Here is a 54842-nt window from a genome sequence, read left to right on the forward strand (position 1 = left end):
CTTCTTGTGTTGGCGCGCTGGCCAAAGCGTCAGCAATCACCCCGCGAACATCGGCAAGCGCGCTCTGCCAATCGTCGGAAAGCGGAGCAAAGGTCACAAAAGTCGCATCGGTCGAACGCGAGACATCGTCCTGCTGCGCCTGCGCATAAAGATAGCTTCCGCCGGAGCGCGCGCGCGACTCCAAGCGGCGATTGATGATCGCCTGCGCGACCGCTTCGATCATCAGACCTTCATTGTAGACGATGGTGTCTTCCACCTGCCGCCACGGGCGCATCACAGCATAAGTGAGGCTGCGCGGAAGATCGGGTTCGACCAAGACGCCAAGTTCTCCGATGGGGCCCCTTGGGTCATTGGTTGCCGGTGCATCAGCAGGTGCAACCGGATCGCCGAAGTCAGGGGCAGGCACGCTCTCACCAGCAGCTTGCCAATCGCCGAACCATTGCTCGACCAATCCTGCGAGAGCTTCGGGCGGCGCATCGCCGACGACGACAATCACCGTGTTTTCGGGTCGATACCAACGACGATGGAACTCGGTCATTTTCGCGCCGTCCGCGCCGCGCAAGGTCTCGACCGTGCCGATTGGCGTGCGGGTCGCAAGACGTTGGCCAGCGAACAGCTTGGCGCGCGTGAACTCACCCACACGCTCGCCCGCCCCGCCCCGCTCGCGCTTTTCAGCAAGGACGATCGGGAGTTCGATCGCCACGTTCTCATCGCTCAAAACGGGTTCGCGGATCATCCCGGAAAGCAGCTTGAAGCTTTCTTGCAGCTTTGCCTGCGTGACGCCCGGCAAATCGAGCTTGTAGACCGTGTGCGTAGGGCTGGTTTCTGCATTGGCATCGCTGCCAAAAGTCGCGCCCAACCGTTGCCAAGTCTCAATTGCCTTGGCCTGCCCCAGATATTTGCTCTCACGGAACAGCAAATGTTCAAGCAAGTGCGCATAGCCTTGCTCAAAATCGCGCTCATGCAGTGAACCCGCGTCAATGCGAACGCGGATCGAGACCTGTCCCGGGGGCACGCCATTGCGGCGCACCGCATAGCGCAGACCGTTGTCCATCTCGCCGAACAGCCACTCGCGGTCGACCGGCACGTTGCTGTTTTCGTAGAGCCAAGGCGTCTCGTCCTCACCTTGCAGGTTCTGCGGATCGGGAATCGCGACCGCAGACGGCACGCTGACCGGAGGCGGGTTCGTCGGCTCGGCATCTTGCGCGCTGGCGGGAAGGACAAATGCCGCGGGTGCGGCAAGCAGAAAGAGGGCTTTCGCGCCCTTAAGAATGACGTTCATGGCGACAGATATAGGCGCGAGAGGTGTGAAGGGATAGTGAATGCTGGTGAATTGCGCGTAATTCTCTTGCGCCTTGGCGTGACAGCGTCTCGCATTGCCTTGTCGATTGAGCGGTGCGCTCTTAAATACTGACCCATGTTTATCGAAACCGAAACGACGCCGAACCCCGCCAGCCTCAAATTCCTGCCCGGAAAGCCGGTCATGAGCGCGGGTACGCGCGAATTTGCCAGCCCAGAAGCTGCCGAAGCCAGCCCCCTTGCGGAAGCGATCTTCGACACCGGCGAGGTCGTGAATGTATTTTTCGGCAGCGATTTCGTGAGCGTGACAGCAGCGCCCGGCGCAAGCTGGGGTTCGCTCAAGTCGCAAGTGGTTGCAATCCTGCTCGACCACTTCGTATCGGAGGCTCCGCTGTTCAAAGCGGGCACGGCCGGCGACATCTCGGTCCCTGCCGATGACGAGATGGCAGTTGAGGAATTGGCCGAAGACAGTGAGATCATCGCGCAGATCAATGAACTGCTCGAAACGCGCGTACGGCCAGCCGTCGCCGGAGATGGTGGAGACATCGCCTATCGCGGTTTCAAGGATGGCGTGGTGTACCTGACCTTGCAGGGCGCATGCTCGGGTTGCCCATCAAGCACGGCCACGCTCAAGCATGGAATTGAAGGTTTGCTGAAACATTATGTCCCTGAAGTCGTTGAAGTACGCGCAGCATAAATTTCAACGACCTTTGGGGCCACAATGACCAAGCAATTCCACGACAATACCCTTTCTGCCGACGCGCTCGATCAACTTTTCAATGAAGCGCGCACCTACAACGACTGGCTCGACAAGGCGGTGAGCGACGATCAGCTTCACGCGATCTGGGACCTGCTGAAAATGGCTCCCACTTCGGCCAATATGCAGCCGGTGCGGATCGTTTGGGTGAAATCGGACGAGCAGAAAGAGAAGCTCGCCGAATGCGCTTCTGATGGCAACAAGGACAAGATCAAGGCCGCACCTGCCACGGCGATCATCGGCTACGATATTGATTTTCATGAGGAGCTGCCATGGCTCTTCCCGCACGCCGACGCAAAAAGCTGGTTTGAAGGCGATGAAGAGGGCCGTAAGGAAGGCGCATTTCGCAACTCCTCGCTGCAAGGCGCTTACCTGATCCTCGCTGCGCGCGCGGTCGGACTTGATTGCGGGCCGATGTCAGGCTTCGATGAGGACAAGGTCAATGAGACTTTCTTCGCCGATGCGCCGCGTCACCGCGTAAACTTTATCTGCTCGGTCGGTTATGGCGATCCCGAGAGCATCTTTGACCGCTCCCCTCGCCCCGACTTCGACAAATTCAATCGCGTTGTCTGACTTGCAGGTTAGCGCTCGCTAAGGCAGTGCGCTCGGTATGCGAATTCTCGCCATCGAGACGGCCAGCGAGGCCTGTTCAGTAGCGCTGTTTGAAGACACGCAGCTGATCGCGAACACGCATACCGAGATGGGGCGTGGTCATGCCGAGCGCCTGATCCCTATGATTGCCGACCTGCCGGATAAAGGCAGGGCGGATCGCATTGTCGTCTCGCTCGGCCCCGGCAGCTTTACCGGTGTTCGCATCGGTATCGCCGCTGCGCGCGCCCTGGGCGTAGCATGGAAAGCGGAAGTGCTGGGCTATCCGACGCTCGCGCTGGTCGCCATCCGCTCTTGGCAACCAACACCGCGCAAGGTCACTGTCTGTATGAATGGCGGACACGGCGAGTGGTTCGTCCAGAACTTTGATGGCAGCTCGGCAGAGGATGAATTGCGCTCGCTTTCGCCCGAAGCAGCCAAAGAGGCGTGCCGGCACGATGTGATCGTCGGCAATAGCGCGAATGAGCTTGCTGCTCTGTTCGACGATGGGAGCAAGGAAGCACTCAATCTCCTTCCCGATGCGAGCAAGACAAACCTCCTCGAAGAAAGCCAGCTCACCAAGGATCTCGCTCCGATCTATGGCCGCGCGCCAGATGCCAAGCCGCAAGCTCAGGCAATCGGCCAGTGAGTGTTCGCGAGCATCCGGTCGACGACATCATGACCGTCATGGAGGCCGCCTTTGACCCTGCCTATGGTGAGGCGTGGAACCGTAGGCAGGTCAGTGATGCAATGGCACTGCCCAACACCCATGAACTCATCATCAATGCTCATGGCCAGCTAATCGAGTCGGTCGGCGATGAAGAACCCGCTGGTTTTGTCCTCACGCGCCACGCCGCGGATGAAGAAGAATTGCTGCTGATCGCTGTCGCGCCGGATCACCGTTGCAAAGGGCTAGGCCAAAAGCTCATTGCTCATTTGATCGACGCTGCGAGATCACGCGGAACGCAGCGCATCTTTCTGGAAATGCGCCGCGGCAACCCTGCCATCCACCTTTATCAGAAATTTGGCTTCGAACCGATCGGCGAGCGTCCAAACTATTACCGACTGGAGAACGGTGAGCGGATTGATGCAATTACATTTGGCTGCGCAATTTAAAGTCAAACGCTCAAACCTTTCCAAGTTTTACATCCCCTTTTCTTACATTACTTGCGAACAACATCGCCCAGCTATTGCAATGCCTGCGACGCTGGTTCATGGGCAAAGTATCGGAAAAATCCGAACAAAAAATGCATGAGGGACTCTTATGGAAGATCTGGAAATTGAGATGAAGGAAACGCTGATAACGCTTACCAGCGATATCGTTGCAGCGCATGTGAGCAATAATGATGTCAGCGTTGATGATGTACCATCGCTTATCACCAATGTGTTCTCCGCGTTGTCGGGCTTGGGCGAAAGCAATGCAGTGGCTGAAGTGCGTCCCGACCCTGCCGTCTCGGTCCGGTCATCTATCAAGAAAGATCACATCATTTGCCTCGATTGCGGCAAGAAAATGAAGATGCTCAAACGGCACCTCAACACCGAACACGATATGTCGCCGGAAGAGTATCGAGCCCGTTGGGAACTGCCCGCAGACTACCCTCTCGTGGCGCCGAACTACGCCGAGACGCGCCGCGATTTGGCAAAGAAGATTGGACTGGGACGTAAACCGTCAAAAGGACGTGGTCGTCGCAAGAAGTAATCTGCGTGGAGATTGGGCGGAATACGCCCCTTCAACTTGAGCAATGCGCCTCGTCCCGATATGGGGAGCGAGATGATCGCGAACATAACGCGACGAGGCGGCTATCTGGCGGAGTTGAGAGTGCAGCAAAAGATTGATCTTGAACAATTGTGCGCCGAAAAAGGCCTGCGGATCACTGAGCAACGCCGTGTCATCGCAAAAGTATTGTCTGAAAGCGACGATCACCCTGACGTTGAATTGCTGCACAGCCGCGCATCGGCGATCGACCCCAAGATCTCGATCGCCACTGTTTATCGTACCGTACGCTTGTTTGAAGAAGCGGGCATTCTCGACCGTCACGACTTCGGCGATGGCCGATCACGCTATGAGCCCGTTCCTGAAGCTCACCACGATCACCTGATCGACGTTGAGACCGGCAAAGTGGTCGAGTTTGTCGACCCTGAAGTCGAGTCCTTGCAGCGCCAGATCGCGGAACGGCTCGGCTACCGCCTGGTCGATCACCGCATGGAATTGTACGGCGTGCGTCTCAACCGTGACGACTAAGCGAGAGCGCCTCGACCGTGCACGGCGGATTGATGCTATGCACGGCAAATCGACCCCGCTTTCAGCGATGGGCTGGCTGAGATTTACGTATCGGTCGATCATGCTGGCCTTGGGCGTGCTGGTTTGCGTGCCGATCCATTATCTGTGGCGCATTTTCGCTTATGGCTCGCCGATCCCCATGTATTTCTTGCGCTATGCCGCCTGGGTTTCAGGCGCGCGCGTCGAGATCATCGGCACGCATCTGAAGCGCGATGTGTTCTACGTCGCAAACCACCTTTCGTGGCTCGATATCCTCTCGATGGCAGGCGCGTGTGGTACGGCCTTTGTCGCCAAGGCAGAGCTCGCCAAAGCGCCGGTCGTCGGTTGGCTCGCATCGCTTAATCGCACGGTCTTCGTGAAACGGGAACACCGCATGGGCGTCGCCGAGCAGATCAATGCCTTGAAGGAGGCCTTGGCTGACACTTGGGCGGTCACCGTTTTTCCTGAAGGCACCACAACCGACGGCCAATCGCTGCTGCCTTTCAAAACCAGCATGCTGAGCGTGCTTGAACCGCCACCGCCCGGCGTCATGGTCCAGCCGGTTTTGCTGGACTACGGCGATGTCGCCGAAGAGATTGGCTGGATCGGGGACGAGACTGGCTTGAACAATGCAAAGCGTGTCCTGGCTCGCAAAGGCACGTTCCCGCTCCGAATTCATTTTCTCGAGCCATTCAGCCCGGAAGAGTTTCGCGGGCGCAAGAAGATTGGCGCAGAGGCCCGGCGCCGGATCGAAGAAGCGCTGCTGGAGAGGCTTGGCAAGCCACTGCGCGACTTCCGCCATACAGTTCCGCCCATTCGCTACGAGGCGCCCAAAGAAGCCGTCGCGCAGATCGAGCGCAACGAAGACGCGAACTAGCTCCTGATCTAAAGGCCCGCGCGAACCAGCCAATCGTGGAACAGCCTGACGGGGCGCAATTCCAATGCGGTCGGCTTGCACACAAACCAGTAGCTGTAGGGGCTTTCAACCTCGAGACCGTAGAGGTCGGTCAACCGTGTGTCCTGCGCGCGCCTGAGGTGATCGTCGTGCATGATCGCGACGCCCAATCCTTGCGCAGCCGCTTCGAGCATCAATTGGCCCGAGTCGTAATGGTCGATCGCAGCCGGGTCCATCTCCTCCATGCCGAGCGCCTTTTTCCAAGCCTCAAAGCTGGCAGGCAGTTCGTTGTGGATGAGGAATGTCTGCTTCTCGAGCGCTTCCTGATTGACGTCCTCACCAATCTTTTCTGCAATCTCCTTGCTGCAAATCGCATGGACGAGATTGTGATCAAGCCGCACAGCGTGGAGGCTGGTGTCCGGTCCCTGGCTCAAAATGATAGCCGCATCGAGCGTGTCTCCGACGCGATCTTCCAGATGGGGACCTGTGTCGATATCAATGTGCAGCAATGGGTGGCGTTTCCGCAGCTCACCGAGCCGTGGGAACAGCCTCTGACTGCCGAACAGCGGCAAGACACCGAGGCGAAGGCGCAATAGCGAGATATTGTCCGACTGGCTTTCCACCGCCCGGGCGAGCGATTCCAGATGCGGGTTCACCGCCTCATAAAACGCCTGTCCTTCGTCGGTCAGCTGCATGCTCTGGCGCGCGCGCGTGAACAATTTCTTGCCCACGAATTCCTCCAGATTGGTTATCCGCCGCGACAGGGCAGACGGGCTCAGGCCGATTTCTTCGGCTGCAGCGCGGGCCGAGCCAAGACGCACGGTGCGCATAAATGCTTCGAGAGCACGCAGAGGGGGTAAACGACGCGATGGCATGAATAACTCCTTGTTCTATGGAGTTACGCATAGCGAGCCAAAAGGATGCAAAAAATCGAACTAAGCGCAAAAAAGGCCTAGTTAGCTTGCCTTTTCCTCATCGTGCGGCGCATGCAACCTCAAACGCTTTACGTGCGTTTCATCCGCCGCCGTAACCTCGATGCGCCATCCACTGGGATGTTCGAGACGCGTCCCAACTGGCGGGACTTGCTCGGCCAGCACAAACGCCAGCCCGCCCAGCGTATCGACCGATTCTTCGACTTCAGCGAGGCGCGGATCGACCGTGCTGGCAATATCCTCCAGCTCGGCGCGGGCGTCGCAATCCCACATGCCTTCGCCAATCGCGACGATCAACGCTTCGGGCGTTTCGTCATGTTCGTCTTCGATCTCACCGACAATCTCTTCGACCAAATCCTCAATCGTGATGAGGCCATCCGTGCCCGAGAACTCGTCGAGCACCACAGCAAGGTGAACCCTGCGCGCACGCATGTCGGCCAACACGTCCAAAGCCCCGCGCACTTGCGGCACGTAGATCGGCTGACGCATCAAAGTGGTCCAATCCTTTGGCGGCGGCTTCCCGTTCGCTAGGAAAGGGAACACGTCCTTGATGTGGATCATGCCGATCACCTCATCGAGAGTTTCGCGATAGACCGGCATGCGCGAATGGCCGTTTTCGCTGAAGGTTGCGACCAGCTCTTCCCAGCTGATCGAGGCGTCCACTGCGATAATCTCCCCGCGCGGCACGGCCACATCGTCGGCATCATGTTCGCTAAAGTGCAACAGGTTGCGCAGCATCTGCCGCTCAACCGGCGTCAGATCACCATTACCTTCGGACGTTTCAGGCGCGCTCTCGCCGCCGTTCTCGCCCTCATGCTCGTCGATCGCTTCCTCGAGCTGCGCGCGCAGCGAGCGATCATTGTCACCATCGAAGAACCGGCGGAGCGCGGACCACAAACCGCGCTTACTACTCTCCGCTTCTCCAGCGGGGGATTGGGAATCTGGCATTGCTTTGTTCAGGGTCTCCTTGGGGCCCTATGTGATGACGCCATTGCGGTCACGCAGCTCCATATGGGTCCGCGATCCCCAGTTTGGCAAGAGCGGTGATTTCCAGCGCCTCCATCGCGTCCGCCTCAGCGTCCGAATGGACGTGGTCATGGCCCGCCAGATGCAGCAGGCCGTGGACAATCAGGTGCGCCGCGTGATGCTCCAAAGCGACGCCCTTCTCCTCGGCCTCGCGCGCGCATGTGGCATACGCCATCGCGAGGTCGCCGAGCATCACCGGCGGGCCATCCCGCTCCAGCGTTAGCAGCTCATCACGCGCCAGCATCGGGAAGCTGAGCACATTGGTCGGCTTGTCGCGGGTCCGCCATTCGCGGTTGAGCGCATGCACCTCTTCGTCAGAGGTGAACAGCAGGCTGACGTGCAGGCGCGGATTGGCGAGCGCCGGCTCCCCTTCTCCGCAAGCCTTGGCAACGCGCTGCGCCAGCGCTTCCCAGTCAGCCTCGGGCCAGCCCTCGATGTCGATCTCAAGCTGCATAGGTGTTCCAGTCGACGGCTCGGTTCATCGACAGCCAACCACACATGGACCGCACATTACACGGCCCTAGCGCGAAGACTCTCGTTGCGCGCAGCGGGGCGAAATTCGCGAAAAGAGAAGAGAGGTTCGCGCCAGTCATACGTCGCTCTTAGCGCGATGATCTGCCGTAGGACAGTGGGAGCGATGAGCGATAGTTCTCATCCAAACTTGGGGCAGCCTACTTCCGCGTGCGCTCAAGCAGATCGACAAGCTCTTCGAACTTCTCGCGCTGCTCGGCCTCGTCACCGCTCGCAATCGCTTCGGAAACGCAGCACGCCGCGTGATCTTTCAGCACCTGACTTTCAACCTTGGCGAGCGCCGATTTGATCGCGGTGATCTGGTGCAGGACGTCCATGCAATAGCGGTCATCCTCGATCATCTGCGCGACGCCGCGCACTTGCCCCGCAATCCGGTTGAGCCGATTGATCTTTGTGTTCGTATTCTTACTCATGTTCCCGCGCCGATTGAAATACCCTGTGGGGGTATATATAGAGGTGTGAAACGAAGTGACAACAGCGCGAATTATCCGACCATGACCCAAATTTCACGACGCAGTCTGATCTCCAGCACAGCCGCGCTCGCTGCCGCAGCGTCCCTGCCGATGCCCGCCTGGGCGCGCGGCAAGTCCCAAAGCGCATCCATGCCCCATGCCAAGAACGGCTTTGGCGAGCTTTCGGGAGAAGACATCAAGCTCTCGATTGGTGATGCGCATTTCATGACCGGTGGACGTTCCGGCCATGCCTTTGCGGTCAACGGAACAGTACCGGGTCCGCTGATCCGCCTCAAGGAAGGGCAGGACATTCGCCTGCACGTCACCAACAATCTGGATGAGGACAGCTCGATCCATTGGCATGGACTGCTCTTGCCTTTCCAGTTCGATGGTGTGCCGGGCGTCAGCTTCCCCGGAATCAAGCCAGGTGAGACTTTCACATATGAATTCCCCGTGCGCCAGCACGGCACCTATTGGTGGCACTCGCACTCGGGGCTCCAGGAGCAAGCGGGGCATTACGGACCAATCATTATTGATCCGGCAGAGCCCGATCCGCGATATGATCGCGATTACATAGTGCTGCTGTCCGAGTTTACGCCAATTCATCCGCATGAGATCATGCGCAAGCTGAAGGTTGGCGAGCACTACTTCCAGAACCAGATGAACTCCGCGAGCGAAGGCGAGCTTTCGGGCGAGCAGCGGCGCATGTGGGGCGAGATGCGGATGAACCCCCGCGATATCTCCGATGTCACGGGGATGACCTACACCTACCTCATCAACGGGCACGGCCCGGCGGATAACTTGCAGCTCGAATTCAAGCCGGGTGAGCGCGTGCGCTTACGCGTCATCAATGGCTCGGCGATGAGCTTTTTCAATGTCCGCATTCCCGGCGTGGCGATGACGGTCATTCAGGCCGACGGTAAGGATGTGGAACCGGTCGAGATTGACGAGTTTCAGATCGGCGTCGCGGAAACCTATGACGTGGTGGTTCAGCCTGAGGATGGAAGCCACGCCATCGTCGCCGAAGCGATGGACCGCAGCGGCATGGGCGTCGCCAGCCTGACTTCGCATAAAGGTCACATCGCCACCCCGCCGCCTTTGCGCAAAATCCCGACCTTGAGCATCACCGATATGGGCATGATGGACCACGCTGCGATGGGTCACGGTGATATGGCCGGCATGGATCACAATATGCGGGATACCTCGCTGCTGCCCGATGATGTGAAGGTCGGCCCCGGCCTCGACATGGTCGCGCCCATGCCGATGGACCGGATGGACTTTCCCGGCCTCGGCCTCGACACTGTCGACCACCGCGTGCTGCGCTACACCGACCTTAAGGCCAAGAACATGAACCCGCACCGCGAGGTGGAGCGGGAGATGGAGATTCACCTCACCGGCAATATGGAACGGTATATGTGGAGCTTTGACGGCAAGAAATTCACCGCCGTCACCGACGACCCGATTCGGTTCGGCTTTGATGAGCGAGTGCGGGTCAAGCTCGTCAACCAGACGATGATGGCGCACCCAATCCACTTGCACGGCCATTTCTTCGAGATGGTTAATGGCGCGGATCACATGCATCAGCCGTTGAAGCACACAATGGTGGTGCAACCGGGCGGAACCGCGACTTTCGATCTCACCGCGAATGAGCCGGGCGATTGGGCGTTTCACTGTCACCTGCTATATCACATGCATGCCGGCATGATGCAGGTCGTCACAGTACGCCCCTTTCCGGAAAACGCATGATGCGGTTCATGTGGTTAGCTAGCGCGGCGCTGACGAGCCGCTCCGGTCTGTTCTCCCTTGGCTGCGCAGGATCATTCTGCGCATCAAGGTCATGGGGGTCATGGCGCGCATGCCGGGCACGGTCAGGCTGCGCAGGCGGACGACAAGCCCGAAGTCGATCATTGCGCAATGGGGCATTTGCCGCCCGAGCAATGCCCGCCGAAGAAGGAGCCGACCGGGCAAGAAGGGATGGACCATTCCCAAATGGTTCATGGGGAAATGGACCACTCCCAGCACCAGCAGGCTGACGATACTCCGGTCGACCATACGGAACCTAGCGGGATGGATCATTCCCAGATGGACCACTCACAACAGGGCGGGATGGACCACTCGGGTCACAATATGAGCGTTGACAAGTCCGTGCCCGGAGCCGCGCCGGAAAGCGCCGTCCCCGCCCGCGCATTCGAAGGGCCGCGCCACGCGGTCGATGCGATCTGGGGCGAGCAAGCCATGGCTCCATCGCGCCGCCAGCTCGCTCGCGAAAATGGCGGCATGAAAACCGGAATGGTGCTGATCGAGCGGCTCGAAGCGCGCTTTCCAACCAATGGCGGCGACACCGGGTACGTCTGGGATGCGCAAGGCTGGTATGGCGGCGACATCAATCGCTTCGTCCTCAAGACCGAGGGTGAAGGTGAATTCGGCGGCGAACTCGAAGATGCCGAGATACAGGGCCTTTACAGTCGCGCCATTGGGCCGTTCTTCGATCTGCAAGCCGGCTTACGGTTCGACCCGGAACCAGACTCACGCGCGCATCTGGTGCTCGGTGTGCAGGGTCTTGCGCCCTATATGTTCCATGTCGACGGCGCGCTGTTCCTGTCAGATCGCGGTGACCTCACAGCGCGCCTCGAAGGCGAATATGATCAGCGCATCACTCAGCAATTAATTCTGCAACCGCGCATCGAGGTTGAGCTTGCCGCACAGGATATTCCCGAGCGCGGGATCGGTACAGGCATCACCAAGATCGAGCCGGGCCTGCGCCTGCGCTACGAATTTAAGCCCGAATTCGCGCCCTATATCGGGGTCGAATACGAGGCAAAGCTCGGTGAAACCGCAGACTTTGCCCGCGCCGAGGGAGAAGACCCCGACGGGCTCAAAGTGCTTGTCGGGGTCCGCGCCTGGTTCTAGTCCGCTCGAACCAAGGGCTTACTTTACCACGTCCATTTCTTCGATCAGCGCGTCTGCGCCGTCGACTTTCTCCATCACCCACAGCATATAACGGCTGTCGACATGGATGCTGCGCGTGGTGCGCGGATCAAAATCCCAGTCCGAATTGACGCTTTCAAACGTGCCGTCGAACAACAGGCCGACCAGCTCGCCTTTCGCGTTCAGCGTCGCCGAACCGCTGTTTCCGCCGGTTACGTCGAGGTCTGACAGGTAATTCACCGGAACCGAGCCGATCGAGTCCAGTTTGTACTCGCCGTAATCTTTCGCCTCGATCAGATCGAGCTGGCTTTGCGGCGAATTGAAAGGGTCTTCGCCCGTGTCCTTTTGCGTGATCCCTTCAAGCGTGGTGAACGGCAGATAGGCCATGCCGTCAAACGGTGATCCGCCCATGACATTGCCGAAGGTGATCCGCAGCGTGCTGTTGGCATCTGGATAGGTCAACTGGCCTTGCTCGCGCTGCCACTGCGTGATCGCTTCCATGTAAGCGGGGCGCAAAGCGAGCGAGCGACCGGCGCGCTCCTCGGCTGCGTCTTCAAGGCCGCGCTCATATTCGTAAAGCGCAACCGCGAGCTCGACAAACGGATCATCGCTGGCCTCGAATGTCGCTGCGTCCGCCTCAATCAGGCCAAGGCGCGTCTCAGCATCGCCAAGCGTCGTGTTCGCATAAAACCGGTCGAGCAAGGCGGGCAGCTCAGCGGCGGTGGTGTTTTGCGTGAGGCCAAGCGCCTTATCGAAATCCGCGACCCGCTCGCCAATTGGCTGCTCAATGTAGCCGGAGAGGAACAGCACCCATTCGGCCTTGTCGACCGCCGGATCATAGCGCCGGTCAAGCGCTTGCAGGCCTTGGCGGAAGAAGGTCATATCGCGGTCTTGATAGCCAGGCTCGCGCTCCGCATTGGGCTTCTTGCGCTCTTGCGACAGGCGATAGAGCCGCTGGGCGGCCGAGAGCAGCGCCGGGCGCGTCGCATTGTTGTACCAGAAATTGGTGCGGGCGGCCTGCGCGCTCTCCTGCGAAAGTTTGGCCAAGGCAGCGATTGCTTCGCCATAGCCGGCGCGCGAGGAATCCGCCGCGATCCACTCAGCCAGCGCCGCTTCACGCGCAGCGCGGCGGTCCACCAGGCCTACACGCCGAGCGCCTTCGATCTGGCCGCGCAGGTTCTTTTCAAAATTGTTGAGGCCTGCAAGGCGGCTTTCATACTTCACCCGCGCGTCTGATCCGTCAGGCGCGGCGGTCTCGATCGTTTCGATCCAGCTGGTCAGCAAGCCCTGAAAGGTTGGATAGGTCCAATTGAACGTGTTCTCGACTTCGGCCAGCAGAGTGTAGCGGCTGGTCGAGCCGGGATAGCCCGCGACCATCAGGAAATCGCCATCGTCAACGCCAGCAGCGCTCACTTTCAGGTGATGCTCCGGCTCGTAGGGCACATTGTCTTCGCTGAAATCGGCGGCTGAGCCATCCGGCGCGACATAGGCGCGGTAAAAGGCGAAGTCGCCGGTGTGGCGCGGCCACTGCCAGTTATCGATATCACCGCCATATTTGCCGATCGAGTCCGCTGGCGCGTAAACGAGACGCACATCGCGCACTTCGAGCCGCTCGATCAGTTTGTATTGCGCGCCGCCATAGAAACTCGCGACGAGGCAACGATAGCCGTCCTGCTCCTCGCATTCGGCGGTGATGTCTTTCTGGCGCTGCTCGATCGCGGCGTAGCGGTCAATCGGAGCCATTTCGGCTGTGCCTTCGCGCACCCGTTCGGTCACATCGGTCAGCTTGGTAGTGACGTAAACCCGTGACCCAGGCGCGGCGGGCAGCTCATCACCTTTGGTTTCAGCAAGGAAACCATCGACGAGGTAATTGTTTTCTGCGGTCGAATTGTATTGCACCGATCCGCGCGCGCAATGGTGGTTGGTCACCACCAGACCTTCAGGCGATACGAAACTCGCCGAGCAACCGCCCAGTGAAACAACAGCACCCATCGGGAAGCCGGTGAGGTCAGCGAGTTGCTCTGGATCAAGCTCCAATCCCGCTTCTTCAAGCTGCCCGCTGATGTCCTGCAATTGGTCGGGCGTGAACATCCCTTCTTTGGCGATGGCGGGCGCAGCGAATGTGGACGCGCTGAGAAGCAGGCTGAGCGAGAAGAGCTTGGTGGATTTCATGGTATTCCTTTGACGAAAGGTCAGCGTAAGATCACGCAGGGTCTAGGGCAGCTCGGTTGCGCGTGCAAATTATGAAGCGTGTGCGCGGCGTAATAATGTGACGCGGGAGATTACTCAGCCGGCCCTTCATAGGCTTCGACGATGCGCCCCACGATCGGGTGGCGAACAACATCTGCCGCGGTGAAGCGCGTGATCGCAATGCCCTCGACGCCTTCAAGCCGTTCGACAGCATCGGCAAGCCCGCTCATCCGGTCACCGCCGGGAATGTCGACCTGCCGCGGATCGCCGCAGATCACCATCCGGCTGTTTTGGCCAAAGCGCGTGAGGAACATCTTCATCTGCTCGCGCGTGGTGTTCTGCGCCTCGTCGAGAATCACAAAGGCGTCCGCCAATGTGCGCCCGCGCATGAAGGCAATCGGCGCGATTTCGATCTCTCCGCTGGCAATCCGCCGCTCGACCTGTTCGGGCGGCATGCAATCATACAGCGCGTCGTAAATCGGACGCAGATAGGGATCGACCTTTTCCTTCATATCGCCGGGCAGGAAGCCGAGCTTTTCGCCAGCCTCAACCGCTGGACGCGAAAGGATAAGACGCTGCACGCTGCCCGAAATGAGCTGACTGACGGCTTGCGCCACCGCAAGATAGGTCTTGCCCGTGCCCGCTGGCCCGAGTGCAAAGATCAATTCATCGCGCGCAAGCTGCTTCATGTAAGGGATTTGATTGGCGGAACGCGGCACAATCGTTTTGCGCCGCGTGCGGATCATGATCGGCGGCTCTTCCTTGTCGCCGCTGATAATCCCTTCGAGCGTCGGCTCGTTCGACATCGCAATCAGAGACTCGATCGCGCCGCTGTCCAAATCCTGTCCCTTCGCAAGCCGATCGTACATTGTAGTCAGCGTCTCGCGCGCTCGCGCAACATTGTCCTCCGGCCCTTCGATCAGAATCTTGTCCCCGCGCGCATGGATCATCACCCCAAGCCGGTTTTCGACCTGCACCAGATTGGCATCGAACTGCCCGAACAGCGGCCCGAGCAGAGACTGGTTTTCAAACGTCAGCTCGGTCTTGGCGGGTGAGACATCGCCTGGATTAATTGCCTCGGGCACGACTGATGGATCAATTGCACCAGCGGCTTTTGCGGTCGGTTTGCGGCCCATAGGTTCCTTTGCGTTCTAGGCTCGTTATCGAGTCGGAAAGGTAAGCGCTCCGCCGGGCAAAGCAAGCGAGCGCGACTGTCGCAGCGGTGGAAAGTCATGCGCAGTTCATCGATTGATGCGTTACTTTAGGCCTCGCCAAGAGATAACCCTCTGGCCGCAATAGCAGGAGGCGCGTTTATGATGATGGATGCAACACTACTCGCTACCGCTCTGCTTGCGGCGCAGGCACAAACGCCCGCTCAATCCCCCAGCGAAGACAGCGCCCCGCCCCGCTCGCAAAACGAAATTGTGGTGACTGCGCCTGACGAAGCGCCGACAAAGCTGGAGCGGCAAAAAGAGCTGCGCCAGATGGTAACGCAAATCTTTCGCAAGCCGCGACAGGGCCGGACAGTCGGCACGTTCTTTGAAGCGATTTGCCCCAAGGTCGTCGGCCTGCCCGACAACGCCGCCAAAGTCGTAAAGGAGCGGATCGAAGAAAACGCCGCCCGTTTGGGCGCCAATCGCCGCGATCCTTCAACCCCGTGCACGCACAATGTGCTGGTCGAATTCATTCCGCCCAACAAAGGCGAGCCACAAGATTGGTTGACATACGATTCCGAAGAACTCGACCATCTGCTCAGCTATCGACGGATGTGGGTTCTGAACGAAGAAGGTCCGGTGCGCGCATGGAACACAATTCAAATTCGAAGCGCCGATGGCATACCGATCCCTGAGCGGACATACAGCCGGTTCCAACAGGCGCAAAACCGCCTACGTTCAACCTCTCGCTTGCGCAACCCGACCACGACCGAAATTCGGTCAGCCGTGGTGCTGATTGAACTTGCAAGCGCGAACGGCAAAACGCTCCAGCAATTGGCCGATTATGCGACAATGCGCGCGCTTGCTTCGACCGGAGAGCTTGAGCCAGGCACGGTGCCCGCCGCGCAGACAATCCTCACCTTGTTTCAAGACGACGCAGCGCCCGATGGTCTGACCACCTTCGATCAGGCGTTCATCACAGGGCTCTACCAAAAGTCGCGCAACACGCAGGCGAAGAAGTATTATAGCGGGATTGCCGCGACTGCGGCGAATATGGAGCTCGCCGAGGATCAACCCTCAGCGCAATAACTCACCTCGCATCGAGCTTGGCCGGCCTTCGACCAGATCGACGGTCACCATATCGCCGAGCTGCGCATCACCTTCGAAGAACACACTTTGCAACCACGGTGATTTACCGAGCCACTGGCCTTCGCGCTTACCCTTGCGTTCGACGAGGACATCGCAGCGACGCCCCACGGTCGCCTCGTTAAAGGCAAGCTGATCGCGTCCAAGCCGGTCTTGCAAGCGCGCGAGCCGATCTTCCATCACCTCTTGCGGGATTTGATCGTCCATCGTCGCGGCGGGTGTTCCGGGGCGCGGTGAGTATTTGAAACTGTAAGCGGCGGCATAGCCGACTGCATCGACGAGGCTCAGTGTGTCTTCAAACTCTGCCTCAGTCTCACCTGGGAATCCGACGATGAAGTCGCCAGACAGCGCAATGTCGGGGCGCACCTCGCGGAAACGCTCGAGCAGCTTGAGATAGCTTTCCGCCGTATGGCTGCGGTTCATCGCTTTGAGCACTCGGTCATTGCCTGATTGCACGGGCAGATGCAGGTACGGCATCAGCTTGTCGACCTCGTCATGCGCCGCAATCAGCGCATCGTCCATGTCGTTGGGATGCGAGGTGGTGTAGCGAATGCGCTCCAGACCATCAATTTTCGCAATGGCGTGGATGACCCCTGCAAGACCAACCGCCCTGCCCGCATCATCCTCTCCGCTCCATGCGTTTACATTCTGCCCCAGCAGCGTGATTTCGCGCGCACCAGCGTCAACCAGCTTGTGCGCTTCGTCGACCAAATGGCTGAACGGACGCGATATTTCCGCACCGCGCGTGTAGGGCACCACGCAATAGGTGCAGAACTTGTCGCACCCTTCCTGCACGGTCAAAAACGCATTGGGAGAGCTGCGACGACGCGTCGGCAGGCTGTCAAACTTGGCAATCGCGGGCATGTCCGTATCGGTCGCGCGCTCGCCCTGCACTGCACGATCGAGCATGTCGGGCAAGCGGTGATAGGCCTGCGGACCGACGACCATCGACACCGCCGGAGCGCGGGTCATAATCTCTTCGCCCTCGGCCTGAGCAACGCAGCCAGCCACCGCGATCATCGGTGCTTTCTTTTGCGTCTTGCCCTTGGTCAGGCGGCCAATGTCGGAGTAGATTTTCTCCGCCGCTTTCTCGCGAATATGGCAGGTGTTGAGCACGACCAGATCGGCGTCCTCCCCCTCTGGCGCAGGCGTCAGTCCCTTTTCGCCGAGCAGCTCACCCATGCGCTCGCCATCATAGACGTTCATCTGACAGCCGAAGTTTTTGACCCGGTAGGTCTTGGGAGGGGTGGTGACGGGTTTCATGATGGGCGGGCGTTTAGCGAGATTGGCGCGAGGGTTCAATTGGCGAGCGCTTGCATTTTTGTCGGGGGCTGGCAAATGTTGGCGATGAACAGCAAATCCATTGTCGCCATATCTGCCATGATAGCGCTTGCCTCTCCAGCCATCGCCGAGGAAACTGCCCCTACGCTGGCCGAGCGACAGTTTGCGCAAATCCTATCGTGGGAAGGCCGCTGGCAGGTCGCTGAAACCGATGCGCTTGAGATCGTGTTCGAGGTTACCGCGCGAGGTCATACCGTTGTCGAAAGGTGGGAAACCGCCTCGGGTCTTCACTCGATGACCGTCTATCATATCGACGGCGACAGGATTGTGGCCACGCATTACTGTCCGCAAGGCAACCAGCCACGGCTCCAGACAGTGGTAGGAAATGGCAACGCGATCACATTCGAATTTCGTGATGTAACCGGGCTCGATGAGGGAGAAAGCCATGCCTTCTCGCTCGCCTATAACCAGCGCGGCGACGGTTCTTTGATGCGCAATGAAGTCTATCGTAATGCTGAAGGTCCGGGCGAGCCGAGCAGCTACACGCTGATACGCTCGCCCAGTGGACTCTGACGCAATCAGGAAACCACCGCCTTCACGATCTTACCGGGGCTTGCAGGTGGCTCGCCGGTTGGCAGCGCATCAATGTGCTCCATGCCGCTCTCGACCTGACCCCAGACGGTGTATTGACCGTCGAGAAACTCTGCATCGTCAAAGCAGATGAAGAACTGGCTGTTCGCGCTGTCCGGCACCTGAGTACGGGCCATCGAGCACGTGCCGCGGGTGTGCGGCTCTGAATTAAACTCGGCCTTCAGGTCTGGCTTGTCGCTGCCGCCCATGCCGGTTCCAGTTGGGTCGCCGCCTTGCGCCATGAAGCCGGGGATCACGCGGTGGAACACTACGCCATCGTAGAAGCCCTCGCCCGCCAGCTCGGTTATGCGCTCGACATGGCCGGGGGCCAGATCAGGGCGCAGCTTGATCACAACGTCGCCGGATTCGAGGGTGAAGGTAAGTGTATCGGCCATGGGAAAGGTTTCTCCTGAAGAATTTGGCCCCGCTATACGCATATCGAGCCGCGAGTCACCCCCACCCTTCCCTCGAACACGCTTGCTTTTGAATGCGCGCAGCCTAGACAAACCGCCATGTCGGATGATGGCCGCCTCGATGATGATCTTGTGATCGATACCGCTCCGCAGGATACGGGCGATGATGGCGCGCGCCCGGATGACCGGATCGACGATGAACGGCACGATGAAGAAAACCGGCTGAAGCCGCGCTTTGTCCGCTCGGTTCGCGATGCATTCGAAGCGGGTGACAATGCCGCCGTGCATGATCTGGTTGAGCCGCTTCACCCAGCTGACGTGGCCGACCTGCTCGAATTGTTCGACTCTGATGAGCGGCAAGGTCTTGCCAGCGCGCTGTCCGATCTGATGAGCAGCGATGTGGTCGCAGAGCTCAACGATCACGTGCGCGAAGACATGATGGAGGCGCTCGAGCCGGAGGCGGTCGCGACCATCGCCGAACAGTTGGAGACCGATGATGCGGTCCAGCTGCTCGAAGACCTCGACGAGGAAGACCAGCAGGCGATTATCGCCGAGCTTGAGCCTGAAACGCAGGCAGCAGTTACCAGCGCGCTCGCCTATCCGGAGGAGACCGCCGGACGCTTAATGAACCGCCACTTCATGGCGGTGCCCGAGCATATGACGGTCGGTGATTTGATCGACTTTTTGCGCGAGGAAGGCGATCTGGAGCACGATTTCTGGGAAGTCTTTGTTGTCGACCAGCGCCACCACCCGGTCGGCACTTGTGCACTCAATTGGATCCTTACCAGCCCACGCTCGATCAAGCTCACCGATCTTATGAAGCGCGATCAGACGCTGATCCCCGTCACGATGGATCAGGAAGAAGTCGCGCTGATGTTCCAGAAATACGCGCTGATATCTGCTGCTGTGGTGGATGAGAGCGGGCGACTGGTCGGTCAAGTGACGGTGGATGACATCGTGCACATCATCTCCGAAGAAGCGGGCGAAGACGCGCTACTCCTCTCCGGTGCTGGCGATGGAGACATTAACGAGCCGATCCGCGAGGCGTTTTCCAGCCGCGTGCGCTGGCTGATCGCCAACCTTGGCACGGCTGTGGTTGCTTCGGCGATCATCGCGTTTTTCGGCGCTGCAATTGAAAAACTTGTCGCACTCGCCGTGCTGATGCCGATAGTCGCGAGCATTGGCGGGAATGCTGGCACGCAGACTATGGCCGTTGCGGTGCGCGCGATCGCGACCAACCAACTGACCCGCGCGAACACCTGGCGAATTTTGTGGAAGGAGTTCCGCGTCGCGCTGCTCAATGGCGCGACTGTTGCCTTGTTGATCGGGATCGCTGCAGGCTTGCTCTTCTCCCCGATGATGGGCGCGGTGATCGCGCTCGCGATGATTATCAACATCGCGGTGGCAGGCCTTGCGGGCGTGCTGGTGCCGGTGATCTTCGAGCGGCTTAATCAAGACCCTGCGGTCGCGAGCAGCGTGTTCGTGACGATGATCACCGACTCAATGGGCTTTTTGGCTTTCCTCGGCCTTGCGGTTGCGAGCGGATTGGTGCCGCTTTAGCTCTGCGGCTCGCTAACGCTCGCATCCTTGCGGACAAATAAAGTGGATATTACAACCTCATTTCTCGCAAAAGCCGCGAGACTGCCTATCTTGACCCCATGCCGCTTCATCTCACCAAGATCGCGTTCGGCGCGCAGAGCTATGCCGATATCGAAAGCTGGTATGCTGGGCGTCGTAGCCCCTATCTGACGACCAAGTATCGCCCCAAGCGCTGGGAAGAATGCATCGGTGGCTCTCTTTATTGGATCCACCAGCATGCGATCGTCGCGCGCTCGGAAATCACAGGTTTTACGCAAGGCGACGACGGTCGCTGGCGGATTGAGTTGAAGCCGGAGTTAGTCCGCGTCGACCCTCGCCCCAAGCGGGCGCACCAGGGGTGGCGTTATCTCAAAGGCGAGCCTCCGCGTGATCTCGATCCGGGCGAGGACATCGGCGATGCCCTGCCGGGTAAGTTGGCTGGCAAGCTAGAGCGCTTGGGACTGATTTAGTCCTGCCTCATTTTTTGGGCGGCGAAGGAATCAGCGCAGGTGTATTCGCAAGATACTCGCGATAGTCCGGATCATCGCCCCAGCGTTCCAATCCCTGTTTCATCTGCAGATTCACGCCGCTGATTTTTGTGAGCAACAGGAACACGAAGATTGGTGAAATCACCGCCAACCAGGACCATCCGGACAGCACCGGGATCGCCATAACCAGAATGCCAGTCCACAGCGTGATCTCGCCAAAATAGTTTGGATGGCGCGACCACTTCCATAGGCCAACATCGATAAACTTGCCCTTGTTGTCAGGATCATTTTTGAATTTGCTTTTCTGGGCGTCGGCGACCACCTCGAAAGTGATGCCGATCAGCCAGATCGCCGCCCCGATCCAGAAAAATGCGCCGATCTCTGCACGCTCGGTTGCGGTGATTGCGACCAGCGCAGCAGACGCGGTGAGGATCACCCAGAGAGCTTGCAGGGTCCAAGCTGCAAGGAAACGCGTGGGCTTAGTCTTGATCTTCTCAAAGCGAGAATCGCTGCCGCCCATCGCGTGAATTCGGATGTAGAGAAATGTGCCGAGCCGGATGCACCAGAGCGCGACCATCGCTGCGATCACGATCGCGCGTGTATCAAGCGAACCCATCGCATTGTATGCCGTCCAACAGGCAAAGCCGGTCACGGTGAGATAGGTGATCGCGCCCATCGTGTCGTAATACTTGTCCGACTGCGCGATGGCCGAGGGAATGTAGGCCAGCCAGTTTACCGCAAGGGCGATAATTGCGCAGAGCAGGAAGGCCGAATAGCCCCCGATTTCAACGCTGTTTGCCCCTGCAAAGTGCCCAAACCCCAGCGCAAAGGCGCTCACAACTATGACGACAATTATGCTCTTCATAAGCCCCTTAACGGATCACGCCTGCGCCTGTTCCTTGGCTTTCTCTTTCTCGACCACCCGGCGCAGCGCGTTGACATAGACCTCGGGAGCCTGCGCGCCGGGGATCATAAACTTGCCGTTGACGATCATCGCTGGCACCCCGGAAATGTTGAGGTCCCAGGCCTGGCGTTCCTCCGCGAGGACACGCGCCTCCAATTTCTCATCGTCCAAAGCCGCTTTGGCCGCCTCGCGGTGCAGGCCAACGCTGGCGGCGATATCGAGCAACACGTCACGTTCGCCAATCCGCTGTCGCTCGTTGAAATGCGCCTTGAACAGAGCGAGCTTCAAGTCGGTTTGCACCTTCGGCCCCGCCTCTTCGAGAGCCCAGCCGAGCAGCTTGTGCGCATCGCGGGTGTTCCACATCATCGCAGGCGGCGCCTCGCCTTTTTCGTCTTTGACGCCGTCATAGGTCAGTGACACGCCAGCGCTCTCCGCAATGCTGCGCATCTGCTCGCGGATTGCGGCGCGCTCTTCATCGCTGCGACGGTATTTCTTGGCGATGTGCGCATCCTGCTCCTCACCTTCGGCGGGCATGTCGGGGTTCAGCTCAAACGGACGCCAGCGGATTTGCGCTTCGACCTCTCCTTCGAGTTCCTCCAGCGCTTTGGTCAACTGACCATAGCCGATCAGGCACCACGGACACATGACGTCAGAGTAAATGTCGATCGTCATGGCAGCAGGCGAAGTCACGCGGTTTTCTCTAGCCACCAGTACATCAGGTTTGAGGCGATGGCATGCTTGGGCGGAGCTCGAAATGGCCCCTCGCCTGCAATCGACGCGGCCACTTCTTCGCGGGTGAAGAAGCGCACTTCGGCCATTTCGGTCTCGTCAATCGTCAGCTCGTCGCTATCGGTATAGCTGTGACAGCCGAGCATAAGCTGGCTCGGAAACGGCCACGGCTGGCTGGCAATATAGCTCACATCGCGAGCGCGCACTCCCGACTCCTCAAAGACTTCGCGCGCAACCGCTTCCTCGATGGTCTCACCCGGTTCGACAAAGCCAGCGAGTGCGGAAAAGGCGCCCTCGGGCCAGCCTTTGCCGCGTCCGAGCATCAGGCGGCCTTCGTGTTCGACCAGCATGATGGTGACTGGATCGGTGCGAGGGAAATGCTGCGCGCCGCAGCCGCCGCTTTCAGCCCCACAATTTCTCTGCCACCCGCCTTTGGCTATTTTTGTGGGAGCGCCGCATTGCGCACAGAAGCGGTGCCGCGCGTGCCAATCGGTGAGGCTGCGCGCCCCACCATAGAGCGCCAGATCACCCGGATCGAGCGTTGCCATCAGCGACCACAGCCGCGGATTCGCCATGCGCGGGCTGGCATCGCCTTGGTCGGGCACAGCGGCAAAGCACGCATTGCCGTCCAGCAATCCAAGGAACACCAGCTCTGCATCCTCCGGCGCATCGGCCAAAGTGCCCCATGCCAGCCGTCCCGCATCATCAAGTGCAGGCATCAAACCATCAAGCGCGAGCAGCCGCGCTTTCCAGTTCATCAGCGCAGCAAGCGCCTGTGGGTCAGCGCGCGTATTGTCCGCGCGGTCAATCGGCGAACCGGCAAAGGCAATAGGTCCGGTGGCGGAGGTTTTCGATACGGAGGTTCGCGCGTCCACTGGGCTTAGCTACCCCGCATTCCGGCGAGATCTTTTTCCAGCGCGGCCATGAATTCCGCGCGCACCGGATGCGCTTCGGTCGGCATATATTGCGTCCACAAGGCAACCCGCATGTTGAGGCCATAGTCGATGCTGGCCAGTGTGCCAGCAGCCCCGCCCCAGCCAAATTGCTTGCCAACCACGCGGCCACCGGCGCCGTGGCCCTGGCCAGCGATCCATGAGCCTGACAGATCAAGGCCCTCTGGCAACAGGTTTGAAGTGCCCATCCGCACCGCCGCTTCGCTCATTACCTCGACCCCGTCGAGCGTGCCATAGCCAAGCAGCATCCGCTGGAACCGGTCGTAATCCTTGGGCGAGCTGATCAGACCGCCACCGCCCGATGGCACTTTGGGCGCGTCAAGATAGATCGAGCTACGGCCCGGATCGATCGGCAGAGGCGCGCCGAAGGCAATGCCATAATTGTCGGTCATACGGCTGACTTCGGTTTCAGGCAGGGTGAAGAAGGTGCTCTCCATCCCGCACGGCGTAAATATGCGGTCCTGCAGGAAGCTCTCGAAGGACTGACCCGATGCGACTTCGATCACTCGGCCTAGCAGGTCGATGCTGGCGGAATAACTCCACTTGGTACCCGGCTGATACATCAACGGCAGCTCAGCGAGGCGATCAGCCCACACTTCGAGATTGGGCGCAGGGGTAACAGGAGTAATGCCGGGTATCGGCAAGCGGCTAACTCTGCCACCGACTAGGCCGGCTTCCTGATAGGCTTTGAGCAGCGGCCCTTTGCTCGTGATCAGATAACCAATGCCAGCCGTGTGCGTGAGCAGGTGCCGGATTGTGATCGGGCGATCAGTCGGCACGGTGTCGCTGAGCGCGCCTTCGGGATCTTTGAGCACGCGCATATTGGCAAATTGCGGCATCACTTCGCCAAGCGGCTGATCGAGGCCTAGTTTACCCTCATCAATCAGCATCATGATCGCCATGCCGGTGATCGGCTTGGTCATCGAATAGATGCGATAGAGCGTGTTTTCATCGACTTGCTTGTGGCTCTGCAAAGACAAAGTCCCGCCGCCAACAGTGTGCGCATGGTCTTCTTGTCCGCTTCCGAAAGTCACCATTAGGTTCGCAAGCTTGCGGTTGTCGACGTAGCTTTTTGCCATCGCCGCAACGTTAGGCCAGCTCTCGCTGACGTCGTGCGCAAGCGCGATGCGCCCGAACGGCATGCTCGCCAGCGCGCCACCAGCAGCCAGATATGCGCCGCCGCGCAGCAAAGCCCGGCGCGAGGTCGGGGCGGAGTGAAATTCGCGAAATGCCATAGGGGTGTGAGCCTCTCTATTTGTCAGGTCTAAATTTCCGTACCGGAGCTAGACACATTGCCCTGAGTGTTATGTGAACCGCTGTTAGGGCGTGAAGCGATAAGTGGTCAATCAGGACTTGTCATGAGAGGCTTGCAAACCAGAAGTGTTATACCCATATAACACACATGCTGAACCTACTCTCGTTCCTGTTCGGAATCCTCTCATTGGTGATCGTTATCCCTTCGACAATCCCGCTACTCGGCTGGGGCAATTGGCTTGCCTTGCCGCTGATTGTGATCGGTGTTGTTCTGGGTGCGCTGTCGTCGAAAGATAGCGGGCGCAATTTTTGTCTGATCGTGCTCTTGATTGCGGCGCTGAGGCTGAGCCTGGGCGGCGGGATTATCTAATCCTGCGCCATCGCCAGCCGCGCAGCCTTTGCGAATAGCGTCGGCAGGCCAGCCGCTTCTAGCTGATCCAGCGGCCACCATTCTCCATCGCCATCGGGTGTAGCTTGCCCGGCATGTTGGAGGACGCTGAGCGTTAGATGCGCGTGAGTAAAAGTATGCCGCACCGCGCCCAACTCCGCCCATTCGCCAGTCAAAGGCGGCTCGCCTGAACCATCTTGGCGCGCTGACCAACCGTCATCTGGCAGCGAGCGCATGCCGCCCAGCATCCCAGTACCTGCGCGTTTGACGAGCCAAATCTCACGGGCCTCCTCCTCACAGCGTTCGATCCAATAGGCCGTGCCCTTTCGCTCGGGCTTGGCTTTCTTGGGCGGTTTGACGGGCAGCTTTTCCGGCTCCCCCACTTTTCGCGCTTCGCAAGCGTCTGACAGTGGGCACAGCAAGCATTTGGGCGCTTTGCCGGTGCAGATGCTCGATCCCAAATCCATCATCGCCTGAGCAAAGTCACCCGCCCTCGCCTCGGGCGTGATTTCGTCCGCACGTTCGCGGATCGCCTTGCGCGCCCTTGGCAAGGCTTCCGTGATGTTGAACAATCGCGCCACCACCCGCTCAACATTGGCATCGACAACCACCGCGCGCTCGCCAAAGGCAATCGCCGCAATCGCCGCCGCCGTATACGCGCCAAGCCCGGGCAGCTCGCGCAACTCGGCTTCGGTCGTTGGAAAGCTGCCGCGCTCGGCCACTTTCTTCGCGCATTTCACCAGATTGCGAGCGCGCGAGTAATAGCCCAGCCCCGCCCATGCCGCCATGACGTCATCTTCGCTCGCCGCAGCAAGATCATGGACGCTTGGCCAAACCGCTGTAAATTTTTCAAAATAGGGTTTCACCGCCGCAACCGTCGTCTGTTGCAGCATCACTTCGGATAGCCACACGCGATAGGGCCACGCGTCATCGTCTGGGCGAGGCGCACCCGGGGGATTTCTCCACGGAAGATCGCGCGCATGCGCATCATACCAGTTCAAAAGTTTAGCTGAGATGTCAGACATTGTGGAACTCACCCGCGCCCTATGGCATGAGGCTAACCGCAATGGAAACCGGCAAAGACAAGAAGCCTGCGCGCAAACGCAAACCGGCCAAGAAATATGAGCGTACCGCGCGGTCGCGGCGTGCGCGCCATCGGTGAGCTTATGCCCGAGATCGGGCGCACCGCCTTTCGCCGCTTCGGTTTTGTGCAGAGCTCGGTCGTCACCCGCTGGCCCGAAATCGTCGGCCCGCATCACGCCCGCGTTTGCAGCCCCGAAGCGTTACGCTTCCCGCCGGGTGAGAAATCCGAAGGCATCTTGCAGCTTGTCGTTCTGCCCGCCCATGCGCCGCTGATCCAGCAGGTGATCCCCGAGATCACAGAGCGGGTGAACCGCTTTTTCGGCTATCAGGCGGTGTCGCGGATCAAGATCCGGCAAGGCGCGGTTAAGCCAACCCATGCTCAAGAGCCTGCGAAGGCACCGCCATCGCTCAAACCCATTCCGATGGAACTGGGGGACAGTTTGCGCGATATCGGCGACCCGGAGCTGCGGACCGTGCTGGAATCGCTCGCGCGCAGTATGGGTGACGGGGACACAGATAAGAAAGAATGATCGTGAAATTGACGAATTTTGCAGGGCTTGGCCTTGCTGCGGCTCTGGCCGCAACATCGCCGCTAGCCGCGCAAGAAAGCGCTCCCACGACCGGCCCGTGGCACACCAATGTCGAGGTCACAGAAGCAGGCCATGTGATCGGCGATCCCGATGCAGAGACTGTGCTGACCGAGTTCGTCAGCTACACTTGCGGGCACTGCGCAACCTTCGCCAAGCAAGGCGATGCAGCGCTCGACATCGCGTTTATTTCCAATGGCAAATTGCGCTTTGAGGTGCGCTCCTACATCCGCAATGCGCTCGACCTGACCGTTTCCATGCTGGTCGCTTGCGGTGACCCGAGCAACTTCAAAGGCAATCACGCGATGTTCATGCGCTCGCATGACGATTGGCTCAAGAAAGCCGCTGCCGCTCCGCAAAGCCAGCAGGCGATCTGGGGCCGCGGTGATCGCAATGCGCGGATGAGCATGGCGAGCGCGCTCGGGCTTTCTGACAAGATGACCAAGCAGCGCGGCTATGCCTTGCCAGTGGTCAACACCTGCCTTGCCGATGACGCCAAAGCGCAAGCCTTGATGCTGGGCACGCAAAGCGCGGCGCGTGACTTCGGGATCAACGGCACGCCCAGCTTCGCGCTCAATGGCGAAACGCTTCAGAACGTCCACTCCTGGCAGTCGCTCTATCCGGTTCTGCAAGCGCACTACAAGGCGATGGACGATACTGATCGGGAACCGCAGCTGGGCGAAAGCCAGTTCTAACCGTCAAATTCGTCCATATTCGGGACAAAGCGCCATAATTTCGCTCGCAATTGGCTTTGAACCGACTCATTTGTGAACAAGCAAACTTCCGGCGCTTCCGCAGGCTTTTCGCTTCGTATAGCGTCGGCATGAAGATCAAAGGACTTATCGCGTCATGACCCTATCCCGCCGTATCCTCAGCACCTCTATCGCAGCTCCTCTGGCGCTGGCCCTTGCCGCTTGCAATGGCAGCGCGGAAGCGGACGGCGACCTTTCGGGAGACGCCATCGCTGCAATCCCTGCACCTGACGGCGAAACGTGGTCTGACACGGTGATGGTGACCGAGGAAGGCGGCTACAAGATCGGCAATCCCGACGCCCCGCTGAAGCTGGTCGAATACGCCTCGCACACGTGCGGCGCGTGTGCGAACTTTGCCAAAAACGGCAAGGCTGGCGTGAAGGAGTATGTCGAAACCGGCGTCGTCAGCTTTGAACAGCGCGAGGTGTTTCTCAACATCTTCGACGTGGTGATCGCGACGCTGGCACAATGCGGGCCAGCCGAGCAGTTCCAGCCCCTGTCCGATCAGGTTTGGGCCGATCACCAGAATGTGATGTCCAAAATTCAGGCCAATCAGGAAGCGCTTGCGACTGCTGGCCAGCTAGGTCCGGATGAGCGGTTCGTGGCGATCGCCTCTGCAACCGGCCTCATCGATTTCTTCGCGGCCCGTGGTCTTTCTGCGGATCAAGCTCGAAGCTGCTTGTCTGACGGCGCGAAGATCGAAGCGATGGCGGAAGCGGTCGGCCAGAAAGCTCAGGAAGATGAAGTGGCCGGAACCCCGACCTTCATGCTCAATGGCGCTAAGATTGACGCGCTGAGTTGGGAACAGCTCGAACCGATCCTGCAACGCGCCGGAGCCCGCTAAGCGGGATTAGCGGGAGGGAACGCGCAGCCTATGGAAATCAGCCGGTTAAAGCTCAGCGGATTTAAGAGCTTTGTCGAGCCGGCTGAACTGCGCGTGGAACCCGGCCTTACCGGCGTTGTTGGGCCTAATGGCTGCGGCAAATCCAACCTGCTCGAAGCAATCCGATGGGTCATGGGTGAAAACTCGCCCAAGTCGATGCGCTCTGGCGGAATGGAAGATGTGATCTTCGCTGGCACGGCAAGCCGCCCGCCGCGCGATTTTGCCGAAGTCGTTTTGCACGCCGCTGACGATGACGGCGAAGAGCTGATCGTTACCCGCCGGATCGAGCGCGGTGCGGGCAGCGCTTATCGCGTAAATGGCCGCGATGTGCGAGCGAAAGACGTCTCGCTGACCTTCGCTGATGCGGCGACTGGCGCGCACTCACCTGCCCTTGTGAGCCAAGGCAAGATCGCGCAGGTGATCGCCGCAAAGCCGACCGAACGGCGGCAAATGCTTGAAGAGGCGGCAGGGATCGCAGGTCTGCATGTTCGGCGCAAAGACGCTGAGAGCAAGCTGCGCTCGACCGAGAAGAACCTCGAGCGGCTCGAAGACCTTATGGCGGGTCTCGACAACCAGATGGCCTCGCTGCGGCGTCAGGCGAAGCAGGCCGAGCGCTATAAGAAACTGACCGAACAGATCCAGCTGGCTGAAGCGCGTCTTGTCTTCGCTCGTTGGCGCGATGCCGCGCACGCAGCAAAGGAAGCGCGTGAGGCGGCGGAGGGCGCGGATGAGCGTGTCGCGACCGCCAAAGTCGCGGTCGATGAAGCGCAGAAAGAACAAGCCGCACTGGCAGCAAAACTTGCCGAGGCGCGTGATGAACTTGCCGACCGGCGCGATGATGCGAGCGCGCATGGCCACCGTATGGCGGCTCTGTCGGAAAAGCTCGAAGCCGCAGAACAGCGCCTCGCCGATTTGGAACGTCAGCGCGTACGGCTCGAAGAAGATCGCGGCGATGCCGACCGCATGACCAAGGATGCTGCCGAAGCGCTTGAGCGCCTGACTCGCGAGATGGCGGCGAGCAATGATGCCTTGAAGCGCGACGAGGAATTGCGCCCGGCGTTCGCGGCAAAGTCGGAAGATTCCGAAAGAGCCAGCCGCGCGGCGGAACTTGCTCTGGCTAAAGCGACCGCCGACCATGCAGGCGTTGAGGCCGAATGGCGCGTTGCCGAAGCGGCGATTGAGCAGGCAGAGGCCCGCGTCGCGCGGCTGACGGCGGAACGCGAGCGGCTTGAACGCCAGCAGCAGGAATTGACCGAAGGCGGCGATCCTGACGAGCAAGTGGCCAGCGCCCGCGCGGCGGCTGAACGCGCCGCTGAAAGCGTCGCTCAATTGCGCGGAAAGCTCGAAGCCGATCAGACGCGCAAAGGCGAATTGCAAACCGCGCGCGATGAGGCGGCAGCAGCGCTTGCCACAGCCAAGGCTGAACTCGCCGGGATTGAGCGCGAATACAGCGCCTTGGCCCGCGACCGTGATGCGCGAGCCAAACGGGCGAAAGACAGCGCTGGCCTGCCGCAAGCGCTCGAAAAGGTCAGCGTTGAGCGCGGCTATGAGCGCGCAATGGCCGCCGTTCTGGGGCGCGATTCCAAGTCACCACTCGGCAAGCCGACCGAAGGCAAAGACGGGCGTTTTTGGGCGGGTGGTGAAGCCCCTCCCCCGTCGCGGACAGCCTGCTGTCGCACGTCAAATCCTGCCCCGAAGAATTGCGCGCTCGTCTTGCGCTGGTGCATTTTGCCGCGTCCGATGATGGCCGCGCTTTGAAACCGGGCGAATGGCTTGTTACCGAGAAAGGCCATCTGCGCCGCTGGGATGGTTTTGTCGCGCGCGGTGAAGGCGCAGCCGAAGCGGCAAAGCTCGAAGCAGCCAATCGTCTCGCCGAACTCGAGGGAATTTTGCCGGATCTGCGCGAGGCTGCCGAGCAGGCAGAAAGCGGCGAAGCGACTGCCCGCGAAGAGCTGCGCGCCCTTCAAACCGATCTCGTCGCGCAGGAGCGCGCCATCGCTGGCGCCATCGAGGATGAACGACAGGCCTTGCGCGCGCTCGACCAAGCCGAAGCGGCGAAAGAGCGGATCGCCAACCGTTTGGAAGAATTGGCCGCGGCCAAGGCCGATCTCGCTGAGCAATCCACCGCTGCTGATGCCGATATTGCCGCCGCGAAGGAAAAGCTCGCAGCTCTGCCCGCGCCCGACGCAGGCCGCGCGAGCCTCGAAGCAGCGCAAGCCAAGCACGAAGCGGCAAAGTCGGCGGTGCAGGCTGCGATGGCAGAACTCGCAGCACATGATCAGGCTTTGGCGGTCACGCGCGAACGCGCCGCCGCTCAGCAAGCCGACCACGCCAATTGGGAAGCGCGCTCCGGCGAGGCCGTGCGCCGCCGAGCGGAGGCGGGCTCGCGGCTCGAAGAGATCGAGCAAGAGCGCAAAGTCTACGCTGAAAAACCCGCCGCGCTGATCGACGAGATCGAGCAAGGCGATGCGCTGCGCCAGCGGCTTGGCGAGGAATTGGCGAAGGCCGAGACTGCGCTTGCCGAATGCCAAGCAATTGCCAATTCAGCTGATGCCAAGCTCTCCGAAGCCAACGAAGCGCTGACCGTCGCCCGCGAGGGCCGTGCGACTTTGGCCGCGCGCGCCGAAAGCCAGGAAGCGCGGCGTGGTGAAATGGCGCGCATTTCAGGCGAGCGCTTCCAATGCCCTCCCCCGATGCTCGCGGAACGGTTTGAATTCGATGCCGAGCAAGTGCTCGATGCCACCGCTGAAAGCGACGAAATGGATCGCCTCACCGCCAGCCGCGAGCGCATCGGCCCGGTCAATCTGGTCGCGGCTGAGGAACTCGAAAAGCTCGAAGACGAACACGGCACCAATGCCAGCGAACAGGCCGAACTGACAGAAGCGGTCAACCGTCTGCGCGGTTCAATCGGCAATCTCAACCGCGAAGGGCGCGAGCGCCTGCGCGACGCATTCGAGGAAGTGAACAAGCACTTCCAAGAGCTCTACCCGCGACTTTTCCAGGGCGGCTCTGCGCACCTCGCCTTGATCGACAGCGATGATCCGCTCGAGGCGGGCCTTGAGATTTATGCCCAGCCGCCGGGTAAACGCCTGCAATCCTTGTCGCTGCTGTCTGGCGGTGAGCAAGCCTTGACTGCGACCGCGCTGATCTTTGCGCTGTTCCTCACCAATCCCGCGCCGATCTGCGTGCTCGACGAGGTCGATGCGCCTCTGGACGACGCGAATGTCGAGCGCTTCTGCGATCTGCTCGATTCGATGATCCGCACAACCAAGACCCGCTATCTGATCGTCACGCACAATGCGGTCACGATGAGCCGGATGCACCGTCTATTCGGCGTGACAATGGCGGAAAAAGGCGTCTCGCGCTTGGTCAGCGTCGATCTGGGCGAAGCAGCATTGATGGCGGCGGAGTAGCTCCGCGCTTAAACAAATTTTCGTAAGATCAGGCTTCGATTGCAGCCGCGAGCCGTGAGCGGATGGATTTGAGCTGCGCGATCGCCTCACTGAAATCTTTTGCAGGTGCCGCGACAGGCGCATCACCATTCGCGCCTTCCTCGTCAAATTCACCATCGGTGGCGCGGCGGCCACCAGCGCGGCGGTCATCACTCGAACGCCGGTCTCCGCCAGCGCGATTGGCAGCACGCAAGGCCGCCTGCGCGCCTTTCAGTGTGTAGCCTTCATCATTGACGAGCCGGTTGATCTCTTCAACCAGCTCGACGTCTTCAGGTCGGTAATATCGGCGCCCGCCGCTGCGCTTCAGCGGTTTCAGCGCGGTGAATTGCTGTTCCCAATACCGCAGAACATGCGGCTTGATCCCAAGAGCATCGCTGACTTCCCCGATGGTGCGAAGCGCACCTTCGTCTTTACCATCGTCAAAGTCAGTCATGCATTATGCGCCCTTGGCTATCTGTTCTTTGAGCAATTGGCTCGCGCGGAAAGTCATCACACGGCGCGGAGTAATCGGCACTTCAACCCCGGTCTTGGGATTGCGCCCGATACGTTCATTCTTGTCACGCAAAACAAAGCTGCCGAAGCCGGAGATCTTCACATTCTGGCCATCAGCGAGTGCATCGCACATTTGATCAAGGATTGCTTCGACGAGATCGAGCGATTCCGCCCGGCTAAAGCCCATACGGCGGTTAATCGTCTCGGCCAGATCGGCCCGAGTGAGCGTGCCAACAGAACGCATAATCATAATCTCCTTTGCAGGCGCGACCACAAAGCCAATGGCTTATTACACTTTTCTCGCAATTCTCGCAACTTGACTACACCAATGTGGCACCTTTTTTTGCACATTGTCGGCGAAGCGTGGGTGCGGCGAGTTAGACGCGAATTAAGCTGGCACCCCAGGTGAAACCGCCACCCATGGCTTCCAACATGATCAGATCGCCGGGCTTGATCCGTCCGTCGCGGCGCGCCGTGTCGAGCGCCAAGGGTACAGACGCGGCTGACGTGTTGGCATGCTGATCGACTGTCACAATCACTTTTTCAGCCGGAATGCCGAGTTTTCGCGCAGTCGCGTCAAGGATCCTTTTGTTGGCCTGATGCGGCACAATCCAGTCGATTTCATCGGCTGAAACCCCAGCCTCTTCAATCACTTCATGAAGAACATCGGAAAGATTCACGACCGCATGGCGGAACACTTCGCGCCCTTTCATCCGCAAATGACCGACGGTTTGCGTGGTTGACGGCCCGCCATCGACATAGAGCAGATCGTGCTGCGCCCCGTCAGCGTGGAGCCGTGTTGTGATGATACCGGGCGCATCGGCTTTGGCCTCGTCAGCCGTATCGCGCTCCAGCACAACCGCGCCCGCTCCATCACCGAAAAGCACGCAAGTGGTGCGATCTTCCCAATCAAGAATGCGGCTGAAAGTTTCTGCTCCGACTACGAGCGCTTTTGTCGCCATGCCCGATTGAAGCATCGAATCGGCAGTAGCGACGGCGTAGAGGAAACCCGAGCACACCGCTGCGACATCAAAGGCGATGCAGCCGTTGCAGCCGAGCGCATGCTGAACCTTGGTAGCGGTTGCCGGGAATGTGTTGTCGGGTGTCGCCGTGGCGAGCACGATCAGATCGATCTCGCTTGCCTCCATCCCCGCATCATCCAGAGCTGCGCGAGCTGCGTCGGTCGCTAGGCTTGCGGTCGTTTCGCCTTCGCCCGCAATATATCGCTGGCGAATACCCGTGCGCTCAACAATCCATTCATCGCTGGTGTCGACGCGCGCGGCGAGTTCTTCATTTGTAACGACTTGCGCCGGCAGAGCCGATCCCGTGCCGCGAAGGCGCGAACGGCTCACGCAGCCGCCTCATCGCTGGATGCGCCATTGCCGTTTTCCTTGAGCGCATCCTCGCCCAACTCAGCGAGACCTTGCGCGATGCGCTGGGTCAGATTGTTTTCGAGCAAGCGCGCGGTGACGGCCACTGCATTGGCGACACCGTTGGCGTTGGCACTGCCGTGGCTTTTCACCACCACACCGTTCAGGCCCAGGAAGACCGCGCCGTTATGGTTGTTCGGGTCGAGATGGTGGCGCAGCAATTCGGTTGCCGGACGCGACACAAGGAAGCCGATCTTCGAGCGCAGCGAACTGGTGAAGGCATTGCGCAAAAGATCGGTCACAAACCGCGCGGACCCTTCGATCGCCTTCAAGGCGATATTGCCAGAGAACCCATCGGTCACGACGACGTGCGTTTCGCCGCGATTGATCTTGTCGGATTCGACGAAGCCGTCGAATTCCAGCGCAAGGCCGCCCTCGCTGGCCTCGCTTGCTTGCTGTAGGCGCGCCGCTGCATCGCGCAAGGCGTCTGTGCCCTTGATCTCTTCGGTGCCGATATTGAGCAAGCGCACGCGCGGGCGCTCAAACCCGTTAACGATCCGCGAATAGGCCGCGCCCATCACTGCATATTGCACGAGGTTGCGGGCGTTTGCTTCTGTGTTGGCGCCGAGATCGAGCATCACCACATCATGCTCTTCCAATGTCGGGAGCAGAGCAGCCAAAGCCGGACGGCCAATGCCGGGCATGGTGCGCAGCGCGAGCTTGCTCATCGCCATCAGTGCGCCGGTGTTACCAGCGCTAACCGCCGCGCCAGCATCGCCCGCCTTAACCGCATTGACGGCAAGGCCCATCGAAGTTGTTTTCGCGCGCCGGATCGCGCGGCTTGGCAGCTCGTCGCCCGCGATAACATCGTCACAGTGGAGAATTTCGCTCGCCGATCGCAAAGCAGGGTGACTTTCCAACGCGGACTCAATCCGCGCCTGATCACCCACCAGCAGGAAGTGGAAGCCTTCGTGACGGCGGCGCGCCAGAGCAGCGCCCTCCACCATTACGCGCACGCCTTCATCGCCGCCCATCGCATCAATGGCGATACGCGGCAGGCTCATGGCAGCTTCTCCGTCAAAATCATCAGCCGGTCTTAGAGACCAACCGCAACAACCTCACGACCGTTGTAATAGCCGCAGTGCGGGCACAGATTGTGCGGGCGCTTCAGCTCGCCACAATTGTTGCATTCGTGATGCGCTTCAACTTTCAGCGAATCATGCGCACGGCGATTGCCGCGACGATGTGGGGAAACTTTTCTCTTTGGGACAGCCATCTCGGCACCTGTTCCTCAAAATAAACCGTGTGATTGCGCAAGGTTGCGCGTGTCTGTTGCGACGCTCTTAGGGCAAGCATGGATGCCGCACAAGATATAAGGCTCGTGCGAGAATCCTTGCCTGTCCGTGGCGGGGAAGCGCGCGCTATACCGAAAAAATCGCACGTTGCAACCTGACTCTGCCCTCACTAGCAAGGTCGAAACGGGATTGAGAGGGACTAAAGTCATGTTTGTTCTACCAGTAACGCTGACTGCTGCCGCCGCCGCTGCGATTATCAATGTCTGGCTGATGATCCGCGTGGGTCAGGTGCGCAACACGCAAAAGGTATTTGTCGGCGATGGCGGAAGCGAGCCGATAATTCGGCGGATGCGGGCGCATTCGAATTTTGTCGAGAACACGCCGTTTGTGCTTGTTCTGATCGCAGCGATCGAGATTTCAGGGCGCGGCCAGCCGTGGCTCGCCTATGTCGCGGGGCTTTATATGCTTGCCCGCATTGCGCATGGGATTGGCATGGACGGCGGCAACGTCGCGAAGGGCCGGATGATCGGCACAATCATATCGATGCTCACGCTTATCGGCCTTGCCGTGGCAGCGGTGCTGATTGTGATGAAGGTGATATAATTCGCGACTGAACGGCGGCGCGAGCCGCCGCAAGGCCAAGCTACCGCCCGCAGGCGCACCGTAGCGAAGCGGAGGAGCCGGGCCGAGGAGTTCGCCCGGATGGGCGAACCCACTTAAGAAAGCGCGTAGTCACTCACAAATTGGTTTGTCTTGCGTTCTTGGCCAAAGGTGCTGGTCGGTCCATGGCCGGGAATGAACATCACGTCCTCGCCCAGCGGCCACAGGCGCTGGGTGATCGCGTCAATCAGATCCTGATGGTTCCCGCGCGGAAAATCGGTCCGCCCGATCGAACCCTGGAACAGCACATCGCCGACAATCGCAAAACGGCTTGGCTCGTGGAAGAACACGACATGGCCCGGCGTGTGTCCGGGGCAATGGATCACATCGAGCGTCAATTCGCCCACAGTCACCGTGTCGCCATGCTCCAGCCAGCGGTCCGGCGTAAAGCTCTTCGCCTCCATCCCGTAGCGCGCGCCATCATTGTCGAGTTGCTCGATCCAGAACAAGTCGTCCTTGTGCGGGCCTTCGATCGGCAGACCGAGCTCATCCGCCAGCATGCCCGCCTGCCCACAATGATCGAGATGGCCGTGCGTGATCAGGATTTTCTCGAGCGTCACACCGGCCTTCTCAACACCTGCCCTAAGCTTGTCGAGATCGCCGCCCGGATCGGTTAGCGCAGCTTTCATCGTCTTGGTGCACCAGATCAGCGAGCAATTCTGCTGCAGCGGTGTGACGGGAAGGATCGCCGCGCGCATGGGTGGAGTTGGTTTAGTGTCGGTCATGGATTCCAAATGGCGGTGACGGTTGCGACTTGCAAGGCTATTGCAGACCTATGAAGACACTGGTTTATCGCGCCGCGACAGAGGCTGACCTGACGTTTATCTACAAGCTTGCCGAGGAAGATTCTGTTCTCACTGCGCGCGATCCCGTGCCCAGCAACCACGAAGTCGAGGCTAAGAAGGGTCTAGAAGCGATCAACTCCGACCCGAATCACTCCCTTGTTATCGTTGAACAAAATGGCGAGCCGGTAGGCAGCTTCCAATTGAGCTTCATCCCTGGAATCTCGCGACGCGGCGCATGGAGGGGGCAAATCGAAAGCGTGCGGGTGAGCGCGGCTTGCCGCGGACAAGGAATTGGCTCTGAGATGATGAGCTGGGCGCTGAGGCAATGTGAAAAGCGAGGCTGCGGCCTCGTCCAACTCACAAGTGACCGCCAACGTGACGCTGCGCATAGATTTTATCAGCGGCTCGGCTTCTCTCCATCTCACACCGGGTTCAAGCTGAAACTGGGCTAAACCCGTCCCCCTTTCCAGACCACGCGACCAACAATCTCCACATCCTCCGCCGCGACCTCAATCGGAGGATAGGCGAGGTTTTGCGATAGCAGCGACAGCCGCCCACCCCCAGCGCTCGCAACGCGCTTTACCAGCAGCGTGTCGTCTAGCCGCACAACATGCACGCCATCGCGAAAGGGCTGCGGGCGCCGGTCGACCAGAATCTCATCGCCATTGTTAAGCAGCGGCTCCATCGAATCGCCCTCCACAGTGATCGCGGAAAGCTGCGCGCCTTCCAGCCCCTGTTCGCTGAGCCAGCGTTTGGAAAAACGGATCGTGTCGAACGGCAATTCAGCGTCGGGCACACTTCCAGGCCCGGCTCGACGCGCCTATATCCAAGCGCTGGACCTCGATCCAATTTCTCATTGAGGGAACAATCGACTGCCGATTGTAGGATTTTTCCTCACTTTCAAACGCTGGCGCGCCCAACTCTTGCTCGTCCACACCGAAGAACTCTGCAAGTTTTCGGCGATCGCGCTCTTGCAGATTTCTCGGCGTACCGCGCGCAACAAACTGTTGAAGATAAGCGGCATTCTTGCCGAGCATCTCCGACAATTGCTTCAGGCTCACTCCCTTTTCGTCCGCCAATTCCTTGAGCCTCTTACGGGCATTCGTGGCTTCAGCCATCATTTCCTCCTCAACATGATTAAAATTCCTATAGCATAGGATTTTTCCTAGACAAGTAGGATTTGGGATGGAACATTTTAGTAACATTGAGCGATTCTGCAGCGTCGCGATCACTCGTTTCAGGACCAGCAAAAGGGGATCATTATGCTCATCCGTACCATCGAAAAGTTCCTGCGAGAGCATGATATGCCCGCGACCAAATTCGGGCGTCTCGCCGCGCATGATCCGCGCTTTGTGCTGGACTTGCGCATGGGCCGCATCCCGCGCGCAGCGACCGAAGCGCGCACGCGCAGATGGATGGCTCAGTTTGAAAGCGGGACGCTCACCCGCCCCGATCACGTGGCCGAATTCAAGGCCATGCCTGACAGTTTCCGCTTCGATCCGGTCCACTATTCCATCGTCCCCATCGGCGCAGCTTACGCACAGGAGCTCGCCCATGCTCACTGAGATGCACGCCGCCGAAGCCTCGGCAATGATCCCGGAGTTCAAGTCTCAGGCCGGGCCTGATCCGGACGCCCAAATGAAGGCGCCGAAGCGAGCGCGTCGCTATCGCCCGCGGCGCACTCTGTCAGATCGGGTGCGCGAAGCGGTGCTGGCGCTCACCAATGAACAAGCGCAGTTGCTCACCCATGCGGAAAAGCCTTGGGCATCGATCACATTCTCGGGCACGCGGCACGAGCTGGTGCTGACTTTTGACGGTATCGCGGCGTGCAAAGTGGGCGAGCAATTCATCGCCGCCTTGCCCGATCACGAGTTCGCGCTGCCGGGACAACTGGTCGCCGACGCGACTATCACCACCGTTGAAAGCAATTACACGCCCGAGCCGCAAATGGCGGTGACAGCGGTGCTGCTGTTGCTCGAAGAAACCTAATTTCTCCGCACCACGAGGTTCCGGATTTCGCTCATGTCTTCCATGGCGAACCGGATTCCTTCGCGGCCCAAGCCTGAGTCCTTCACGCCGCCATAGGGCATGTTGTCCACCCGATAGCTGGGTACGTCGTTGATCACGATGCCGCCCACGTCCAGGCGGTCCCAGCTATCGAACATCTTGAACAGGTCGCGGGTAAAGATGCCCGCTTGCAGGCCGAACTCGCTGCGGTTCACTTCATCGAGAGCCTCGTCGAAGTCCGAAAACTTCATCAGGATCGCGAGCGGACCAAAGGCTTCGTCATTCATCGCGCGCGCATCGCGGTCGACATTTTCGAGCAGTGTTGCCTCCAGCATATTGCCGTTGGTGAGGCCGCCGCCGGTGAGTAAGGTCGCGCCGCCTTCCACCGCCTCGTCGATCCAGCCCTTAAGGCGCGTTGCCTCGCCTTCGGAAATCATCGGTCCGATAAAGGTGTCGCGATCCTTGGGATCACCCGCGACCAGCGTCTTGGTCTTTTCGACCAGCATGTCCTTGAAGCGGTCGTAGACATTTTCGTGAATGATGATGCGCTGCACGCCGATGCAGCTTTGGCCGGACTGATAGAATGCGCCGAAGATGATCCGCTCAAGCGCATCTTCCAAGTCCGCGTCGTGATCGACCACAACGGCGGCGTTTCCACCCAGTTCAAGGATCACCGGCTTCTTGCCAGCGCGCGCTTTTAGCGCCCAGCCAACACCGGGTGATCCGGTGAAGCTAAGCAGCTTCAACCGCTCATCCTCGGTGAAGAGGTCCGCGCCATCGCGGCTGGCGGGCAGGATCGAAAACGCGCCTTCGGGCAAGATGTCGCACTCGGCCAGCACCTCACCCATAATCAGCGCGCCGAGCGGGGTCTTGGATGCTGGCTTCATCACGAATGGGCAGCCCATCGCAATGGCGGGCGCGATCTTGTGCGCGGCGAGATTGAGCGGGAAGTTAAATGGGGAGATGAAGCTGCAAGGCCCGATCGGCACGCGCTTCCACATTGCCTGATAGCCCTTGGCACGCTCCGAAATATCGAGCGGCATGACCTCACCGTAGTTGCGTACCGCCTCTTCAGCAGCGATGCGGAACGTGTCGATCAAGCGCGTCACTTCGCCTTCGCTGTCCTTGATCGGCTTGCCCGCCTCGACACAGAGCGCATAGGCGAGCTCATCAAACCGCTCCTTGAAGCGGCTGACACAATGCATCAGCACGTCCTGCTTTTCGTACGATGCAAGCCGCGCCATCGGCTCTGCTGCGCGGACCGAACCGGCAATCGCCTCGTCAATGATCTCAGGCGAGGCGAGCGCAGTGCGGAACGCAACCTCGCCAGTGTATTTATCGGTCACCTCAAGGTCGGTGTTGGGCTGTGCGGCCTTGTTGTTGAGGTAGAGCGGATAGGTATCTTTCAGCGTGGGCACGTCGGGGTCTCCTTTGCCTCTCAACCTTACAGCTTGGCGCTTAGTTCCTTGATTTCGTGATTCAATATCCGGTCGTTCTCGCTGTAATCGACCGGGCAATCGATGACATGCACGCCCGGCGTATCGCGCGTATGGGCGAGCACATCGGTAAGGTGTTCGCTGCTGGTGACCCTGTGTCCATTCGCGCCGTAGCTCTCAGCATATTTTACGAAGTCAGGGTTGCCGAAAGTCAGACCGTAATCATCAAAACCCATGTTCGATTGTTTCCACCGGATCATGCCATAGGCATCATCGCGCAGGATCAGCACGGTCAGATTGAGGCCAAGGCGCACAGCCGTTTCCAGTTCCTGACTGTTCATCATGAAGCCGCCGTCACCGCACACCGCCATGACTTTGCGGTCCGGATAGAGCATTGCGCTCATCATCGCAGAAGGCAGTCCTGCTCCCATGCTCGCGAGCGCATTGTCGAGCAGCACGGTGTTGGGCAGGTAGGCCGTATAGTTGCGCGCGAACCAGATCTTGTAGACGCCGTTGTCGAGGCAGATGATGCCATCGTCGGGCATCGACTGACGGATCTGGCGCACCAAATGCGGCGGGAAGATTGGAAAGCGGCTGTCCGCTTCGAGCGGCTCTGAATGCTTTTCTTCGGCGCGGCGATAGCAAAGCAATCTACCGAAATCCCAATCATCCTGGACGGTGACGGCCTCTTTGATCTGCCAGATTGCATTGGCGATATCGCCGATCACTTCGACCTGAGGGAAATAGACCGGATCAACCTCGGCTGTGGTGTTGGAAACGTGGATGACCTTTGTGTCCTCACCCGCTTTTCCATCCTTCATGAAAAACGGCGGCTTTTCGATCACGTCGTGGCCGACATTGATGATGAGGTCTGCATCATCAATCGCGCGGTGGCAGAAGTCGCCAGCAGACAGCGCGGCGCAACCAAGAAAGAGGTCGTGCCGTTCATCGAGCACGCCCTTGCCCATCTGCGTTGTGACGAATGGAATGCCGGTCTTCTCAACAAATTCGCCGAGCATGTTGCTGGTGAGACGCCGATTTGCTCCTGCTGCAATCACCAGCACCGGAGCCTTAGCCGCTTCGATCATGTCGACGGCCTGACGAACCGCCTTCGCTTCGGCTGAGGGCCTGCGAGCTATGCTGCGCGGAATGGGCGCTGCATCGGTCTCTTCCGCAGCAATGTCTTCTGGCAGTTCCAGATGCGTCGCGCCGGGCTTCTCCTCTTCGGCAATGCGGAAGGCTTCGCGAACGCGGCTCGGGATATTGTCGCCCGAATGTAGCTGATGCGTGAATTTCGTGATCGGCCCCATCATGTCGACCACATCGAGAATCTGAAAGCGGCCCTGCTTAGAGCTCTTGATCGGTTTCTGCCCCGTGATCGCGAGAGTCGGCATTCCGCCAAGCTGCGAATAGGCAACCGCCGTCACCATATTGGTTGCGCCCGGTCCTAATGTCGCCAGAAACACCCCGGTCTTGCCCGTATGCCGGCCATAGGTCGCGGCCATAAAGCCAGCGCCCTGCTCGTGACGGGTCAGCACCAGCTTGATCGAGCTGTCAGACAGGCTTTCGAGAAAGTCGAGGTTTTCCTCACCCGGCACGCCAAAGATATATTCGACACCTTCCGCCTCCAGACATTGAACAAACAGGTCGGAGGCTTTCTTGGTGTCAGGCATATCTTGCATCCTTCGCAATCGATGTTGCTAAGCCAATGGCTCAGCAATCAGTTGGTTTCACGCGCGGATGCCGAAAGTTAGGCTATTGTCGGAATTAATATCCCCGCGCCGGGTCAAAGATGGGTGCTACAGGCTCGCCCTTTAGATACTTATCGAGATTCTCAAGGAAACGCGTAGCAGAACGCACGAACATCTTATCCTGCGCGCGGCCCGACAAGTGCATCGAGATATGCGCATTGTCGAGCGTCCACAGTTCGTGGGTTTCTGGCAAGGGTTCGGGCGTGGTTACATCCAGAAACGCGCCGCCGATTGTTTTGGCTTTAAGCGCGTCAATCAGCGCTGGCTGGTCGATCACTGCACCGCGCGCAATGTTCACGATCACCGCGTCAGACTTCATCGCCGCGAGCTCGTCAGCGCCGATCATTCCATCTGTTTCATCGGTTGCCGGGACCGCAAGGATGATCCAGTCGAACTCGCCCAATTGGTCGCGCCATTGGTCGGGTGTGAGCACGTCTTCGGCTGGTGTGCGCCGCACGACAGTCACGTCGACATCGAAGGCTTCGAGCCGCGGCTTGATCAGCTTTCCGATCGCACCATAGCCGAGCAGCAATGCCTTTGATCCGGCGAGTTCGCGCTTGCCCGGACTGTCGAGCAGCCATTCCCGCCGCTCCTGCGCGCGCACGACATCGCGATATCCCTTGGCGATGTTGAGCATGCCCATCACCACATATTCGGCGATTGTGATCGCGTTGATTCCGGCGCCGTTGGTGACGGTGATATTGCGCTCAATCAGCACATCCATCGGCAGGAAGTCGAGACCGGCATAGATCGAGTTCAGCCATTTGAGCTTTTTCGCCGCGCGTAAGGTGTCGCCCATCGCGGCCTGATCGTACATATCGAACCAGCCGATTTCCGCTTCGGGCACCGCCTCCAGCGCCTCCTCATGCGTCATGAACCAGCGCACATCGAGATCGGCTGGCAATTGCGGTTCGAGCAGCGGGCGAATGAGGCCTGAAATGGCGAGGATAGTCATGACAGCTTCCACTCCCAACCGAGCGGATCGCCGTCCATCACCTCGATACCTTTCTCTGCAAGTTCATCGCGGATCCGGTCAGACGTCTCGAAGTCCTTTTCCGCACGCGCAGCCTTGCGGCGAGCGAGCGCGCCCTCGATTTCTTCTTCGGTCAGCTGCGCGTCTTTAGGTCGCAAACGCAGGTCGGTGCGGGCAAGGTCGAACAGGCCGAGGCCGAGCACCGCATCAATCCGCTCGACCATGGCGCGCTTGAGACCCGCATCGACCTTCTTGGTCGCGAGCGCATCCTCCAGCGCAGTGAGCGCAATCGCTGTGTTCAGATCATCTGCAATGGCCATCTCGAACTTCTCCACCACCGGAGCAAACTTCGGATGGTCGGTCGCGCCGCCTTCCGGAGCATCTGCAATCCGCTCGACCAGCATGACCATCCGCTTCAGCCGCGTCAGTGCCGCTTCCAGCCCCTCCCAAGTGAATTCCAGCTCGCTGCGATAATGCGCCTGTAGGCACAGCATCCTGTAGGCAAGCGGGTGATACCCACGGTCCACCAGTGTTTGCAGGACCAGAAATTCACCGCTCGACTTCGACATCTTCCCGCGCCGGTCGATCAGGAAATTGTTATGCATCCAGATGCTCGCCGCGCTGTCGGCTGAACAATTGTGCGCCTGGTTCTGCGCGATTTCATTGGGGTGATGGATCTCACGGTGGTCGATCCCGCCGGTGTGAATATCGAACGGGTGGCCGAGCAGTTCCGCGCTCATCACCGAACATTCCAAATGCCAACCGGGCGCGCCCTTGCCCCACGGGCTATCCCATTCCATCTGCCGCGTTTCGCCGGGCGGAGTCTTGCGCCAGATAGCAAAGTCGGCTGCGTTGCGCTTGCCCTCGACCTCGTCGATCCGCCCCTCCCCATCCTCGGTGACGGCGCGGGCGAGCCGACCATATTCGGGCACAGTCGAAACGTCGAAATAGAGCCCGCTGTCGAGCTCATAACAATGCTTGTCCTGCATCGCCTTGCCCCATTCGATCATGCTCTCGACATAATCGGTGGCGCGCGGGTGAGCCGGTTTGCGCACGTTCAGCCGGTCCAGATCAGCCTCGAACACTTCCTGATAATAGCGCGCGATATCCCATGCGCTCTTACCCTGCGCAGCCGCTGCCTTTTCCATCTTGTCATCGCCCGCATCGGCATCAGACGTGAGATGGCCGACATCGGTGATGTTGATGACGTGTGAGAGCTTGTAACCCTTGTGGCTCAGCGTGCGTCCGAGCGTATCGGCAAAGATATACGCGCGCATATTGCCGATATGCTGATAATTATAGACCGTGGGCCCGCAGGTGTACACGCGCGCCTCGCCTTCGTGGATCGGAACAAATTCCTCGAGCCGACGATTGAGAGAATTGAACAATTTGAGCGGTTGATCTGCCATCCGCCGCCCATGCGACAATACTCGGCAACGCGCAACAGGAGGAACACATCAGCACCGATTCCGGTACGGACTTACAATCTCGCATCATTGGCGGCATCGCAATTGTCGGCAGCTTGGTCGCGATCGCCATGGACTTTATCGGCCTTGGCTTGACCGAACGCGTCGGCATGGTCCGCGACACGATCAGCGACCTCGCTGCGAACAACGAAAACAGTGTGGTCGATGAGGTTGCCGATTTCGGCCTTTATGCCTTTGTGCTCGCAGTGCTTGCGACGACCTATGGCTTGCTTCGATGGCGGATTGATCGGCTCGATTGGAAAATCGGATCATGGTTGCTGGTGGTGGTCGCGATCTGCGTCACGCTGATTGCGGGGTACGAAGCCTATACGACGGGCGATGGCCCAGTGATCCATTACTGGCTCGTCTACGTGTTGGGCTTTGCCTTCCCTGCCACCGTGCTGCTGACGGCTGGTCAATTCTGGGAGATCAACAAAAGCCTCGGCATTGCTCTCTACGCGCTCGGCGCGCTGTGGCTGATCCTTGGCCCGATTTTCTTCCTGATCCCGACGGAATGGGATGGGCTCTACGAGCGCATGCTCGCCGGGCTCAAGCTGATTTGGTTCATGACGATGGGTATCATGATCTGGCGCGATCCAGACATTCAGAAAAAGGTTTCAGAGGAACAGCGCGGCAAAGCGTAGCGTTACTCAATCAAAACCAAGGAATTTGACCTGATCGCCCAGCGGCACGCGTTCACGCTCAAAATTGTTCACCGGCGCATCCGGATCGCGGTAGCCAATCGCCATGCCGCAAAAGAACATGTAGCGCTCATGATCGAGGCCCAGATGCTCGCGGATCACATTCGCGTAGTAGGCCATAAATTCCTGAAAGCAGCTGTCGAGCCCCTCTTCGCGCAGCAGCAGCGCAACCGTCTGCAACCACATGCCAGTGTCGGACCATTGCGGCTCTTTCATCAGCCGCGGGAAATAGACGAACATGACGGCAGGCGCATCGAAGCTAGTGGCGTTGCGGCCCATCGCCGCCATGCGCGCGGCGCCATCATCGCGGGCAATTCCGAGCGCGTCGAACATGCCCTTCGAGATGCCGTGAAGGCGGTCTTTGTAGGCGTCCTCCTGCTTGGGCGCGTCCCAATCATATTCGAGTTTTTGCGGCGGGGTGGAGGCAATCTTCGCTTGCAACTCTTTAAGCGGCCCGCCCGTGACCACCGTCGCCTCCCACGGCTGATAATTGCAGCCCGACGCGGCCCAGCGCGCGGTATCCATCACGCGTTTGATGGTGTCGAGATCAACTGGCTTGTCGAGAAATTCGCGCACAGAGCGGCGGCTGGTGACGGCTTCGGTTACGTTCATTCGGGAAAGGTCCTTGTCACAACAATCTGACCGACAATGGCAGCGTTAAATTCATCCAGCTCTTCCGCCGGTATCCAATATTCTGCGTGCTCTTTGCCGCCTGCCAATTGCACATCGTACTTGTCGAGATGTTCTTTTCGCACTTCGAAGCGGGTCACATAACCTGAACCGCTGGCTCGGACGTTCCAGTCTCGAGCAATCTTTATAGCGTATTCCTCGGTCGTGACAGGGTAAAAGATGGGTTGTTCCGGAAGACGAGGAGGCCAAGCCTTCCAGTCGGAGTCCTCGACCAGCTTAAGTTCCTCGGGACCAGTGGGCCTCCAGAGCGTAACTGTTTCAGTCATCACCACCGCCCCTTCGGCCCCTTCTCATCCTCGAACAGTTCCGCAAGCTGCTCCATTATCGTGCCGCCTAGCTGCTCAACATCCATGATCGTCACCGCGCGGCGATAATAGCGCGTCACATCGTGGCCGATGCCAATCGCGACCAATTGCACCGGCGAGACATTCTCGATCCACTCGATCACGCCGCGCAAATGCGCTTCGAGATAGCCGGCGGAGTTCACGCTCAGCGTGCTGTCATCAACGGGCGCACCGTCAGAAATCACCATCATGATCCGGCGTTCTTCGGGCCGTCCGATCAGCCGCGAATGCGCCCACATCAGCGCTTCGCCATCGATGTTTTCTTTGAGCAGCCCTTCGCGCATCATCAGGCCCAGATTGCGCCGCGCGCGCCGCCACGGCTCATCCGCCTGCTTATAGATGATGTGACGCAGATCATTGAGACGACCCGGACCTTGCGGCTTGCCATCAGCCAGCCATGCTTCGCGAGACTGCCCGCCTTTCCACGCGCGGGTGGTAAATCCGAGGATCTCGGTCTTGACCCCGCAGCGCTCAAGCGTGCGCGCAAGAATATCCGCGCTGATCGCCGCAATGCTGATCGACCGCCCGCGCATCGAGCCGGAATTGTCGATCACCAGAGAAACAACCGTGTCCTTGAAATCGATGTCGCGCTCAACCTTGTAAGTCAGCGCAGTACCGGGTGAGACGACCACGCGGGAAAGCCGCGCGGCATCCAGCACGCCCTCTTCCTGATCGAAATCCCAGCTGCGGTTCTGCTGCGCCATCAGGCGGCGCTGCAAGCGGTTCGCGAGCCGGGTTACCACGCCTTGCAAACCGGTCAGCTGGCTGTCGAGATAAGCGCGCAGCCGGTCCAGCTCCTCTGAATCGCACAGCTCGGGCGCTTCGATTTCCTCATCGAATTTCTCGGTGAAAGCTTTGTAGTCCAAGCCTTCGGGAATGTCGGCTGGTGGACGATTGGGGCGAACGGGCGCGTTGGAGGAATCGCCCTCCTCGCCCGGCTCGCCATCCTGCATTTCCTCATCGCCCGACATTTCAGTGTCGGCATCGCCGTCGCCATCGCCCTCGGATTGCTCGCCCGCCATCTCCGCGCTTTGCGGATCGGCGTCGCCCTCTTCCTGCTCGTCGCCTTCTTGCTCTTCGTCCTTGCCGTCCTCTTCATCTCCGTCATCATTGTCGGAGTCTTCGGTCGAATCTTCCATCGGACGGGTGAGATCGAGATCGCGCAGCATATCGAGCGTCAGGTCCTGAAACGCCTGCTGGTCATCGAGCGAGTCCGCAAGGTCATCAAAGCTGTCGCCGACTTTGTCCTCGATCCATTCGCGCACCATGTTCACCGCAGGCGCGGCGGCATCGGGGATCGGCTGGCCAGTCAGCTTCTCGCGCACGATCAGGCTAAGCGCCGCCTGCATTGGCACTTCGCTTTCGTTTTGTGCGCGGGTGATCGGATCGGTGCCGGTCCGCGCCATCAGGGCAGCGTCGAGATTGCCGCGCATCCCGTCATAATTGTTCGCGCCGAGCGCTTCGTAGCGCACCAGCTCGACCGCATCGTAGCAAGCCTGCGCAACTGGTTCTGGCGGCATATTCTTCGCATGAAGCGCTGCGTTATGGTGCCGCAATTTCAGCGAGAAACTGTCGGCGAAGCCGCGCGCCTCGCTGACCTGATCTTTCGGCAGCTCGCGGCCAGGCAAAGGCACACGAAAGCGATTTCCCGCAGAACCCGGCACGTCCGCACTCCACGCCACCTCGACCTCATGATCGTGCGCAATAGCGCGGCTCGCGCCGGTCAGCGCGTGCTTGAAACGATCAAGAGGGGATTCTTCGGACATACTAGGGATAGATAGGGGTCAGGTGATCGATTGCCCGGTCTTTTCCCAATCGGCCAAGAAGGCCGCGATGCCCTTGTCGGTCAGGGTGTGGTTGAAAAGCGCTTTGATCACCTTGGGCGGAGCAGTCATGACGTCAGCCCCAATCTTCGCGCTTTCGAGCACGTGGGTAACGTGGCGAACGCTTGCGACCAGGATCTCGGTTTCGAACATGTAGTTGTCGTAGATCAGACGAATGTCTTCGATCAGGTCCATCCCGTCAAAGCCGTTATCATCGTGGCGACCGACAAACGGCGAGATGAAGGTCGCCCCAGCTTTGGCTGCGAGCAGCGCCTGATTGGCCGAGAAGCACAAGGTCACGTTGACCATTGTGCCATCGCCAGTCAGCGCCTTGCAGGTCTTCAGGCCATCAATAGTCAGCGGCACCTTGATGCAGACATTGTCGGCGATTTTGCGCAGCACCTCAGCTTCTTTCATCATCGTCTCGTGATCGAGCGCGACGACTTCTGCAGACACGGGGCCATCGGTGATGCCGCAAATTTCTTTGGTCACTTCCATGAAATCGCGGCCCGATTTGTGGATCAGCGACGGGTTGGTTGTCACCCCATCGAGCAAGCCGGTTGCGGCCAATTCCTTGATGTCCTCAATTTCGGCGGTGTCGGCAAAGAATTTCATGAGTGCTCTGGCTCCCTATGGCACACGAATCGCTCCGGCCTGATTGGCATAGGCCAGAGGCGCTGGCCAGCCATGCTCCGCCGAACTTTGAGGAATGTGGACTGTCGCTTGGCTAGAGCCCCGCGCCGACTCCAAACACGCCGATCAGCAAGGGATCGTTTGTGCTGCGCGGATTGGCGCGGATCGCCTCCTCTTCCACGCCAAGCTCCTGCCAGATCGCATCGTTGATCGAGCCGGAAAAACGCTGAGCAATACCGCTGACATTCGCACCCGTGGCTGCATTGACCAGTTCGCCCACAAGCGGGTCCGACGCGATGCGGATAGCCTGGCCCAGCTCCGGCACCATCGCCTCAATCAGAGTGTTGCCCATCTCCTCGCGCAGGAAAGATGTGGCCGCTTTTGGCCCGCCGCGCACCAGCGCCGCCGCATTGGCAATACCGATCGTACGCACAGTGTCAGCCACGAGCGGCGCGGCCCTCTCGGCGCCCTCAACCGCAATATCGGCAAACGCGCCTTCCAGCCGATCTTTGACCAAGCCCGATGTGAGAATGCTTGTCAGGACATCTCCGCGTGTGCCCAGCACATTGCCGAGTCCGAGACGCCCGATCTGCTCATCCCAATAGCCATCGGGCGCCGTCAGCCGCGCAAAGGCGCGCTCACTCGACAGCACCAGCAGTCGGCGGATTGCGTCGGTAAAGCTGAGGCCCGGAATGGTCGAACAGGCGGGCAGTGCCAGCACCAGTGCGCTTGCCGCCCCGCTCCGCATCACAGTCCTGCGATCAAGCGCTTTAAAATCTCCAGCGTTCATATCCTGCTCCCTCTCTCTGTTATTCTTCAGCGCTCTATCCCATATTGCGCGCCAATCATGAAGCGCGTTCGTCTCCTCATCCTCAATGCTGCGCTTGGCCCGCTCGATTACAAGCTGCCAGACGGCGTTGAGGCGCCCGTCGGCTCTGTGGTGATCGCGCCATTGGGTCCCCGCAAAGTGACGGGGATCGTCTGGGACGAAGGGCGTTTGCCGGGACGCGAAGTAGACGCGAGCAAGCTGCGCGCGATCCTTGAAGTCGTTCCCGTACCGCCGCTCTCGTCAGCCTTGCGAGGCCTGATCGAATGGACGGCGGAATATTACTGCGCTGCGCTCGCCAGCGTTGCGCGCATGGTGCTTTCGAGCGGCGGCGCTTTGGGCGGACCGACGACTATGACAGAATACCGGCTGTCAGGCGGCGCGCCCGAGCGCATGACTGCGCAGCGCCAAGCGGCGATCGAAGCGCTCGATGGCGAACAGGCAACGATCCGAGAGCTCGCTGGCATTGCCGGAGTGTCCGAAGGCGTGCTGCGCGGACTGGTCAACCAAGGTGTGATCGAGCCTGTGTCGGTCGCAATCGACCGCCCCTACCCGCCTGCCGATCCTGATTTTCATCAGCCTGCTTTGTCGCCCGATCAGATGGAAGTGGCCAAACGGCTGGTCGCGATGGTCGAAGCGAAAGAGTATGCTCCCGTGCTGCTCGACGGGGTGACCGGTTCGGGCAAGACCGAAACCTATTTCGAACCCGTCGCTGAAGCGATCCGACTGGGTCGACAAGTGCTCGTGCTGCTGCCCGAGATTGCGCTGACCGAGAATTTCCTCGTGCGGTTCGAGCAGCGCTTTGGCTCGCCTCCAGTGCTGTGGCATTCTTCGCTCAAGTCGACCGAGCGCAGACGCGCATGGCGAGCAATTGCCGATGGCTCTGCACAAGTCATTGTCGGCGCGCGCTCGGCGCTCTTCTTACCCTATGCAAAGCTCGGACTCATCGTGGTTGATGAGGCGCATGAGGTCAGCTTCAAGCAGGACGAAGGCGTGCGATACAACGCCCGCGACGTGTCGGTAATGCGCGCGCGGTACGAGCAAATCCCGGTGATCCTCGCGAGCGCTACGCCTGCGCTGGAGAGCCTGCATATGGCCTCGACTGGCACGTATGAACGACTTGAATTGCCCAGCAGGTTTGGCGGCGCTGAACTTCCCGATATCAAACTCGTCAATCTGACGCTGGAAAAGCCCGCCAATGGGCGCTGGCTGTCCGCACCGTTGATTGAAGCGCTTGAATTGCGGCTTGAGAAGAACGAGCAATCTTTGCTGTTCCTCAATCGACGCGGCTATGCCCCGCTGACCTTGTGCCGTAACTGCGGTCACCGTTTTCAGTGCCCCAATTGCAGCGCGTGGCTGGTCGAACATCGGCTGTCGTCTCGGCTCGCCTGCCACCATTGCGGGCTAGAGACCCAGCCGCCCGACGCTTGCCCCGAATGCGGCGAAGGCGATTGTCTGGTTGCTTGCGGTCCCGGGGTTGAGCGGATTGCTGACGAGGTGAAAGAGCTGTTCCCCGAGGCGCGCGTAGCCGTCGCAACCTCGGATACGCTTGGCAATCCAGAACGCGCGGCGGATTTCATCGCGCAGGCTGAAAACGGCGCTATCGACGTGATTGTCGGCACGCAACTCGTGACCAAAGGCTTCCACTTTCCCGAGCTTACGTTGGTCGGCGTGGTCGATGCCGATCTCGGTCTGGAAGGCGGAGATCTGCGTGCAGCGGAGCGCACCTACCAGCAAGTCGCTCAAGTGGCCGGACGCGCAGGTCGAGGTGCAAAACCGGGCGAGGTTCTGATCCAGACCCGCCACCCCGAAGCTCCTGTTATCGCAGCGCTCGAAGCAGGCGACCGCGATGCGTTCTACGAGGCCGAAACCGAGGCGCGACGCGATGCTGGTGCGCCTCCCTTTGGCCGCTGGGCCGCGATTATCCTGTCCAGCGAAGATGAAAAGGAAGCGCGCGCAGCCGCCAATCGCCTGGGCGATACGCGCCCACACAAAGACGATCTCTATATCCTCGGTCCAGCTCCCGCCCCGCTCGCGATGCTGCGCGGGCGGTACCGCTATCGCTTCCTTGTGAACGCGCGGCGTTCGGCCAATCTGCAGCAGGTCTTGCGCGAGTGGCTAGACGCGCAAGAATTTCCGCCGGGCCTGCGCGTGGGCGTCGATATTGATCCTTACAGTTTCGTCTGAGGGCACAATCTGAGGCCCCGTGCATTACAAGCGCATGGCTTCCGACCCGATCCTTGTTCCCATCCTCGGCGATCAGCTGACCCGCACGCTTTCCAGCCTTCGCGGGCGCACCAAGGACGATACCGTCATCTTGATGATGGAGGTCTGGGACGAGGCCACCTACGTCAAGCATCACAAGCAAAAGATAGCGCTGATCTTCTCCGCCATGCGTCATTTCGCGGAAGAATTGCGCAATGCGGGCTGGAGCGTCGACTACGTCAAGCTCACCGATGACGAAAATGCAGGAAGTTTCACCGGCGAAGTGGCGCGCGCCGTTGAGCGCCATAATCCGCGCGAAATCCATGTAACGGAAGCGAGCGAGTGGCGCGTGCAGCAAGCCATCGAGGAATGGCCCGACAAGTTTGCGTGCGACGTCGAAATTCTGCCCGATGATCGCTTCCTTTGCACCCACGCCGAATTCGAAGAATGGGCTGAGGGTCGAAAACACCTCACCATGGAGCATTTCTACCGCGAAATGCGGCGCAAAACCGGCCTGTTGATGGCCGAAGACGGCAAACCGAAGGGTGGCGAGTGGAACCTCGACAAGCAGAATCGCGAGCCTCCAAAAGACGAAATGGACGCGCCCGAACGCGCCAAGTTTAAACCGGACGATATCACCCGCGATGTGCTCGATCTCGTCGCTGACAAGTTCGGAGATCATTTCGGCGATCTTGAGCCGTTTGAGTGGCCGGTGACGCGCGATCAGGCCGAAGAAGCAGCCGATGCCTTCTTTGCCGAGAGGATCGAGAAATTTGGACCCTATCAGGACGCGATGGTCCACGGCTCGGACGACCTCTATCACTCGATGCTATCGACCAGCATCAATTGCGGCCTGCTCGACCCGCTCGAGCTTTGCCAGCGCGCCGAACGGGCTTACGAAGACGTACCGCGCGCCATTGAATTCAGTCGAAGGCTTCATTCGCCAGATCATCGGTTGGCGCGAGTATATTCGCGGGTTCTACTGGCACTTTATGCCGGGTCTGGAAAGCGACAATAAGCTCAACGCCCAGCGCGCGCTGCCGGAGTTTTTCTGGACCGGAGAAACCGACATGCGCTGCCTTTCCGATTGCATCCGCTCGACGAAAGAAAACGCGCATGCACATCACATTCAACGCCTGATGGTGCTTGGCAATTTCTGCCTGCTCGCCGGGATCAATCCGCGCGACGTGCAGGACTGGTATCTCGCGGTTTATGCCGATGCCTATGACTGGGTCGAGATGCCGAATGTCGTCGGCATGATCCTCTATGCCGATGGCGGAAACCTTGCGACCAAGCCCTATGCGGCGAGCGGCAATTACATCAACAAAATGTCCGATTACTGCAAAGAATGCTCTTATTCGGTCAGCAAAAAAACGGGCGAAGGCGCCTGCCCGTTCAACCCGCTTTACTGGCATTTTATGGATCGCCACCGCGACCGGCTGGAAAGCAATCACCGGATCGGGCGCATCTATTCGAATTGGGACCGGATGGATGACGAAAAGAAACAGGACTACTTGGATAGCGCCGACGCGTTCCTCGACAGTCTGGAACCAGCGAGCAAAGGCTGGGCGCGCGACTAACCGCCGCTGAGTGCTCTGAGCAGACCGGCGGCTTGTGCGCTGTCGACATATTCACGCAGAACAGTGATTTTACCGTCTTCGACTTCGCCGACGACGCACACCATCAGATCAAGCTCGCTGCCATCAGGTAAAGTCCCGCGAACACGGTGCTCCTCGACAAAGCCGGTCTCGGTCGCGGATCGCATCGCCTCTTCATAACGGAAATCGGGGACGACCGCGTTCACCGCACCGGTGAATTTGAGCAGCGTGTCACGGTCCATTTCCGGCCCGCCATTTTGCGAACCGCGAAAGCCCTCGGAGCAAAGCTCGCGAGCACGCTCCAAATTGCCGTTTTCAAACGAAGTGAACAGCTCTTCGGCAAGATCGGTAGAATTCATGCGGCGACCCTAAGCCGCAACAATTCACTCGACAAGCCGCGCGCTGCCCGCAAAGGCTGCTCACACAGTCAATAACGGAGTTCCTCGGACATGCTCACCATCCACCACCTGCGCATTTCGCAATCTGAACGCATTGTCTGGCTGTGCGAGGAACTAGGCATCGAATACGATCTAAAGCTCTACAATCGCGATCCGGAAACACGGCTTGCGCCTCCTGAGCTAAAGGCGCTTCACCCGATGGAGATTGCACCGGTCATCACCGATGGCGATTTGGTGCTGGGCGAGAGCGGCGCGATCATGGATTATATCGTCGGCAAATACGCGCCCGACACCGATCTGGTGCCGGGACCTGACCACCCTGACTTCGCTGATCACCTATATTGGTATCACTTCGCCAATGCGACTTTGATGACTAATGGCATGATGAGCATTGCGGTGAACGCTGTCGGTGCGGAAATGCCGCCGCCGCTGATGAAGCGCATCACCAATGCCTGGGCGCACATTGAAAAGCGGCTGGGGGAAGCGGATTACTTTGGCGGCTCAGCGCTGACGACTGCTGACATTATGCTCGGCTTTTCGCTCACCACCGCGCGCGCATTCAGCGATATGAGCATCGACCATATGCCGAACTTGAAGGCGTATCTGCAGCGCATCGGCGCTCGTGACGCATATCAGCGGGCAATGGCGAAGGCTGAGCCGGGCTTCCCGCCGAAACTAGATTGATCACGAGAGCAGCGCGCTCTAGTCCGTTCAAGCTTTGACATCTATCCTCGTTTATCAACGCTTCGCAGATTGGGCCCCCGCCAAGGCTATCTTAGGCGCCAACGATCTGTCACCAAGGCGCAATTTTGGGCCGCAACGGAGTTACAATGCCTGATATTCAAAGCGACCTTGCCGCCTCGACTTCCAAGCCCAATGCGCGGGAGCTAATGAAGCGGCTCAAAGGGTTCGCGATGGCCCGCACGGGCCGAAGCATGCTGGAACTCATGATCACGCTCGCTCCGTTTTTCGCTGTGATGGCGGCGATGTTGTTTGCGCTTGATGCCGGCTATTGGCTCGCGCTGGCACTGATCCCGCTGTCAGGACTGCTTTTGCTGCGGCTTTTCATCATCCAGCATGATTGCGGGCACGGCTCGTTCTTGCGTTCAAAAAGCGGCAACACGTGGACCGGGCGCGCGCTCGGCGTGCTGACCTTCACGCCGTATGATTGCTGGCAGCTATCGCACGCGCGCCACCACGCCCGCACGGGCAATCTCGACAAGCGCGGTTTTGGCGATGTCGACACGCTGACCGTGCGCGAATATCGCGAAGGCACGCGTCTGCAACGCTTCGGATATTGGCTCTACCGCCACCCGCTGGTGCTGTTCGGCATTGGCCCTGTCTATCTATTCCTTTTGCGTCACCGTCTGCCGGTCGGCCTGATGCGCGAAGGCTGGCTCTATTGGGCGAGCGCGATGGGCACCAACGCAGTTCAGGCAGCTATACTCGCTGCTCTGATTGTCAGCTTCGGCTGGGTAACCACGCTGCTGGTCGTGCTACCGACGGTCATCTTTGCCGGGGCGACCGGGGTGTGGCTGTTCTACATTCAGCATCAGTATGAAGATGCGCATTGGGATACCCAAGAGAACTGGTCCTTCCATGAGGCGGCCTTGCACGGCAGTTCTTATCTCGCCCTGCCCCAGCCCCTGCGCTGGTTCACCGGCAATATCGGCATCCATCACGTCCACCATCTGGCGAGCAGCATTCCGTTTTATCGCTTGCCCGAAGTGCTGAAAGCCAATCCCGAGCTTGAGACATTGAACCGCTTCTTGATGCGGCAGACGATCAAGCCGATGGTGCTGGCTTTGTGGGACGAAGACAGCCGCAAGCTAATCACTTTTCGTGAGGCCCGCGCT

56 protein-coding genes and 3 pseudogenes (2 of these 59 cut by a window edge) are annotated in these 54842 nt (G+C 59.5%); 27 read left to right on the forward strand and 32 right to left on the reverse strand.

Annotated elements, in window-relative coordinates; genetic code table 11:
- Positions 1 to 1282, reverse strand: the start of a protein-coding gene (locus tag ACZ1GU_RS09615) for a M16 family metallopeptidase (protein WP_472647786.1). 1787 nt of this gene lie to the left of the window's left edge; the window shows 1282 of its 3069 coding nt (coding positions 1-1282); its start codon is at positions 1280 to 1282; its stop codon lies beyond the left edge, outside the window.
- A gap of 135 nt (positions 1283 to 1417) precedes the next feature.
- Here ACZ1GU_RS09615 and ACZ1GU_RS09620 point away from each other — a divergent pair, with 135 nt between their 5' ends.
- From ACZ1GU_RS09620 to ACZ1GU_RS09650, 7 genes are all read left to right on the forward strand, one after another.
- Positions 1418 to 1996, forward strand: coding sequence for a NifU family protein (locus ACZ1GU_RS09620; RefSeq protein ID WP_472647787.1), 579 nt, complete (start codon positions 1418 to 1420; stop codon positions 1994 to 1996).
- Between the two features lie 24 nt (positions 1997 to 2020).
- A complete protein-coding gene (locus ACZ1GU_RS09625) occupies positions 2021 to 2629 on the forward strand; it encodes a malonic semialdehyde reductase (protein ID WP_472647788.1) in 609 nt (202 codons plus the stop codon).
- Positions 2630 to 2666: 37 nt separating this feature from the next.
- Entirely contained in the window at positions 2667 to 3293 is a 627-nt protein-coding gene (tsaB, locus tag ACZ1GU_RS09630) for a tRNA (adenosine(37)-N6)-threonylcarbamoyltransferase complex dimerization subunit type 1 TsaB (protein ID WP_472647789.1), read from the forward strand.
- 29 nt (positions 3294 to 3322) lie between these two features.
- Positions 3323 to 3760 (forward strand): GNAT family N-acetyltransferase, encoded by a 438-nt coding sequence (locus ACZ1GU_RS09635; RefSeq protein ID WP_472648751.1) that lies wholly within the window; start codon positions 3323 to 3325, stop codon positions 3758 to 3760.
- 148 nt (positions 3761 to 3908) lie between these two features.
- A complete protein-coding gene (locus tag ACZ1GU_RS09640; protein ID WP_472647790.1) occupies positions 3909 to 4343 on the forward strand; it encodes a Ros/MucR family transcriptional regulator in 435 nt (144 codons plus the stop codon).
- 120 nt (positions 4344 to 4463) lie between these two features.
- On the forward strand, positions 4464 to 4886 hold the full coding sequence (locus ACZ1GU_RS09645) for a Fur family transcriptional regulator (RefSeq protein WP_472648752.1): 423 nt from the start codon (positions 4464 to 4466) through the stop codon (positions 4884 to 4886).
- A 37-nt stretch (positions 4887 to 4923) separates the two neighbouring features.
- On the forward strand, positions 4924 to 5781 hold the full coding sequence (locus tag ACZ1GU_RS09650; RefSeq protein WP_472648753.1) for a lysophospholipid acyltransferase family protein: 858 nt from the start codon (positions 4924 to 4926) through the stop codon (positions 5779 to 5781).
- Positions 5782 to 5789: 8 nt separating this feature from the next.
- Here the strand turns inward: ACZ1GU_RS09650 and ACZ1GU_RS09655 are convergent, their stop codons facing one another.
- The 4 genes from ACZ1GU_RS09655 to ACZ1GU_RS09670 all read right to left on the reverse strand — a co-directional run bounded on the left by ACZ1GU_RS09655 (position 5790) and on the right by ACZ1GU_RS09670 (position 8701).
- Positions 5790 to 6674, reverse strand: coding sequence for a LysR substrate-binding domain-containing protein (locus tag ACZ1GU_RS09655; protein WP_472647791.1), 885 nt, complete (start codon positions 6672 to 6674; stop codon positions 5790 to 5792).
- Between the two features lie 81 nt (positions 6675 to 6755).
- Entirely contained in the window at positions 6756 to 7679 is a 924-nt protein-coding gene (locus ACZ1GU_RS09660) for a hemolysin family protein (protein WP_472647792.1), read from the reverse strand.
- A 49-nt stretch (positions 7680 to 7728) separates the two neighbouring features.
- Complete coding sequence (gene ybeY, locus ACZ1GU_RS09665; protein WP_472647793.1) at positions 7729 to 8211, reverse strand: rRNA maturation RNase YbeY; 483 nt, start codon at positions 8209 to 8211, stop codon at positions 7729 to 7731.
- 217 nt (positions 8212 to 8428) lie between these two features.
- Entirely contained in the window at positions 8429 to 8701 is a 273-nt protein-coding gene (locus ACZ1GU_RS09670; RefSeq protein WP_472647794.1) for a metal-sensitive transcriptional regulator, read from the reverse strand.
- Between the two features lie 81 nt (positions 8702 to 8782).
- Between ACZ1GU_RS09670 and ACZ1GU_RS09675 the strand changes: the two genes are divergently transcribed.
- Together ACZ1GU_RS09675 and ACZ1GU_RS09680 are read left to right on the forward strand one after the other, a co-directional pair.
- Positions 8783 to 10486, forward strand: coding sequence for a copper resistance system multicopper oxidase (locus ACZ1GU_RS09675; protein ID WP_472647795.1), 1704 nt, complete (start codon positions 8783 to 8785; stop codon positions 10484 to 10486).
- A 57-nt stretch (positions 10487 to 10543) separates the two neighbouring features.
- Entirely contained in the window at positions 10544 to 11650 is a 1107-nt protein-coding gene (locus ACZ1GU_RS09680) for a copper resistance protein B (protein WP_472647796.1), read from the forward strand.
- A gap of 18 nt (positions 11651 to 11668) precedes the next feature.
- Here ACZ1GU_RS09680 and ACZ1GU_RS09685 read toward each other — a convergent pair whose 3' ends face one another.
- Both ACZ1GU_RS09685 and ACZ1GU_RS09690 read right to left on the reverse strand, forming a co-directional pair.
- Positions 11669 to 13840: a S46 family peptidase gene (locus ACZ1GU_RS09685; protein ID WP_472647797.1), complete on the reverse strand. Its 2172-nt coding sequence runs from the start codon at positions 13838 to 13840 to the stop codon at positions 11669 to 11671.
- 110 nt (positions 13841 to 13950) lie between these two features.
- Positions 13951 to 14895: a PhoH family protein gene (locus ACZ1GU_RS09690; RefSeq protein WP_472648754.1), complete on the reverse strand. Its 945-nt coding sequence runs from the start codon at positions 14893 to 14895 to the stop codon at positions 13951 to 13953.
- Between the two features lie 276 nt (positions 14896 to 15171).
- Here ACZ1GU_RS09690 and ACZ1GU_RS09695 point away from each other — a divergent pair, with 276 nt between their 5' ends.
- Positions 15172 to 16101 carry a hypothetical protein gene (locus tag ACZ1GU_RS09695; protein WP_472647798.1) on the forward strand — a complete coding sequence of 310 codons (930 nt, stop codon included), beginning with the start codon at positions 15172 to 15174 and terminating at the stop codon, positions 16099 to 16101.
- Here ACZ1GU_RS09695 and miaB read toward each other — a convergent pair.
- Positions 16090 to 17421 carry a tRNA (N6-isopentenyl adenosine(37)-C2)-methylthiotransferase MiaB gene (gene miaB, locus ACZ1GU_RS09700; protein WP_472647799.1) on the reverse strand — a complete coding sequence of 444 codons (1332 nt, stop codon included), beginning with the start codon at positions 17419 to 17421 and terminating at the stop codon, positions 16090 to 16092. The two genes, ACZ1GU_RS09695 and miaB, sit on opposite strands and share 12 nt — an antisense overlap.
- 84 nt (positions 17422 to 17505) lie before the next feature.
- Between miaB and ACZ1GU_RS09705 the strand changes: the two genes are divergently transcribed.
- Complete coding sequence (locus ACZ1GU_RS09705) at positions 17506 to 18012, forward strand: hypothetical protein (RefSeq protein WP_472647800.1); 507 nt, start codon at positions 17506 to 17508, stop codon at positions 18010 to 18012.
- A gap of 5 nt (positions 18013 to 18017) precedes the next feature.
- Here ACZ1GU_RS09705 and ACZ1GU_RS09710 read toward each other — a convergent pair whose 3' ends face one another.
- Positions 18018 to 18464, reverse strand: coding sequence for a peptidylprolyl isomerase (locus tag ACZ1GU_RS09710; RefSeq protein WP_472647801.1), 447 nt, complete (start codon positions 18462 to 18464; stop codon positions 18018 to 18020).
- Positions 18465 to 18581: 117 nt separating this feature from the next.
- Between ACZ1GU_RS09710 and mgtE the strand changes: the two genes are divergently transcribed.
- Positions 18582 to 20042, forward strand: a complete 1461-nt coding sequence (gene mgtE / locus ACZ1GU_RS09715) for a magnesium transporter (protein WP_472647802.1) — start codon at positions 18582 to 18584, stop codon at positions 20040 to 20042.
- 98 nt (positions 20043 to 20140) lie between these two features.
- Positions 20141 to 20530 carry a DUF1489 family protein gene (locus tag ACZ1GU_RS09720; protein WP_472647803.1) on the forward strand — a complete coding sequence of 130 codons (390 nt, stop codon included), beginning with the start codon at positions 20141 to 20143 and terminating at the stop codon, positions 20528 to 20530.
- Positions 20531 to 20537: 7 nt separating this feature from the next.
- Here the strand turns inward: ACZ1GU_RS09720 and ACZ1GU_RS09725 are convergent, their stop codons facing one another.
- The 4 genes from ACZ1GU_RS09725 to ACZ1GU_RS09740 all read right to left on the reverse strand — a co-directional run bounded on the left by ACZ1GU_RS09725 (position 20538) and on the right by ACZ1GU_RS09740 (position 24369).
- Positions 20538 to 21413 (reverse strand): DUF1295 domain-containing protein, encoded by an 876-nt coding sequence (locus tag ACZ1GU_RS09725; RefSeq protein WP_472647804.1) that lies wholly within the window; start codon positions 21411 to 21413, stop codon positions 20538 to 20540.
- Between the two features lie 15 nt (positions 21414 to 21428).
- The gene (locus ACZ1GU_RS09730; RefSeq protein WP_472648755.1) at positions 21429 to 22124 is read right to left on the reverse strand and encodes a DsbA family oxidoreductase; all 696 of its coding nucleotides are present in this window, start codon (positions 22122 to 22124) and stop codon (positions 21429 to 21431) included.
- Between the two features lie 14 nt (positions 22125 to 22138).
- Positions 22139 to 22939: an NAD(+) diphosphatase gene (gene nudC / locus ACZ1GU_RS09735; RefSeq protein WP_472648756.1), complete on the reverse strand. Its 801-nt coding sequence runs from the start codon at positions 22937 to 22939 to the stop codon at positions 22139 to 22141.
- A 122-nt stretch (positions 22940 to 23061) separates the two neighbouring features.
- On the reverse strand, positions 23062 to 24369 hold the full coding sequence (locus tag ACZ1GU_RS09740) for a serine hydrolase domain-containing protein (RefSeq protein WP_472647805.1): 1308 nt from the start codon (positions 24367 to 24369) through the stop codon (positions 23062 to 23064).
- A 167-nt stretch (positions 24370 to 24536) separates the two neighbouring features.
- On the opposite strand from ACZ1GU_RS09740, the gene ACZ1GU_RS09745 reads away from it, so the two are divergent.
- The gene (locus ACZ1GU_RS09745; RefSeq protein ID WP_472647806.1) at positions 24537 to 24758 is read left to right on the forward strand and encodes a hypothetical protein; all 222 of its coding nucleotides are present in this window, start codon (positions 24537 to 24539) and stop codon (positions 24756 to 24758) included.
- Here the strand turns inward: ACZ1GU_RS09745 and ACZ1GU_RS09750 are convergent.
- Positions 24755 to 25801 (reverse strand): A/G-specific adenine glycosylase, encoded by a 1047-nt coding sequence (locus tag ACZ1GU_RS09750; RefSeq protein WP_472647807.1) that lies wholly within the window; start codon positions 25799 to 25801, stop codon positions 24755 to 24757. The two genes, ACZ1GU_RS09745 and ACZ1GU_RS09750, sit on opposite strands and share 4 nt — an antisense overlap.
- A 41-nt stretch (positions 25802 to 25842) precedes the next feature.
- Between ACZ1GU_RS09750 and ACZ1GU_RS09755 the strand changes: the two are divergent.
- From ACZ1GU_RS09755 to ACZ1GU_RS09770, 4 genes and pseudogenes are all read left to right on the forward strand, one after another.
- A pseudogene (locus ACZ1GU_RS09755) lies at positions 25843 to 26389 on the forward strand (DUF721 domain-containing protein).
- A 2-nt stretch (positions 26390 to 26391) separates the two neighbouring features.
- Positions 26392 to 27141: a DsbA family protein gene (locus ACZ1GU_RS09760; protein WP_472647808.1), complete on the forward strand. Its 750-nt coding sequence runs from the start codon at positions 26392 to 26394 to the stop codon at positions 27139 to 27141.
- 154 nt (positions 27142 to 27295) lie between these two features.
- Positions 27296 to 28042 (forward strand): thioredoxin domain-containing protein, encoded by a 747-nt coding sequence (locus tag ACZ1GU_RS09765; protein ID WP_472647809.1) that lies wholly within the window; start codon positions 27296 to 27298, stop codon positions 28040 to 28042.
- A gap of 30 nt (positions 28043 to 28072) precedes the next feature.
- Positions 28073 to 31494 (forward strand): annotated as a pseudogene (locus ACZ1GU_RS09770) (chromosome segregation SMC family protein).
- Positions 31495 to 31522: 28 nt separating this feature from the next.
- Here ACZ1GU_RS09770 and ACZ1GU_RS09775 read toward each other — a convergent pair.
- The 5 genes from ACZ1GU_RS09775 to rpmF all read right to left on the reverse strand — a co-directional run bounded on the left by ACZ1GU_RS09775 (position 31523) and on the right by rpmF (position 34671).
- Positions 31523 to 31966, reverse strand: coding sequence for a MerR family transcriptional regulator (locus ACZ1GU_RS09775; RefSeq protein WP_472647810.1), 444 nt, complete (start codon positions 31964 to 31966; stop codon positions 31523 to 31525).
- 3 nt (positions 31967 to 31969) lie between these two features.
- The gene (locus ACZ1GU_RS09780; protein WP_472647811.1) at positions 31970 to 32269 is read right to left on the reverse strand and encodes an integration host factor subunit alpha; all 300 of its coding nucleotides are present in this window, start codon (positions 32267 to 32269) and stop codon (positions 31970 to 31972) included.
- 133 nt (positions 32270 to 32402) lie between these two features.
- The gene (locus tag ACZ1GU_RS09785; RefSeq protein WP_472647812.1) at positions 32403 to 33377 is read right to left on the reverse strand and encodes a beta-ketoacyl-ACP synthase III; all 975 of its coding nucleotides are present in this window, start codon (positions 33375 to 33377) and stop codon (positions 32403 to 32405) included.
- On the reverse strand, positions 33374 to 34459 hold the full coding sequence (gene plsX / locus ACZ1GU_RS09790) for a phosphate acyltransferase PlsX (RefSeq protein WP_472647813.1): 1086 nt from the start codon (positions 34457 to 34459) through the stop codon (positions 33374 to 33376). The genes ACZ1GU_RS09785 and plsX overlap by 4 nt, the downstream gene beginning before the upstream one ends.
- 32 nt (positions 34460 to 34491) lie before the next feature.
- The gene (gene rpmF / locus ACZ1GU_RS09795; RefSeq protein WP_390587962.1) at positions 34492 to 34671 is read right to left on the reverse strand and encodes a 50S ribosomal protein L32; all 180 of its coding nucleotides are present in this window, start codon (positions 34669 to 34671) and stop codon (positions 34492 to 34494) included.
- A 226-nt stretch (positions 34672 to 34897) separates the two neighbouring features.
- On the opposite strand from rpmF, the gene ACZ1GU_RS09800 reads away from it, so the two are divergent.
- Positions 34898 to 35293 (forward strand): MAPEG family protein, encoded by a 396-nt coding sequence (locus tag ACZ1GU_RS09800; RefSeq protein ID WP_472647814.1) that lies wholly within the window; start codon positions 34898 to 34900, stop codon positions 35291 to 35293.
- Between the two features lie 113 nt (positions 35294 to 35406).
- On the opposite strand, the gene ACZ1GU_RS09805 is transcribed toward ACZ1GU_RS09800, so the two are convergent.
- A complete protein-coding gene (locus ACZ1GU_RS09805; RefSeq protein ID WP_472647815.1) occupies positions 35407 to 36075 on the reverse strand; it encodes an MBL fold metallo-hydrolase in 669 nt (222 codons plus the stop codon).
- Positions 36076 to 36125: 50 nt separating this feature from the next.
- Here ACZ1GU_RS09805 and ACZ1GU_RS09810 point away from each other — a divergent pair, with 50 nt between their 5' ends.
- Positions 36126 to 36587: a GNAT family N-acetyltransferase gene (locus tag ACZ1GU_RS09810; RefSeq protein ID WP_472647816.1), complete on the forward strand. Its 462-nt coding sequence runs from the start codon at positions 36126 to 36128 to the stop codon at positions 36585 to 36587.
- On the opposite strand, the gene ACZ1GU_RS09815 is transcribed toward ACZ1GU_RS09810, so the two are convergent.
- Both ACZ1GU_RS09815 and ACZ1GU_RS09820 read right to left on the reverse strand, forming a co-directional pair.
- Complete coding sequence (locus ACZ1GU_RS09815) at positions 36584 to 36931, reverse strand: S24 family peptidase (protein ID WP_472647817.1); 348 nt, start codon at positions 36929 to 36931, stop codon at positions 36584 to 36586. The two genes, ACZ1GU_RS09810 and ACZ1GU_RS09815, sit on opposite strands and share 4 nt — an antisense overlap.
- Entirely contained in the window at positions 36918 to 37385 is a 468-nt protein-coding gene (locus tag ACZ1GU_RS09820; RefSeq protein WP_472647818.1) for a helix-turn-helix domain-containing protein, read from the reverse strand. The genes ACZ1GU_RS09815 and ACZ1GU_RS09820 overlap by 14 nt, the downstream gene beginning before the upstream one ends.
- Before the next feature lie 12 nt (positions 37386 to 37397).
- Here ACZ1GU_RS09820 and ACZ1GU_RS09825 point away from each other — a divergent pair, with 12 nt between their 5' ends.
- Positions 37398 to 37700, forward strand: coding sequence for a hypothetical protein (locus tag ACZ1GU_RS09825; RefSeq protein ID WP_472647819.1), 303 nt, complete (start codon positions 37398 to 37400; stop codon positions 37698 to 37700).
- On the forward strand, positions 37690 to 38124 hold the full coding sequence (locus ACZ1GU_RS09830) for a hypothetical protein (protein ID WP_472647820.1): 435 nt from the start codon (positions 37690 to 37692) through the stop codon (positions 38122 to 38124). Before ACZ1GU_RS09825 ends, ACZ1GU_RS09830 begins: the two co-directional genes overlap by 11 nt.
- Here the strand turns inward: ACZ1GU_RS09830 and ACZ1GU_RS09835 are convergent.
- The 4 genes from ACZ1GU_RS09835 to cysS form a co-directional block, all read right to left on the reverse strand.
- Positions 38121 to 39560 carry an aldehyde dehydrogenase family protein gene (locus tag ACZ1GU_RS09835; RefSeq protein ID WP_472647821.1) on the reverse strand — a complete coding sequence of 480 codons (1440 nt, stop codon included), beginning with the start codon at positions 39558 to 39560 and terminating at the stop codon, positions 38121 to 38123. The two genes, ACZ1GU_RS09830 and ACZ1GU_RS09835, sit on opposite strands and share 4 nt — an antisense overlap.
- Positions 39561 to 39586: 26 nt before the next feature.
- Positions 39587 to 41251: an acetolactate synthase large subunit gene (locus ACZ1GU_RS09840; RefSeq protein WP_472647822.1), complete on the reverse strand. Its 1665-nt coding sequence runs from the start codon at positions 41249 to 41251 to the stop codon at positions 39587 to 39589.
- Positions 41252 to 41345: 94 nt separating this feature from the next.
- On the reverse strand, positions 41346 to 42284 hold the full coding sequence (locus ACZ1GU_RS09845) for a D-2-hydroxyacid dehydrogenase (RefSeq protein WP_472647823.1): 939 nt from the start codon (positions 42282 to 42284) through the stop codon (positions 41346 to 41348).
- On the reverse strand, positions 42281 to 43711 hold the full coding sequence (gene cysS / locus ACZ1GU_RS09850; RefSeq protein ID WP_472647824.1) for a cysteine--tRNA ligase: 1431 nt from the start codon (positions 43709 to 43711) through the stop codon (positions 42281 to 42283). Before cysS ends, ACZ1GU_RS09845 begins: the two co-directional genes overlap by 4 nt.
- A 113-nt stretch (positions 43712 to 43824) precedes the next feature.
- Here cysS and ACZ1GU_RS09855 point away from each other — a divergent pair, with 113 nt between their 5' ends.
- Positions 43825 to 44412: a DUF998 domain-containing protein gene (locus ACZ1GU_RS09855; RefSeq protein WP_472647825.1), complete on the forward strand. Its 588-nt coding sequence runs from the start codon at positions 43825 to 43827 to the stop codon at positions 44410 to 44412.
- Positions 44413 to 44418: 6 nt separating this feature from the next.
- Here ACZ1GU_RS09855 and ACZ1GU_RS09860 read toward each other — a convergent pair whose 3' ends face one another.
- The 5 genes from ACZ1GU_RS09860 to ACZ1GU_RS09880 all read right to left on the reverse strand — a co-directional run bounded on the left by ACZ1GU_RS09860 (position 44419) and on the right by ACZ1GU_RS09880 (position 48749).
- Positions 44419 to 45081 (reverse strand): nitroreductase, encoded by a 663-nt coding sequence (locus ACZ1GU_RS09860; protein WP_472647826.1) that lies wholly within the window; start codon positions 45079 to 45081, stop codon positions 44419 to 44421.
- A complete protein-coding gene (locus ACZ1GU_RS09865; RefSeq protein ID WP_472647827.1) occupies positions 45078 to 45425 on the reverse strand; it encodes a hypothetical protein in 348 nt (115 codons plus the stop codon). The genes ACZ1GU_RS09860 and ACZ1GU_RS09865 overlap by 4 nt, the downstream gene beginning before the upstream one ends.
- The gene (gene cobT / locus ACZ1GU_RS09870) at positions 45425 to 47269 is read right to left on the reverse strand and encodes a cobaltochelatase subunit CobT (protein WP_472647828.1); all 1845 of its coding nucleotides are present in this window, start codon (positions 47267 to 47269) and stop codon (positions 45425 to 45427) included. Before cobT ends, ACZ1GU_RS09865 begins: the two co-directional genes overlap by 1 nt.
- Before the next feature lie 18 nt (positions 47270 to 47287).
- Positions 47288 to 47941 carry a fructose-6-phosphate aldolase gene (fsa, locus tag ACZ1GU_RS09875; protein ID WP_472647829.1) on the reverse strand — a complete coding sequence of 218 codons (654 nt, stop codon included), beginning with the start codon at positions 47939 to 47941 and terminating at the stop codon, positions 47288 to 47290.
- A 112-nt stretch (positions 47942 to 48053) separates the two neighbouring features.
- On the reverse strand, positions 48054 to 48749 hold the full coding sequence (locus ACZ1GU_RS09880) for a DUF4197 domain-containing protein (protein WP_472647830.1): 696 nt from the start codon (positions 48747 to 48749) through the stop codon (positions 48054 to 48056).
- A 57-nt stretch (positions 48750 to 48806) separates the two neighbouring features.
- Here ACZ1GU_RS09880 and ACZ1GU_RS09885 point away from each other — a divergent pair, with 57 nt between their 5' ends.
- Together ACZ1GU_RS09885 and ACZ1GU_RS09890 are read left to right on the forward strand one after the other, a co-directional pair.
- Positions 48807 to 50972, forward strand: coding sequence for a primosomal protein N' (locus tag ACZ1GU_RS09885; protein ID WP_472647831.1), 2166 nt, complete (start codon positions 48807 to 48809; stop codon positions 50970 to 50972).
- A gap of 34 nt (positions 50973 to 51006) precedes the next feature.
- Positions 51007 to 52570: pseudogene (locus ACZ1GU_RS09890) on the forward strand (cryptochrome/photolyase family protein).
- On the opposite strand, the gene ACZ1GU_RS09895 reads toward ACZ1GU_RS09890, so the two are convergent.
- On the reverse strand, positions 52567 to 52947 hold the full coding sequence (locus ACZ1GU_RS09895) for a nuclear transport factor 2 family protein (protein ID WP_472647832.1): 381 nt from the start codon (positions 52945 to 52947) through the stop codon (positions 52567 to 52569). The pseudogene ACZ1GU_RS09890 and the gene ACZ1GU_RS09895 overlap by 4 nt on opposite strands.
- A 90-nt stretch (positions 52948 to 53037) precedes the next feature.
- Between ACZ1GU_RS09895 and ACZ1GU_RS09900 the strand changes: the two genes are divergently transcribed.
- Both ACZ1GU_RS09900 and ACZ1GU_RS09905 read left to right on the forward strand, forming a co-directional pair.
- Positions 53038 to 53670, forward strand: a complete 633-nt coding sequence (locus ACZ1GU_RS09900; protein WP_472647833.1) for a glutathione S-transferase family protein — start codon at positions 53038 to 53040, stop codon at positions 53668 to 53670.
- A gap of 146 nt (positions 53671 to 53816) precedes the next feature.
- Positions 53817 to 54842 carry the 5' portion of a fatty acid desaturase gene (locus tag ACZ1GU_RS09905; protein WP_472647834.1) on the forward strand. 9 nt of this gene lie beyond the right edge of the window, so the window shows 1026 of its 1035 coding nt (coding positions 1-1026); it begins with the start codon at positions 53817 to 53819; its stop codon lies off the right edge, out of view.

The organism is Erythrobacter sp. HA7-11 (assembly GCF_055693605.1).

Excerpts from the sequence above, each read along its gene's own strand:
- ACZ1GU_RS09620 (WP_472647787.1), top strand. The coding sequence starts at position 1,418 with ATGTTTATCGAAACCGAAACGACGCCGAACCCCGCCAGCCTCAAATTC.
- ACZ1GU_RS09625 (WP_472647788.1), top strand. The coding sequence starts at position 2,021 with ATGACCAAGCAATTCCACGACAATACCCTTTCTGCCGACGCGCTCGAT.
- tsaB (WP_472647789.1), top strand. The coding sequence starts at position 2,667 with ATGCGAATTCTCGCCATCGAGACGGCCAGCGAGGCCTGTTCAGTAGCG.
- ACZ1GU_RS09635 (WP_472648751.1), top strand. The coding sequence starts at position 3,323 with ATGACCGTCATGGAGGCCGCCTTTGACCCTGCCTATGGTGAGGCGTGG.
- ACZ1GU_RS09640 (WP_472647790.1), top strand. The coding sequence starts at position 3,909 with ATGGAAGATCTGGAAATTGAGATGAAGGAAACGCTGATAACGCTTACC.
- ACZ1GU_RS09650 (WP_472648753.1), top strand. The coding sequence starts at position 4,924 with ATGCACGGCAAATCGACCCCGCTTTCAGCGATGGGCTGGCTGAGATTT.
- ACZ1GU_RS09655 (WP_472647791.1), bottom strand. The coding sequence starts at position 6,674 with ATGCCATCGCGTCGTTTACCCCCTCTGCGTGCTCTCGAAGCATTTATG.
- ACZ1GU_RS09660 (WP_472647792.1), bottom strand. The coding sequence starts at position 7,679 with ATGCCAGATTCCCAATCCCCCGCTGGAGAAGCGGAGAGTAGTAAGCGC.
- ybeY (WP_472647793.1), bottom strand. The coding sequence starts at position 8,211 with ATGCAGCTTGAGATCGACATCGAGGGCTGGCCCGAGGCTGACTGGGAA.
- ACZ1GU_RS09670 (WP_472647794.1), bottom strand. The coding sequence starts at position 8,701 with ATGAGTAAGAATACGAACACAAAGATCAATCGGCTCAACCGGATTGCG.
- ACZ1GU_RS09675 (WP_472647795.1), top strand. The coding sequence starts at position 8,783 with ATGACCCAAATTTCACGACGCAGTCTGATCTCCAGCACAGCCGCGCTC.
- ACZ1GU_RS09685 (WP_472647797.1), bottom strand. The coding sequence starts at position 13,840 with ATGAAATCCACCAAGCTCTTCTCGCTCAGCCTGCTTCTCAGCGCGTCC.
- ACZ1GU_RS09695 (WP_472647798.1), top strand. The coding sequence starts at position 15,172 with ATGATGATGGATGCAACACTACTCGCTACCGCTCTGCTTGCGGCGCAG.
- miaB (WP_472647799.1), bottom strand. The coding sequence starts at position 17,421 with ATGAAACCCGTCACCACCCCTCCCAAGACCTACCGGGTCAAAAACTTC.
- ACZ1GU_RS09705 (WP_472647800.1), top strand. The coding sequence starts at position 17,506 with ATGAACAGCAAATCCATTGTCGCCATATCTGCCATGATAGCGCTTGCC.
- ACZ1GU_RS09710 (WP_472647801.1), bottom strand. The coding sequence starts at position 18,464 with ATGGCCGATACACTTACCTTCACCCTCGAATCCGGCGACGTTGTGATC.
- mgtE (WP_472647802.1), top strand. The coding sequence starts at position 18,582 with ATGTCGGATGATGGCCGCCTCGATGATGATCTTGTGATCGATACCGCT.
- ACZ1GU_RS09720 (WP_472647803.1), top strand. The coding sequence starts at position 20,141 with ATGCCGCTTCATCTCACCAAGATCGCGTTCGGCGCGCAGAGCTATGCC.
- ACZ1GU_RS09725 (WP_472647804.1), bottom strand. The coding sequence starts at position 21,413 with ATGAAGAGCATAATTGTCGTCATAGTTGTGAGCGCCTTTGCGCTGGGG.
- ACZ1GU_RS09730 (WP_472648755.1), bottom strand. The coding sequence starts at position 22,124 with ATGACGATCGACATTTACTCTGACGTCATGTGTCCGTGGTGCCTGATC.
- nudC (WP_472648756.1), bottom strand. The coding sequence starts at position 22,939 with ATGAACTGGAAAGCGCGGCTGCTCGCGCTTGATGGTTTGATGCCTGCA.
- ACZ1GU_RS09740 (WP_472647805.1), bottom strand. The coding sequence starts at position 24,369 with ATGGCATTTCGCGAATTTCACTCCGCCCCGACCTCGCGCCGGGCTTTG.
- ACZ1GU_RS09745 (WP_472647806.1), top strand. The coding sequence starts at position 24,537 with ATGCTGAACCTACTCTCGTTCCTGTTCGGAATCCTCTCATTGGTGATC.
- ACZ1GU_RS09750 (WP_472647807.1), bottom strand. The coding sequence starts at position 25,801 with ATGTCTGACATCTCAGCTAAACTTTTGAACTGGTATGATGCGCATGCG.
- ACZ1GU_RS09765 (WP_472647809.1), top strand. The coding sequence starts at position 27,296 with ATGACCCTATCCCGCCGTATCCTCAGCACCTCTATCGCAGCTCCTCTG.
- ACZ1GU_RS09775 (WP_472647810.1), bottom strand. The coding sequence starts at position 31,966 with ATGACTGACTTTGACGATGGTAAAGACGAAGGTGCGCTTCGCACCATC.
- ACZ1GU_RS09780 (WP_472647811.1), bottom strand. The coding sequence starts at position 32,269 with ATGCGTTCTGTTGGCACGCTCACTCGGGCCGATCTGGCCGAGACGATT.
- plsX (WP_472647813.1), bottom strand. The coding sequence starts at position 34,459 with ATGAGCCTGCCGCGTATCGCCATTGATGCGATGGGCGGCGATGAAGGC.
- rpmF (WP_390587962.1), bottom strand. The coding sequence starts at position 34,671 with ATGGCTGTCCCAAAGAGAAAAGTTTCCCCACATCGTCGCGGCAATCGC.
- ACZ1GU_RS09800 (WP_472647814.1), top strand. The coding sequence starts at position 34,898 with ATGTTTGTTCTACCAGTAACGCTGACTGCTGCCGCCGCCGCTGCGATT.
- ACZ1GU_RS09805 (WP_472647815.1), bottom strand. The coding sequence starts at position 36,075 with ATGACCGACACTAAACCAACTCCACCCATGCGCGCGGCGATCCTTCCC.
- ACZ1GU_RS09810 (WP_472647816.1), top strand. The coding sequence starts at position 36,126 with ATGAAGACACTGGTTTATCGCGCCGCGACAGAGGCTGACCTGACGTTT.
- ACZ1GU_RS09825 (WP_472647819.1), top strand. The coding sequence starts at position 37,398 with ATGCTCATCCGTACCATCGAAAAGTTCCTGCGAGAGCATGATATGCCC.
- ACZ1GU_RS09830 (WP_472647820.1), top strand. The coding sequence starts at position 37,690 with ATGCTCACTGAGATGCACGCCGCCGAAGCCTCGGCAATGATCCCGGAG.
- ACZ1GU_RS09840 (WP_472647822.1), bottom strand. The coding sequence starts at position 41,251 with ATGCCTGACACCAAGAAAGCCTCCGACCTGTTTGTTCAATGTCTGGAG.
- ACZ1GU_RS09845 (WP_472647823.1), bottom strand. The coding sequence starts at position 42,284 with ATGACTATCCTCGCCATTTCAGGCCTCATTCGCCCGCTGCTCGAACCG.
- cysS (WP_472647824.1), bottom strand. The coding sequence starts at position 43,711 with ATGGCAGATCAACCGCTCAAATTGTTCAATTCTCTCAATCGTCGGCTC.
- ACZ1GU_RS09860 (WP_472647826.1), bottom strand. The coding sequence starts at position 45,081 with ATGAACGTAACCGAAGCCGTCACCAGCCGCCGCTCTGTGCGCGAATTT.
- ACZ1GU_RS09865 (WP_472647827.1), bottom strand. The coding sequence starts at position 45,425 with ATGACTGAAACAGTTACGCTCTGGAGGCCCACTGGTCCCGAGGAACTT.
- cobT (WP_472647828.1), bottom strand. The coding sequence starts at position 47,269 with ATGTCCGAAGAATCCCCTCTTGATCGTTTCAAGCACGCGCTGACCGGC.
- fsa (WP_472647829.1), bottom strand. The coding sequence starts at position 47,941 with ATGAAATTCTTTGCCGACACCGCCGAAATTGAGGACATCAAGGAATTG.
- ACZ1GU_RS09880 (WP_472647830.1), bottom strand. The coding sequence starts at position 48,749 with ATGAACGCTGGAGATTTTAAAGCGCTTGATCGCAGGACTGTGATGCGG.
- ACZ1GU_RS09885 (WP_472647831.1), top strand. The coding sequence starts at position 48,807 with ATGAAGCGCGTTCGTCTCCTCATCCTCAATGCTGCGCTTGGCCCGCTC.
- ACZ1GU_RS09895 (WP_472647832.1), bottom strand. The coding sequence starts at position 52,947 with ATGAATTCTACCGATCTTGCCGAAGAGCTGTTCACTTCGTTTGAAAAC.
- ACZ1GU_RS09900 (WP_472647833.1), top strand. The coding sequence starts at position 53,038 with ATGCTCACCATCCACCACCTGCGCATTTCGCAATCTGAACGCATTGTC.